Here is a 57,671-nt window from a genome sequence, read left to right on the forward strand (position 1 = left end):
GAGACTCTGATAAAGCAAGAATTGGTGATTGGGTTTTAGCAATTGGAAATCCATTTGGTCTTGGCGGGACAGTAACTGCTGGAATTATTTCAGCAAGGAACAGATCTATTGGGTTATCAAGATATGAAGATTTTATTCAAACAGATGCATCAATAAATTCAGGAAATTCAGGTGGACCTTTATTTGACATGGAAGGAAATGTAATTGGAATTAATACAGCCATCTTAGGAAGAAATGGTTCTATTGGTATAGGATTTTCAATTCCATCCAATAGTGCTCAACAAGTAATTAAACAATTAATTGAATTTGGTGAAACAAAAAGAGGTTGGCTAGGTGTAAGAATTCAAGATGTAACAAAAGAAATTGCTGAGGTTGAAGAACTAGATAAACCAAGAGGTGCTTTAGTTGCAAGTGTTGCTGAAAATAGTCCTTCTAAAAAAGCAGGAATTCAGGCTGGAGATATTATTTTAGAGTTTAATGGAGTTGAGATTAAGCAAATGAAAGAGTTGCCAGCAATTGTTGCAAGAACAGAAGTTGGAAAAAATGTAGATGTAAAAATTTGGAGAAATAAAAAAGAAATAACCAAAAAGGTTTTGTTGGGAAGATTAGAAACCTCTGATGACTTCAAAGTAAGTGAAAATCCAAAACAAGATGAAAATAATTTAGATGAAATTGTAGAGAGTTTAAGAATATCAGTAAGACCTTTAACTAAAGAGGATATAAAAAACCGTAAATTACCAAACCAAACTACAGGATTAGTAATTACCAATATGGCTAATAACAGTCCTTTAGTAAACTCAATCGAGATCAATAGCATTATTATTGAAGCTCAGAAGAAAAAAATTAAATCAGCAGATGATTTAAGAGATATCACTCAGAAAGCAATAAACTCTAATCAAAAAACTATTTTAATTGCAATTTATAACAATCAAAATCAACGAAGATATATTGGCGTTAAATTAGATTAGTAATGGATTTGAAATCCAAGATAATTTTAATTTCAGGACCTACAGCATCTGGAAAATCAAGTTTTGCAATTAAACTTGCAAAAAAAATTAATGGAGAAATTATTAATGCAGATAGTATGCAAGTTTATAAGCAACTTAAAATTTTGTCAGCAAGACCTAGCCCAAAAAATTATCAGTCAATAAAACATCATTTATATGGTTTCCAAGATGCAAAGAAAAGTTTTTCAACTGGTGATTGGCTTAAAATTGCAAGTAAAAAAATAATTGAAGTTAAAAATATAAAAAAAGTTCCAATTCTTGTAGGAGGAACTGGGCTTTACTTCAAAGCATTAACTGATGGTTTGGTTCAAATTCCGAACATTCCAGTAAGGTTTAGAAATAAAATTAGAAATCTAAATAAAAAAATTGGCCAAAATAAATTTTACAATCAATTATTAAAACTAGATCCTCTTTCAAAAAATAAAATTAATCCAACGGATACCCAAAGATCAATAAGAGCTTTTGAAGTTAAAAAGTTTACAAAGAAATCTCTTCATGAATGGTTTAAAAATACTAAATCAAACTATTTAGAAGAAGATTTTATAAAAATTTATATTGATTATCCACGTGATGAATTGGTTGAAAGAATTCATCAAAGAACTGGAAAAATGATTAAAATGGGTGCCGTGAATGAGGTTAAAAGATTTTTAAAACTAAAAATTAATGAACAAATGACTGCATGTAAAGCAATTGGAATAAATGAAATTCAGGAATATTTAGCAAAAGAAAAAAAAATTGATGAAATCAAAGAAAAAATATCAATAAAAACTAGACAATATGCTAAAAGACAAAGCACATGGGCTCGAGGAAACATGAGTGATTGGGTTAAACTTAAGCCATCTGAGATTAATAATTTTTTAAAAAAAATTTAATTTTTCCATACTTAACCTTGACCAATCAGCACAACTTCAGCTAGATTGCGAAATGCCAAAATTATTAACTGGTGCTGAAATCGTATTTAAGTGTCTTGAAGACCAAAAGGTAAATCATATCTTTGGTTATCCTGGCGGTGCTGTACTGCCAATATATGATGAGTTAAAAAATCATCCATCTATTAAACATATTCTTGTAAGACACGAGCAAGGTGCAGGTCATGCAGCTGAAGGTTATGCAAGATCATCTGGAAAACCTGGTGTTGTTTTAGTTACTTCAGGCCCTGGTGCCACTAACGTCGTTACAGCTTTAACAGATGCATACATGGACTCAGTTCCAATGGTTTGTATTTCGGGTCAAGTTCCAACACACCTTATTGGTACGGATGCATTTCAAGAATGTGACACAACAGGAATTACAAGACCATGCACAAAGCATAACTGGTTAGTAAAAGATATCAACGACCTTTCAGATGTTATGCATGAAGCATTTAAAGTTGCAACAACTGGAAGACCAGGTCCTGTATTAATTGATATTCCAAAAGATATTCAATTTGCAAAAGCAAAATATAAAAAACCAAAAAAAGAAAAAAGTTTAAATGGCAAATCTTACAATAAGTTTTCAACTGATGAAATTGACCAATTAATTAATTTAATTAGTAAAGCAAAGAAGCCAATAATTTATAGTGGCGGAGGCGTGATTAATTCAGGACCAAAAGCAAGTGAAGCTCTTAGAAAATTTGTTGAGCTAACAGGATTTCCAATTACTTCAACTTTGCAAGGTCTAGGTGCTTATCCTGGAGACGATAATCAGTTTTTAGGAATGCTAGGAATGCACGGAACGTATGAAGCAAACAATGCAATGCATGACTGTGATTTATTAATAAACATTGGTGCAAGATTTGATGACCGTATTACTGGAAAAATTGATGAGTTCTCTCCTAATTCAAAAAAAGTTCATATTGATATTGATCCATCATCAATTAATAAAATTATTAAAGTAGATCTTGCAATCGTAGGTGATGTAACGAAAGTAATTGATAAAGTAAACAAAACAATTGTTAAAAAGAAAAATGGTAATGGTAAATCAAATAAACCAAATATTGCAAAATGGTGGGAACAAATTCAAAAATGGAGAAGTAAAGACTCTTTAAATTTCATTAACAGTGAAGATAGTATAAAACCTCAGCATGCTGTTCAAAGACTTTATGAGTTAACAAAAAATAAAGATACTTATGTAACAACAGAAGTAGGTCAGCATCAAATGTGGGCTGCTCAACATTATAAATTTAACAAACCCAATAGATGGATGACTTCAGGTGGATTAGGAACTATGGGTTATGGATTACCAGCAGCTGTTGGAGTTCAAGTAGCTCATCCAGAAAAATTAGTTATTGATATTGCAGGAGAAGCATCAGTTTTAATGACAATGCAAGAGATGTCCACGGCTGTTCAATATAATTTACCAATAAAAATATTTATTTTGAACAACCAGTACATGGGAATGGTAAGACAGTGGCAAGAGCTGCTTCATGAAAAGAATTATTCTGAAAGTTATTCAGAAGCATTACCAGATTTTATGAAAATGGCTGATGCTTATGGCTGTAAAGGAATTAAGGCTGATAATCCATTAGAGCTAGATGAAAAAATTCAAGAAATGGTTGACCATAATGGTCCTGTTATTTTTGATTGTCATGTGGATCCAAACGAAAACTGTTTCCCAATGATACCTTCAGGTAAACCTCATAATCAAATGATCTTAGGACCAAACGATCAAGAAGAGAATAAAATAAAAGGAAAAGGCAAAGCCTTAGTTTAATCAAAATGCCAAAATCAAAGTCAGCTTATAGCTCTCCAACTATAAAACAAAAATCAGATACTTATATTTTTGTAGTTTGGGTAGATAATGAAGCGGGTGTTCTTGCAAGAGTGGTTGGCCTGTTTTCTGGCAGAGGTTATAATATTGAGTCTTTGGCAGTAGCAGAAATTGATGCTATCAAAAACATATCTAGAATAACAATTGTAACAACCGGAACACCACAAGTAATTGACCAGATTAGACTGCAATTAACCAAATTAGTTCCTGTACACAAAGTTGCTGAATTTAAAAGAGACGATAAAGACGTGATTTTTAAAGAGATGGCTTTATTTAAAATTGTAGGTAAAAAAAATAAAATTGAAAAATGTTTAAATGCTTGTAAAAAATTTAACCCAGTAGTATTGGATAAAACAAAGTCATCTGCAGTTATTCAAATAACAGCACTTAGACGAGAGATTGATAAAATGAACAAAAAATTAAAACCCTTTGGACTTATAAGCACTTCAAGAACAGGGGCTGTTGCAATGACAAGAGGTGCAAAAATTTTTAACTAATTAATAGGAGATAAATTATGAAAATGTTTTATGAAAAAGATGCAGATGTAGATTTAATTAAAAATAAAAAAATAGCTATTTTTGGTTATGGAAGCCAAGGTCACGCTCATGCACTTAATCTAAAGGATAGTGGAGTTAAAGAGATTGTTGTTGCATTAAGAGAAGGATCATCAAGTGTTGCTAAAGCTGAATCAAAAGGTTTAAAAGTGATGAATTTATCTGATGCAGCTGCTTGGGCAGATGTTGTTATGATATTAACTCCAGATGAATTACAAGCTGAAATTTATAAAAATCATATTGAACAAAGAGTGAGAGAAGGAACAAGTATTGCTTTTGCTCATGGTTTAAATGTTCACTATGACTTAATTAAAGCAAGAAAAGATTTAGATGTATTTATGGTTGCTCCAAAAGGACCTGGTCATTTAGTAAGAAGCGAATATGAAAAAGGTGGTGGAGTTCCATGTTTGTTTGCTGTTCATCAAGATGGATCTGGTAAAGCAAGAGATTTAGCTCTTTCCTATGCTTCAGCAGTAGGTGGAGGAAGATCAGGTATTATTGAAACTACTTTCAAAGACGAAGTTGAAACAGACTTATTTGGTGAACAAACTGTTTTATGTGGTGGTTTAGTTGAACTAATTAAAAATGGATATGAAACTTTAGTTGAAGCTGGGTATGAACCAGAGATGGCATATTTCGAAACAGTTCATGAAGTTAAATTAATTGTTGATTTGATCTATGAAGGTGGAATTGCAAATATGAATTATTCAATTTCAAATACTGCAGAATATGGTGAGTATCAATCTGGTCCAAGAATCATCAACAAGGAAGAGACAAAGAAAAGAATGAAAGAAGTTTTGGCAGATATTCAATCAGGTAAATTTACCAAAGAGTGGATGGATGAGTGCAAAACTGGTCAAAAAAACTTTTTAGCAACTAGAGCGAAATTGGCTGAACATTCTGTAGAAAAAGTTGGGGCAGAGCTAAGAGCCATGATGCCTTGGATAAGTAAGAAAAAATTAGTTGATAGCGATAAAAGTTAATTATTAATAGAATTTTATATCTGTAATAATCTTTTTTTTTCACTTATAATTTTTTTATAAATTTAAAAAAGAGGTTAATTATGAAGGCTAAAAATTTAGTAAGAATATTACTATCATTAGTTCTAGTATTTGGATTTTCCTCAGCATGGGCAAAAACTATCAAATGGTCAATGCAAGGAGACAGTCTTACACTAGATCCACACGCACAAAACGAAGGTCCAACTACTCAAGTATCTAGACAAGTTTATGAAGCTCTTGTTCAAAGAGCAGTAGATATGAAAATTGAACCAGCGTTAGCAAGAAAATGGACAGCTACAGATCCTAATACTTGGATCTTTAATTTAAGAGAAGATGTAAAATTTTCTGATGGTTCTAAAATGACATCAGCTGATGTTGTATTTAGTATATTAAGAGCTAAACAAAGAACATCTGATTTCAAAGAATATATAAGCACAATATCTGATGTTAAAGCGGTTGGGGAATATGCTGTTAAAATTACAACAAGCAAACCTAATCCTATACTTTTAAATCAACTGTCAAACATTTTTATAATGTCTAGAGCTTGGTCTGAGAAAAACTTTGCAATGTCTCCTCAGAATTGGGATGCAGGACAAGAAACCTTTTCAGCAACTAATGCTTTGGGAACTGGTCCATTTAAAATTACTTTGAGAGAACCGAACACAAAAACAGTGTTTAAAAGAAATAAGCATTGGTGGGGTGATATGGAAGATGATGGCATAAAGCAAATTGAGTTACTTCCAATTAAAAATGCTGCAACAAGAGTAGCTGCCTTACTATCCGGTGAGATTGATTTAGTGACTGATGCACCTGTTCAAGATTTAAAAAGAATTGGTTCTTCTTCAGAACACCAGGTTGTAAGTACACCGCAGATGAGAACAATCTTTTTAGGAATGGATCAAGCAGCAGATAAATTAAGAACTGGAAACACTGGTGATAATCCTTTCAAGAAAAAAGAAGTTAGACAAGCACTTTATCAAGCAATTGACATTGAGGCTATCAAGAAAAAAGTAATGAGAGGTCTAAGTGAACCAGCTGGAATAATTACATTCCCAGGAGTAAATGGTTACACAGCAGAACTTGATAAAAGATTACCTTATGATGTTGATGCAGCAAAAAAACTTTTAGCTAGCGCAGGTTATCCTAACGGGTTCGATGTAGAACTAAGATGTCCAAACGATAGATATGTAAACGATGAAGCAATTTGTACAGCTGTTGTTGGAATGTTAGGTAAAATTGGAGTTAATGTTAACTTGTTTGCTCAAACAAAAAGTAAACACTTCAAAGAGCTAAAAGATGACCAAGGTGATTTTTATATGCTTGGATGGGGTGTACCAACTTTAGACAGTCATTACGTATTTCATTATTTATATGAAACAGGTGCTAGTTGGAACAAAGTTAACTTCAGTAACCCTGATGTAGATGCTGCAATTAGAGTTATGGAAGGTGAAGTTGATTTAGATAAAAGAAACGCTGCAATTGCAAATGCTTGGAAAATTGTAAAAGATGATATTGCTTATCTTCCTTTGCACCACCAAGTTATTTCTTGGGCATCTAAAAGTAACGTGAACGTTCCTATCAGACCTAATAACGAACCGTTATTTAGAGCTGCTAGCGTAAATTAAATTAAAATTATTATAAGCCCCTTAAATTTATAAGGGGCTTATAAATTTAAAATCCTCATAAATTGATAAAGTATTTTTTTAAAAGATTATTTCAATCAGCTTTGGTAATGCTAGTTGTTGCCTTTGTCTCTTTTTCCTTGTTCAATTTTGTTGGAGACCCAATAAACAACATGGTAGGAGAAGAAACTTCAGACGAAGAAAGAGCTGAATTAAGAGAAACATTGGGTTTAATGGATCCAATTCATGTTCAATTCTCAAGATTTGTAATTAATGCGTCTAAAGGAGAGTTTGGTATTTCTTATCAATTAAGAAGACCTGTGTCTGAACTGATTGTTGAGAGATTACCAGCTACTATTGAGCTTGTTGTAATTTCTGCTTTGATAGCATTAGTAACAGGAACTCTTTTAGGAGTTTATACGGGTATAAATAGAAAGGGTTTTTTAAGTGACTTTGTTTTAGCAATTTCATTGCTTGGAGTGTCACTCCCCACATTTGTAATTGGAATATTATTTATTTACTTATTTGCTGTAATTCTAGGAGTACTTCCTTCTTTTGGTAGAGGAGAAGTTGTTGATATAGGATTTTGGACAACAGGTTTTTTAACAGTTTCAGGTCTTAAAGCGATAATTCTTCCATCAGTTACATTAAGTCTTTTTCAAATGACATATATCATCAGGCTAGTAAGAGCTGAAATGATGGAAATCTTACAAACTGATTATATAAAATTTGCTAGAGCACGTGGAATTAGTGAAGATAGTATTAAATATAAACATGCACTAAAAAATGGTTTGATACCTGTAATAACGATTGCTGGAATTAATATTGGAACTTTAATCGCGTTTTCAATTATTACTGAAACTGTTTTTCAATGGCCTGGAATGGGTTTCTTGTTTATTCAAGCTGTTCAGTTTGTAGATATACCAATTATGTCAGCTTATTTAGTTTTCATCGCATTTGTTTTTGTGATGATAAATTTTATAGTTGATATTCTTTATTATTTTATTGATCCAAGGATTAGAGTTAAAGGAGATGCCGCAAGTGGATAATAATTTAAATTTATCAAGATGGGAAAGAATCAAGGATAGTGATATCTATCATAGCTTCATAAAATCTCCGACAGCAATTATATCTTCTGCAATTTTATTTATTATTTTTTTCTGTTCTTTTTTTATTGAATTTTTAACACCTTACACTCCTTTTGATCCATCATCCTTATCTTTGATGGATGCATTTACACCACCATCTTGGACAGAAGATGGTTTAGCACAATTTATTCTAGGAACAGATGGTCAAGGAAGAGATATGTTATCAACCATTTTATATGGATGTAGAATATCTCTTATTGTAGGTTTTGCTGCAATTATATTTAGTCTAGTTCTTGGTGTTGGTTTAGGATTAACAGCTGGATATTTTGGAGGCAAATATGAAATGGTAGTAATGAGACTTACAGATGTTCAGTTGACTGTACCAAGTATATTGATGGCACTATTGGTTGATGGAATAGTAAGAGGATTAATTTCAAGAGAAATGCATGATGAAATGGCGATATATGTTTTGATATTTGCTATTGGAATTTCCGAATGGCCACAGTTTGCAAGAGTATCTAGGGCAGCAACTTTAGTAGAAAAAAATAAAGACTATGTTTCTGCCTCAACGATAATTGGTGTTTCTAATATAGTAATTATGTTTAAACATATTTTACCAAATATTATGAGACCAGTTTTGGTAATCGGTACAATTGGTTTAGCTCTTGCTATCTTAGCAGAGTCAACTTTAAGTTTTTTGGGTGTTGGTGTTCCTCCAACCACTCCTTCTTTAGGAACTTTAATAAGATTAGGTAATGATTTTTTATTTTCAGGAGAGTGGTGGATTACGTTTTTCCCTGCAATTTTTTTAGTGATTTTAGCTTTTTCAATTAATTTATTAGGAGACTGGATGAGGGATACTTTAAATCCAAAATTAAAAAAATGAGTTTTTTAAAAATAAATAATTTAAGTGTTGATTATAAAATGCGTAAAGAGACTGTTTACGCAGCCAAAAACGTTAATATTGAGGTAAATAAAGGTGAAATTTTAGGATTGGTTGGAGAGTCTGGTTCTGGAAAAAGCACTGTTGGAAACGCCATAATTAATTTAATTGATGAGCCAGGAAAAGTCTCGAGTGGCTCAGTAATTTTGGGAGATTTAAATATTCATAAAAACTCAGAGAGTATAATTAAATATCGAGGTAATAAAATTGGATTAATATTTCAAGACCCACAAACATCTTTAAATCCAATATTAACAGTTGGTGAACAATTAATTGAAACTATACAAACTCATCTAAATTTAAACAAAGAGGAAGCAAAAAATAAATCTATTAATTTATTAAAAGAAGTTGGAATTAAGGATGCTGAAAAAAGATTTAATGACTATCCTCATCAGTTTTCAGGAGGAATGAGACAAAGAGTGGTTATTTCTTTAGCCTTATGCTGCGAACCAGAATTATTAATAGCTGATGAACCTACTACTGCTCTAGATGTTTCTATTCAATCACAGATTTTAGATTTAATAAAAAAACTTACAAAAGAAAGAAACTTGGCTGTGATTTTAATAACACATGATATGGGTGTAATAGCAGAAACAGCTAATCGTGTAGCTGTAATGAAAAGTGGAAATTTAGTCGAAATTGGTGAGACAAAAAAAATTTTAACAACTCCTCAACAAAGTTATACCAAAAGTCTTGTAAGTTCGGTTCCACCTACGAATAAGAAAATTTCAAGATTTGTAATAGTAGAAAAAGAAAACAAAAATAAAGAAAATAATATTAAAATATTGAATAGATGGATTAAAAAAGAAATTATCAACCAAGATTTAGTACAAGTAAAAAATCTCAATAAAAGTTTTGATGATAATTTTTTTACTGAAAATTCTAAAAATTCTGTATTAGCTGTAAATAATGTTTCATTCGAAATAAAAGAAGGTGAATCATTTGGATTAGTAGGTGAAAGTGGAAGTGGAAAATCTACTATTGCAAAAATGATTGTGAATTTATTTAAACCTTCTTCAGGAGATATATTTTTTGATAAAACTTGTATTACGAAAATAAAAAATAGATCAGAATTAATGAAATTTAGGAAACAAATACAAATGATATTTCAAGATCCCTATTCATCACTAAATGGTAGATTGAAAGTAAAAGATATAATTGCTGAGCCTATTACACTTCACAATCCTTCTATTTCTAACTCAGATCTAAATAATTATGTAAATGACTTATTGGATTCAGTTGAAATGACTCAAAAATCAGCAGATAGATATCCACATGAATTTTCTGGTGGTCAAAGACAAAGAATTTCTATTGCAAGAGCTTTAGCAACACAACCAAGGCTCTTAGTTTGTGATGAACCCACATCTGCACTAGACGTTAGTATTCAAGCACAAATATTAAATTTGTTAAAAGATCTTCAAGAGCAATTAAATTTAACAATTTTATTTATTAGCCATGACCTACCGGTTGTAAGACAAATGTGTGATAGAATTGGAGTTCTAAAAGATGGTAAGTTATGTGAAATTTCAAATACTGAGGATTTATTTTTGAATCCTACACATGAATACACAAAGAAACTTTTACACTTGATGCCAAAAATTGAGTCAATTTATAATTAATTTTTGTATCACATAAAATGGACGAAAAAATTTAGCTATTTACACTAATTATTTTGCAATCTCTCTTATAGATTGTATTATAGATTTTCTAAAAATTTTATTATGAGTGACAAAGATAAAGTCTTTATATTTGATACAACTATGCGTGATGGCGAGCAATCACCTGGCGCATCAATGAGTTTGGAAGAAAAAATTCAGATTGCTAGAGTATTTGATGAACTGGGAATTGATATTATCGAAGCAGGTTTTCCTATAGCATCACCAGGAGATTTTGAGGCAGTTTCTGAGGTTAGTAAGATTTTAAAAAATTCTATTCCAGCAGGATTATCTAGACATTCAGTAAAAGATATTGACAGAGCTTACGAAGCATTAAAACATGCTCCTAGATTTAGAATACATACTTTTATTTCAACAAGTCCTCTACATATGAAACATAAATTAAATATGTCACCCGAAGATGTTTATGAGTCAATTGGTAAACACGTTTCTTATGCAAGAAAATTTACTGATGATGTTGAGTGGTCATGTGAAGATGGGACAAGAACTGATATGGATTATATGTGTAAAACAGTTGAGCTTGCAATAAAAAATGGTGCAACAACAATTAATATCCCTGATACTGTCGGTTATACAATACCATCTGAGTTCACAACAATCATTGAAACACTTTTAAACAAAGTTCCTAACATTGATAAAGCAATTTTATCTACTCATTGTCATAATGATTTAGGTTTAGCGGTAGCTAATTCTTTAGCTGGTGTTCAAGCAGGAGCAAGACAAATTGAATGTACTATAAATGGTTTAGGTGAGAGAGCAGGTAATGCTGCATTAGAAGAAGTTGTAATGGCAATTAAGACAAGACCAGACTTAATGCCTTATGAAACTGGAATTAACACAACTTTATTAAGCAAAGCATCAAAGATAGTTTCAAACGCAACTGGATTTCCAGTCCAGTATAATAAAGCTATTGTTGGAAAAAATGCATTTGCACATGAGGCAGGTATTCATCAGGATGGAATGTTAAAAAATAGACAGACTTATGAAATTATGACTCCAGAAAGTGTTGGAGTTAAACAAACCTCATTAGTAATGGGTAAACATTCTGGACGTCATGCTTTTAAGGATAAATTAAACAGTTTGGGTTATCCAGATTTAACAGACGACATAGTAGGAAATGCATTTGCAAAGTTTAAGGTTTTAGCAGATAAGAAAAAACATGTTTATGACGAAGATATTATTGCACTAGTTGATGACAGTTTGATTGTAGATAATAAAGTTAGCGCAATTAACTTAAAATCATTAAAAGTATTTGCCGGTACAGGAGAACCTCAAAAAGCTGAGATGACTTTAGATGTATACGGAGATGTAAAACAAGCTACAGAAACTGGGGATGGACCAGTTGATGCAATATTTAAATGTATAAAAACTCTTTATCCTCATGATGTAAATTTACAGCTTTATCAAGTGCATGCTGTAACCGAAGGCACCGACGCTCAAGCAACCGTAAGTGTAAAAATTGAGGAGAATGGAAAAACAACTGTGGGTCAAGCAGCAGATACTGATACTTTAGTTGCTTCTGCAAATGCTTACATAAATGCGTTAAATAAAATGATAATTAAACGAGATAAAACTGCTCCAATGGAGCAAGAAAGTCAAAAGGTAAGGGGAATATAATGGGATTATTCGATAGCATTAAAAAAGTATGGAGCCAAGATATGGCAATTGATCTTGGAACAGCGAATACACTAGTGGTATTAAAAGGAAAAGGTGTTGTCCTTAACGAACCATCTGTTGTTGCAATTGTAGATCAAGGTGGAAAAAAAAATGTTTTAGCCGTTGGCGATGAAGCAAAAACTATGCTTGGAAGAACACCTGGAAATATCAGTGCTATCAGACCTTTAAGAGATGGTGTTATCGCAGACTTTATCGTTACAGAAGAGATGATTAAACACTTTATAAAAAAAGTTCATAAAGGTAGTACTTTTGCTAATCCAAGAATTTTAATTTGTGTACCAACTGGTTCAACACCAGTTGAAAGAAAAGCAATTCAAGATAGTGCACTTGCTGCAGGTGCAAGAAGAGTTCAATTAATTGAAGAACCAATTGCTGCAGCTATTGGAGCTGGACTTCCAATTTCTGAAGCTACAGGTTCAATGATTGTTGACATAGGTGGTGGTACCAGTGAGATAGCAGTCATGTCACTAGGAGGATTGGTTTATTCTAAATCTTTAAGGGTTGCAGGTGATGCAATGGACACAGCAATAGTAAATTATATGAGAAAAGAATACAATTTGCTTATCGGAGATACTACTGCTGAAAAAATTAAAAAGGAAATGGGTACAGCTATTCCAACAGGAACTAATACTTATCCAGTAAAAGGTAGAGATTTAAGATCAGGTACTCCAAAAGAAGTAAATATTACTGAAGAAGATACAGCTGAAGCATTAAATGATATTTTAAAAGAAATGGTTAATTCAATTAAAGATGCTTTGGAAAATACTCCTCCCGAATTATCTGCTGACTTGGTAGATATGGGTCTTACTTTAACCGGTGGTGGAGCCTTATTGAAAAATATTGATAAAAGATTCTCAAAAGAAACAGGTTTACCAGTACATGTTGCTGATGATCCATTGTCTTGTGTTGCAGTTGGAACTGGTAAAGCTTTGGATCAAGAAGAAACTTTTTCTACTATGTTATCTGAATATTAAAAGATGGTGAAAGGCAGAGACGACTTTATTATTGCCTTAAGATCAGTTTTTTTAAAAAAGAAAGATCAACAAAAGTTTTCTCTTATAAGTTTAATTGCTTTATCTGTTGTTATAATAATTTTAAGCAATTTCAACTTTAGACCAATTCAACTCATTAAATTAGGAATCAACGAAGTAATTTATAGATCTTCTTACATTGTATCAATTCCAGAAAATAAAATTAAAGAGGTAATATCTGAATTTAAATCACACCTTGATTTTTATAAAAATCATCAAAACCAATTAATTAAAATAGAAAATACAGATGAGATAAAAGTATTAAATAATATTTTAATTTCCGAAAATAAAAGGCTAAGAGATTTGATTGATGAAAGCATAAATTCAGAAGATATATTTGCAAGAGTTTTAATTGATAGAGAAAGCCCATATTTAAAATCAATAGTCTTGAATAGAGGGACTAAAGATAATGTAAAAATGGGAATGGCAGTAATGGATCGAAACTATCTTGTTGGTCAGATTATTGAGGTAAATTACTCAAATTCAAGAGCTCTACTTTTGTCAGATTTAAATAGTAAAATACCAGTGGTAATTCAACCTCCATTTCTACAAGCTGTGGCTTCTGGAACTGGTAGGGATCATGGAATAATTGAATATACCAAAGATGAGTACAAAGAAAATCAGATAGAAAATGAGGCTATTGTGTATACCTCTGGTCTTGGTGGAATCTTTAAACCAGGTATTCCAGTTGGTAAAATAACAAACAATTCAGAGCAATTAAATTTTTATTCTGATTTTGGACAATTAAGTTTTGTAAAGATTGTAGAATTTAAAATAGGTGAGAATCAATAATGGCTTCATTAAATAAAAGTACATTTTTTAGATCACTTCTCTCATATTTGCCAATTATTCTTTTGTTTTTTTCAGTGTTTAATGAATTTGATTTTAATTATTTAAAATTAGATTATTTTTCATTTAACTTTATTTTCATTTTAATTTTTTTTTGGACTTTAAGAAATCCAGACCATTTAGGATACTTTGCAATTTTTTTAGCAGGAATTGTTAATGATGTAGTAATTAGTATTCCAATTGGAATAAGCAGTTTTTGTTACTTATTAATATGTACTATTACGTCGTATATAAGACAAATTACATTAAGCCCTAAATTTATAAACGATTGGCTTTCATTTATTGTTGCTGTTTTGCTTATAAATTCAATTCAAGTAATAATTTTGGATTTAATATTTTTATATCAGGTAGATTATATGAGCTACTTGATAAACTCTGGTTTTACTTTTTTATTTTATCCATTATTTTTTATTTTATTTAACATTTTAAACAGCAAAATTTCACTTAAAAAGAATGATTAAAGGAAATTCAGGAATTAGAAAAACAGACGTAATTAATAGACGGATGTTTATTATTGGTGCTGCAAAAATAATAATTTTTACAGGAATTATAGCTAGACTTTTTTCTCTGCAAGTTAATGAAAATAAAAAATATCTTACTCTTTCAGATAAAAATAGAATTAGAGAGTGGAAATTGCCACCTGTAAGAGGTGATATATTAGATTATTTTGGCAATGTTATTGCTGGAAATTTAAAAGTATACCAACTTCATATAATTCCTGAACAAGTTGAAAACTTTAATTATTTGTTAGCGCGTTTAAAAACTCTACTCAATTTAAGTAATAATAAAATAGAAAAAATTTTAAAATTAAAAAATGAATTAAAACCTTGGGAAAGTATTATTGTTTCTGAAAATTTATCCTGGAGTGATTTTTTAAAAATAAATAATTATTTATATGATTTAGTTGGTGTTAAACCAGTTATGACTATTTCAAGAAATTACCCTTTTAGTGAAACTTATACACATATTTTAGGATATGTCAGTCAACCTAATGAAGAAGAAATTCTTGCCAATGAAACAGTTCGAGAAAGGTTTGTTCCAGGAATGAAAATTGGAAAATTAGGTTTAGAAAAAACTTTAGAGAACCACTTAATTGGTACAAACGCAATTCAAAGATATGAAGTAAATGCTTATGGAAAAAGAATTAATCAACTTGAGTATCAAAAAGGAAAACAAGGTTTAAGAGTAAGATTAACTGTTGATACCGAGGTTCAAAAAGCTTGTGGAAAACTTTTAAATGATCGTGCTGGATCTATAAGTGTAATGGATATTTATACGGGTGATATCATCGCAATGTACTCTTCTCCTTCTTACGACCCAAACAAATTCCTATTTGCTATAAGCAATGATGATTGGGCATTAATTAGAAATAATCCATTAAAACCACTAGTAAATAAGACACTTGCAGGACTTTATTCTCCAGGATCTACAATTAAACCAATTGTAGCTTTATCAGCTTTGGAAAATAAAATTGTTAGTCCAAGTTTCAAAGTTAAATGTACTGGAAAGATAGAACTTTATGGACAGACTTTTCACTGTTGGAAAGAAAAAGGTCATGGATTTGTGAGTTTAAAAAATGCAATGAAACAATCATGCGATACCTATTTTTATGAAGTTGCAAGATTATTAGGAGTAGATCGACTAAATGTTACGGCTGAAAAATTTGGTTTAGGTAAAAAAGTATTAGGAGATTATTTTGATTTTGAAAAATCAGGTTTATTTCCAGACACTAAATGGAAAAAAAATAATCTTGGAAAAGGTTGGGTTCTTGGTGAAACATTAATAACTGGAATAGGTCAAGGTTACACACAAACAACTCCACTTCAATTATGCCTTATGACAGCTCAGATTGCTAATGGAGGCTACTCTATTAAACCAAGAATTATTGTTGATAATAATCCTACGTCACTTGAAGAAACAAAAAGAAAATTAAAAGAAGAAACTTTGCATTCTGAAGAGAAGAAATTATTTAATGATCCTAGAAATATAAAAATTGTTCAAGAGGCCATGTTTAGTTCTACCAATGAATTATATGGAACTTCATATAAATCTAGAATAGATGATCCAAAATACCAATTTGCAGGCAAAACTGGAACTGCACAGGTTAAGAGAATTAGTATGAGAGAAAGAGAACTTGATTTAAAAATTGAACAAATCCCTTATAAAGATAGAGATCATGCATTATTTGTTGCCTATGGTCCATATATTAACCCTAGATATGCATTAAGTATTATAGTTGAGCACGGTGGTTCAGGAAGTAGGACTGCTGCACCAATAGCAAAAGAATTATTCAAATTGATAATTGATAGAGACGAGCTAAGAAATAAACAAAAAAATTTTGAGGAAATAAAAATTTAATGTTTCAACACGATAGATTAAATAATGAACTTACTTTTTGGCAAAAAGTTAAAGAGCTAGATTATGTTTTGCTGATAAGTATATTTTTACTATCAATATTGAGTTTATTTGTGATGTATTCAACAGATGGTGGTGAAATTCTTTTTCATACTAAAAGTCATTTTAGTAAAATTGTAATTTTTTTCCCGTTAATGATTTTAATTGCGTTTTTTAATATTAGATGGTGGCACAACTTATCATACTTGTTTTATATAGCTGTAATTCTTTTATTAATTTATGTTTCTTTTTTTGGAATAAAATCTTCAGGTTCGAGAAGATGGATGGATTTATATTTATTTAATTTACAGCCTTCAGAGTTAATGAAGATAGCAATTATACTTTGTTTAGCAAAATATTATCACAGAATTAAAATTGAAAGTGTAAACTCATTTACAAGTATCATGACAGTTGTAACTATTATTTTAATACCAATTATTATGGTACTTTCACAACCAGATTTAGGCACTTCAATTCTTATTGCATCAAGTGGGTTAATTGTTTTATGGTTGGGAGGTGTTAAGATAAAATATTTTATATATTCTTTCATTGTTTTCTTAATATCCTTACCTTTTGTAATTTCTTTCTTAAAGCCTTATCAAAAATTGAGAATATTGACTTTTTTAGACCCCGATAGAGATCCATTAGGCGCTGGTTATCAAATAATTCAGTCGAAAATAGCAATAGGCTCTGGTGGCTTAGAGGGCAAAGGTTTTTTAAAAGGCACTCAAAGTTATTTAGATTTTTTACCCGAGAAACATACTGACTTTATATTTACTTTATTTTCTGAAGAGTTTGGATTTATAGGATCAGTAGGATTGTTGGTTTTGTATTCAATTATTATTATTAGAGTTTTGAGAATAGGTGCTATCTCAAGAAGCAATTTTTCAAGATTGTTCTGCTTTGGATTTGCTTTTGCAATATTCATTTACATAGTTGTAAATCTTTCAATGGTCTTAGGTTTATTACCTATTGTTGGCTCTCCATTACCAATAATGTCCTATGGAGGTTCTTCTATGTTAGCAACTATGATAGGGTTCGGAATTGTTCTAAGTGCCAAGATAAATCACAAACAGATGATTGCTTGAAATATTTAATTAAGCATAATTTGTCACTATGAAAATTTAATTTTTTAATTGTATAACATCCTCATGAATAAGAACATTAAGGTTGGTATAGTTGGTGCAGGTATCCAAGGTGTATCAAATGCATTGTTCCTCCAAAAAAAGGGATTTAATGTAACAATATTTGATAGAGACAATCCAGGAAGCCAAGCAGCTTCATATGGGAATGCAGGACATTTCTCGCCATATGCTTCCCTTTCTTTAAATAGAACTGATGTCTTAGCGGATGTTCCAGCTATGTTATTAAGTTCAACTGGTCCTCTAGCTTTAAAATGGAATTATGTTCCAAAAATGATTCCATGGTTCATTAAATTTATAATGAACACCACAAAAACTAAGATGATGCATACTGCAAAAAATATGCATCAAATTTTAGATTTAGCTTTACCAGCTTATGATGAATTATTTGATGAAATAGATCTAGAGGGATTGGTAGAAAACAAAGGAATACTTTATATCTGGAACAATCAAGATTTAAAAAGTAGGGAATTAGAAATAAGAGTTAGAGATGAACTTGGAGTTAAGCAACAATTAGTAAATAAAGCTGAAATTCATGATCTTGAACCTCATATTAAACCTTTCTATCATGCTGGAGTTTACTATCCTTATGCAAGACATGCCCGAAACCCAAAAAAAATTCTTTTAAAATTATTTGATTTATTTTTACAAAAAGGTGGAAAGTTCAACAAAGTAAATATTAAAGATATAAATTTTGATGATGAAAAACCTATTTTTAAAACTGAAACACAAAGTTACATTTTTGATAAAGCAGTGATAGCTTGTGGTGCTTTTTCAAAAAAATTAACAGATAATTTAGATGAACAAATTCCTCTAGATACTGAACGAGGATATCATGTTCATTTTAAAAACTGTGATCATTTATTAAGTAGGCCAGTAATATTTTCAAACCGTGGTTTTGGTATTACACCAATGGAACAAGGATTAAGAGTAGTTGGTACAGTTGAATTTGGTGGATTAGAAAATCCTTTGTCAAAATCTAGAGTTAAAAATTTAATTAACAATGCAAAATATATGCTTGGTGATTTACCCGAGCATGAGGATGAGTGGTTAGGATTTAGACCAACTTTACCAGACTTTTTACCTGTCATGGGACCATCAAAAAATTATAAAAATGTTTATTATTGTTTTGGGCATCATCATTTAGGATGGACTTTAGGTCCAATTTCTGGAAAGATTGTTTCAGGAATGATAGCGAACGAAAATACAAACTTAGATTTAAAACCTTATAGTTCGTTAAGATTTAGCTAAGTGGGTCAGAACGCCAAAGCATATTTAATGTTGGTTTGTGCAACATTATTTTGGGCAGGCAATTTTACAATTGCGAAGTTTGCATACTTGCAAAACATACCACCAAATACTCTTTCATTTTTAAGATGGTGTCTTGTATGGATAATTTTATTTCCCTTTACCTATCAGGAGATATTTAAATTAAAGTATAAAATTAAAGAAAATTTATCTTTATTTTTTATCCTTGGTTTTACTAGCGTTTGTATATTTACTTCATTTACTTATAATGCTTTAAATCATACTCAAGTAATCAACGCATCTCTTTTTAATACTGCAATACCAGTTACAATAATTTTAGTTTGTTTTTTGTTAAAAATTGAAAAAACAAACATTTTTCAATTATCAGGCCTGTTTATTTCTGTATTAGGTATTTTAGCCATCATCACAAGATTGGATCTTAATATTTTGCTTTCTTTAAATTTTAATAAAGGAGATTTATTTATGATAGGTGCGATAATTGCATGGGGAGTTTATTCAGCATATTTAAGAAAAAGAAATTTTGATGTTTCTCTACTTGCCCTTGTTCAAATCATATGTACTTTTGGCCTAATATTTCTTTCACCTTTATTTTTTATAGATATAATTCAAGATAAAGTTGTAGAGATAAATAGCAATTTTTTTTATATTTTGTTTTATATTGCTTTGTTTCCAAGTATTGGCTCTTACTATTGTTGGGCAGGTGCTGTTGCGATAATTGGAGCTAATAGGGCAGGAATTTTTTTATCATTAATTCCTTTATTCAGCACAATTTTTGCAATCATACTTTTTAATGAAAAATTTTTATTTTTTCATTTAATTGGGTCTATTTTAATTATATTAGGTCTATTTTTATCAAACAAAAAAATTAAAAATGCTTAAAGTAGCTATATTAGATGATTACCAAAATGTTGCTCAACAATTTGTTGATTTAGAAAAATTATCTGGAAAATATGAATTTAAAATTTTCAGTGAACCTTTTGTAGACGAAGCAGACGCTATTGAACAATTAGCTGATTTTGAGGCTCTTTTGATAATGAGGGAAAGAACTCCAATTACAAAAAATCTTATTGATAATTTAAGTGATTTAAAATTTGTTATCACTAGTGGATTAAGAAATAGATCTATAGATCTAGAAGCAGCTAAAAAAAGAAAAATTATAGTTTGCGGAACAGATATTAATATCAATCCAACACCAGAACTAACTTGGGCATTAATTCTTGGCTTAGCTAGAAATTTTAAAGAAGAGTTTGATAATATGTATCAAGGATACTGGCAAACTACTATTGGTGTTGAGCTAAAAGGGAAAATATTAGGATTAATAGGATTAGGAAGAGTAGGAAGTGAAGTTGCAAAAATTGGAAAAGCTTTTGGAATGCAAGTTATGGCTTGGAGTGAAAATTTAAGTTTAGATAAATGCAAAGAGCTAGATGTCTTGCCATGTAGCAAAGATGATTTAATTAAGAACTCAGATGTTTTATCTATTCATGTGCAAGGTGGAGAGAGGTACAAAGATTGCATAACATTAAAAGAGTTAGACAATATGAAGAAGACAGCTTTTTTAATTAATACTTCAAGAGGTCCAATAGTTAATGAAGATGATTTGATTATAGCATTATCTACGAATGTAATTGCAGGAGCTGGAATTGATGTTTATGAAAAAGAACCTTTGCCTGAAAATAATAAATTAAGATTTTTACCTAACGCTTTGTTAACTCCGCATATAGGATATGTAACAGCAGAAAATTACAGTATTTTTTACAATCAAATGATCGAGGGATTAGAGGCTTGTGTTAATGGAAAGCCAATTAGAGTTTTAGAGTAACCATGGAGTTACCAGTTGTAAACCACGAAGATTATTTTGCAAAAATTGGAGATGATCATAAATTTCCAATAAATAAATTTAGTGAACTTGCAAATTATTTAATTAAAAAAAATGTAGTCAAAAAGTTTTATAAACCCTATCCATGCTCATCTGAAACATTAAAGTTTGCTCATTCTGAAAAATATATAAGAGACATAACAAATAAAACTTTAGACAAAGATGCTGTTAAAAAAATAGGTTTTCCTTTAGTAGACAGTGTTGTTAAGAGATCTTTGGTTGCAACAGGAGGGACTGTGTTGGCATCAAAACTTGCTATAAATTATGGAATTTCTTGTAATACGGCTGGAGGGAGCCACCACGCTAATTACAATGGTGGTGCTGGTTACTGTGTATTTAATGATGTAGCAGTTGCAGCTCATTATTTACTTAACAGGGGCCTTGCAAATAAAATTTTAATTGTAGATCTTGATGTTCATCAAGGAAATGGAAATTCAGATATTTTTAAAGAAAATAGAAATGTTTTTACATTTAGTATGCATTCAAAAACTAATTATCCTGCAAAAAAATCTATTAGTGATTTAGATGTAGAGCTAGAAGACAACACTGAAGATGACACTTACATCAAAACATTAAAACACTATTTATCAGAGTTAAATCAAGAAAATTTTGATTTTGTTTTTTATATAGCTGGAGTAGACATTCATTTTAATGATCGATTAGGAAAATTAAAAATTTCTGATCAAGGTGTAAAGTTGAGAGATGAGCTTGTGATAGAAAATTTTTATTCAAAAAGAATACCTTTTTGTGGAGTTTTAGGAGGAGGATACAATAAAGATTTTGAAAAATTAGTAGAATTGCACTCTTTGTTGCATCAAACTTGTGCTAAGTATATTTGAATATGACAAAAAAAATTAACCCCAACCTAACCGCTGAACAGAAATTAATTTTATTTGAGGAAGGCACAGAACTTGCTGGATCAAGTGAACTTAATCATGAAAAAAGAGAAGGAAGTTTTCATTGTGCAAATTGTGGTGAGAAGTTATTTGACTCAAATACTAAATATGAAAGTGGATCTGGTTGGCCATCTTTTTATGAATCTTTACCAGATGTGTTCGAGACAAAAACAGATTATCATTTAGGTTATGGAAGAACAGAATACCATTGTAAAAAATGTGGTGGTCATCATGGACATATATTTGATGATGGTCCAGAACCAACTGGAAAAAGATATTGTAATAATGGTGTCTGTTTAGTTTTTAAACCAAAAGTTTAAAAATAATTTTAATTTTTTAACAAATCTTGAAGTTTATTTTCTTTTTCTAGAGCTCTTACTTCGTCATAGCCACCTATATGCTGCTCATCAAAAAAAATTTGTGGAATTGTTCTTTTTCCATTAGCTTTCTTAATCATTTCATCCATTGCGCCTTCAACTTTTGAAATGTCAATTTCGTTATATGGTGCGTTGTTTCTTGTTAATAATCTTTTTGCAGCCTCGCAATAGTTACATAGCGGACCTGTATACATCGTAATTTTTTTCATGATCTATAGATAGTCACCTTTTTTAATTTTACTAGTGATTTGTTTTCTAGAATATTCAAATTTTTTTCTATGTTTGATACTTTTTTGATTTACTCTTTTTCTCCATAATCTAAATGAAGATGGTTTTAAAGATCTTCTCATTATTTTAATTACATCAGATTCTCGCTTACCTGTTTTTTTTTCAATTTCCTCAAAAGTAATCCGGTCTGCCCAAGCTGCCCAAATTACCCAGTCTGGGTCCTCAATGCTGGGCTCAGGATTTTTAACTTTGGTAACCGGGGTGTACCCTTTTTTTTTCATAAACCCTTTATATTTGAAAAAAAAATTTAATGCATTTTTTTTACTCTCTGATATTATCATCTAGATAGTCCTTCTTAGCCATCTTTAGCTCCCGGTTTTTAAGGACTATCTTTTCTTTACGAATATGCTTCCTTTAGAATTTATACTCTACTTGCAAATCATCATTTTTTTGTTCATTACCCCGGGCACTCCAAGAATAGTTATAATTTCTTATTCAATGAATTATGGTGTAGGGAAATGTGTTTGGTCTGCACTTGGTGATGTTACTGCAAATTTAATTCAAGCGACTTTGGTAATATTTGTAATAGGTTCTTTTTTTTCAGAAAATTCATTAATTCTTAATATTTTCAAATGGATTGGAGTTCTTTACATTTTGTATCTTGCTTATGATATTTATAAGTCTCGCCCAAAAAACTTAAAAGATAAAGAAGAAATTACAAAAAGTAATTTATCTTTTTTTAGAGATGGATTTTTAGTTGCAGGAACCAGTCCTAAAGCTTGGATGTTTTTTCCTTTTATATTTCCACAATTTATTGATTTTAGTTCTAATCTTTTAGGTCAATTTATAATTTTAATTACAACTTACATTGTATTAGATTTTTTATCTTTGATTGGTTACGCAATACTTGCGCAAAAATTGATTAAATGGATTACAGCAAATCCTAAAACAATTAATACAATTTCAGCGAGTGTTTTAGTTATTATTGCTGGAATTATTGTTATTACACAACAATATTAAAGCTAAAGTAAGTCTATATTGCCACTTGCATTGTTTACAATTTGTTTATTTAATTATGTTTTAATTAATTAAAGGGGAAATAAAATGAAGTTAAATAAAATAATTTTAAGTTTTGTTTCTGCATTAGTAATTTTATTTTCAACTTCTGTTGCATCTTTTGCAAAGGTAGTTGGTGACAAAATTATTTTAGGTGCCGCAATTTCCTTAACTGGTAAATACTCATCTAATGGTGTTCATACTCAAAACGGTTATAACATGGCCGTTGACAGAATTAATAGCATGGGTGGTGTTAAAGTTGGTGGAAAAACTTATAAGTTTGACATTATCTATTACGATGATGAATCAAATCCTAAGAGAGCTGCACAGCTTGCAGAAAGATTAATTTCACAAGATGGTGTTGAGTTTATGCTTGGCCCATACAGTTCAGGTTTGACAAAAGCGATTGCACCTGTAACTGAAAAATATGGTGTTCCAATGGTTGAGGCAAATGGTGCTTCTAGATCTTTGTTTACTAAAGGTTACAAATATCTATTTGCAGTACTAGCTCCTGCGAACTTATATCTTGATGTGGCAATTGAAACAGCAGTTGAGCTAAATGGTGGTAAACCAGTTAGAATTGCACAAGCATTTGAACAAGATGCTTTTTCACAAGATGTTAGACTAGGTATTTTAGATGCAGCAAAAAGAACTGGATCTGAAATCATTATTGATGACAAACTGCCTAAAGAGTTAAATGATATGGCCGCAACCTTAGTTAAAGTTAAACAACTTAAACCAGACGTTCTAGTTGTATCAGGTCACACTAAAGGCGCATTGACTGCAGTAAGACAAATTGCTGAAATGAAGGTTGATGTTCCAATGTTGGCTATGACTCACTGCGATGCAGCGAAATTATCAAAACAACATGGTGCTAATTCTCAGTATGCACTATGTGCTTCTCAATGGCATAAATCTCTAACTTATAAAGATGATTTCTTTAAAGATGGAATGACCTATGCTGCAGACTTTGAGAAAGAGTTTGGATATGATCCACCATACCAATCTGCTGAGTCTTCAGCTGCGTTATTGGTATTTAAAGATGCATTTGAAAGAGCTAATTCTTTTGATCAAAAGAAAGTAAGAGATGCTCTTGCAGCTACTGACATGCAAACATTCTATGGAAATATTAAATTTGCACCTGGCGGTCAGAACGTTGATAAGCCAATGGTACTTTTCCAAGTAATATGTGATGATGCTGGTAAGTGTGAAAACAAAGTTGTTGCCCCATTAAAATGGGCTTCAGCTAAGTTGATTCATCCAATGCCTAAGTGGTCTGAAAGATAATAATTAAAAATTGAGCCCCCTAGTAATAGGGGGCTTTTTTTTATATAAACCAGAAAAAGATTTTATGGATTTTCTTGTATTTCAATACCCAATGATAACTGTTCAAGCTTGCTTGGATGGTATTCTTTTAGGAGTATTGTTCGCGTTAATTGCATATGGAATGGCACTTCAGTGGGGTGTTATGAATATAATTAACATTGCTCAAGGAGATCTTGTTATTTTAGGAGGATACATTGCATACTTTATGTATCTTTACGGTATTCATCCAGCATGGGGAGTAATTGTTGCTCCAATCATAATGTATTTCGTAGGTATTGCTATCTATAAACTGGTTATAAATAAAGTAGTCGATAGAGATTTATTTATCTCAATTTTAGCTACCTTTGGAATAAGTATTTTATTCATGCAGTTAATGAACTTTGCATTTGGTGCAGATGTTGTGCTTGCAAACTCTGATTATGGAACAACAATGCTGTTTGACAATAGCGTTGTTCTTCCAAATTCTAAAATATTCTCAGCATTTATCAGTATTTTATTTGCAGTTTGCTTGGTGATTTATATGAAAAAATCTAAGCTTGGACGTGCAATTAGAGCAACTGCTCAAAACGCACGTGCTGCAAAAATTTTAGGTGTAGATACTGAAAAAGTATATGCAGCAACTTTTGGAATTAATGCTGCTTTATGTGGTGTAGCTGGAGCTTTAATCTCTATAACATTCACTATTCACCCTTATATGGGATTACCTTATACGATTAGATCTTTTATGATTGTAATTGTTGCTGGTTTAGGAAATTTACCAGGTGTTGCTATGTCGGGAATGGGATTAGGAGTTTTTGAGGAATTTGCAGATTATATTTTAGGAACAGAATTTAGAATTGGATCAGTATTTTTATTACTAGTCTTAATTTTAGTTTATCGAAGATTTAAACTTTCAAGAAAGAGAGAGTACTTAAAATGAGAAAAGTTAAAATCAATGATAATCAAGGTCAATCAGTTGAAGTTGATATAGATGAATTTAAGAAACACTTAGATGAATTTCATTCATCAGGCTCAAGTGTACATGATGAAGATGGTCATTATTTTACAGTAGATCAAAATTTCAGAGAAAAAATTAATAATCTATATGAACAAAAATAATTTAATACTCTATATAGGAATTTTAATATTTGGTTTAGCAGCACCATTTATATTTCCAGCATTTAAAGTTCAATTATCTATTCTTTGCATTCTAATTGTTCTCGCAACTACTTGGAATATCCAAGGAGGGGAGATGGGATACAATACATTTGGAAATATTTTGTTCTATGGACTGGGTATGTATTTATGTGCTTCAGTTCAAGTTGGAATGTTTTTTCCATTAGCAGAGTGGACAGAAAGTGGTGGTGAAAAAACATTTGTACATACTCCTACCCAATTTTTCCAAGGTATGGCGATGGGACTTGTTGTTGCCGCAGTAGTTCCAACTATTGTTGCTGGTTTAATTGGTTATGCAATATTAGGATTGAGAGGTCACTATTTTGCTATTTGTACTCTAGGATTAGGAGTAGCTGCAGGTGAAATTTCTGGAGGAATTGAAATTATTGGAGCAGGACAGGGTTTTACTACTCCACCTTTTCCTAACATAGGAGGCTTAGAAGCTAGAGGAGAATTCTTTTACTTTTTAAGTTTTATAGTTTTAGTTTTGACATTTATAACCGTGAAAGCGATTTACTCTACTAGGTTTAAGTTAATCCTTAATGCGATCAGAGACAACGAGGACAAGGCTGAAGCTATGGGAATTGCAACTATGAAATATAAAATCATTGGTTGGATGATCTCTGCATTCTTCTGTGGTTTAGCTGGAGGAATAATGGGTGGACTAGTTGGATATATCGACTCAACAGATGTTGCTTTTGATGGAAGAGAAATGGGAGTGTTTATGGTTTTGATGGCAATATTAGGTGGTAAAGGAACTCTTTGGGGGCCAGTTATCGGTGCAACAATATTCCATATTTTTAAAGAAGGATTTTGGACATTCTTCCTAGGCTGGCAGTATGTAGCCTTAGGAGTTTTAATTGTGGTGATTGTCATTTATTTCCCTGAAGGATTAATGGGTTGGTTAAGAGAAAAATATCCTCACAGATTTGGTGAAGTAGTTGATGAAGCTGATCGAAAGGCTCAGGTTGAGATAAAATGAGTATTTTAGAAGTTAATAATGTAAGCAAATCTTTTGGAGGAGTAAAAGCTAATGTTGATATCTCCATGTCAGTTGAAAAAGGTAAAATTGTAGGTTTGATTGGCCCAAATGGATCAGGAAAAACAACTTTGTTTAATTCAATAGTAGGCACTTATCCAATTGATCAAGGTTCAATTAAATTTAATGGAAAAGAAGTTTCTGAACTTCCTGTTCCTATAATAGCAAAGCTAGGTTTATTGAGAACATTTCAACAAACAAGAATTTATGGAAAACTAAACTGTATTGATAATATGCTTATTAGCCACAAAGGTAGCGATGAAAGTTTATTAAAGCTGTTTTCAAAAATACCTCAAGAGCTTACAGAAAAAGCAGAAAATTTACTAAATTTCGTTGGTTTATATCAAAAGAGAAAACTAAGAGCAGGAGATTTATCTTTTGGACAACAAAAACTTCTAGAACTTGCCATGGCATTAATGAATGAACCGGAAATGTTATTATTAGACGAACCGACGGCTGGTATTAACCCAACTTTAATCAATGGAATTATAGATAGACTAATAAAAGTAAATCAAGATTTTGGTATCACTCTTTTGGTTATTGAACACAATATGAGAGTGATCATGCAATTAGCGGAGAATATATTTTGTTTAGCTCACGGAAAAATGTTAGCAAATGGTTCACCAGATGAAATTAAAAACGATAAGCGTGTTATCGATGCATATTTAGGAGCCCAATAATGTCAAATCAATATGAAGTTTTAGGAAAAGCTCCAACACCAGAAGATCTAAAAAAACTATCTCCAGATGAAATACATCTGACAATTAAAAATTTAAATGCTGGATATGGTAAAATGGAAATTTTACATAATTTTGATTTATTTGTGAACAAAGCACAATCACTATGCTTGATAGGACCAAATGGAGCTGGTAAATCTACAATTCTTCACTCAATTTATGGATTTACAAACATCTTCTCTGGTGAAATTGAAATAGAAGGAAAAGAAATTACAAATCTTACACCAGCTGAAAAATTAAAATCAGTTGGAATTGCCTATATCTTACAAGACAATTCAGTATTCCCAGATATGACAGTTGAAGAAAACTTATTAATGGGTGGATATATTAAAGATAAAACCGAAGAGTCTTTTGAAGAAGCTGAAAGAATTTTAGAAAAATATGAGAGATTAAGAAATAGAAGAAATCAGCCTGCTAAAGTTTTATCAGGCGGTGAAAGACGATTGTTAGAAATCTCTAGAGCTTTAGTTATGAAGCCATCTGTTCTATTGGTTGATGAACCTTCAATTGGTTTAGAACCCAGATATATTGATATGGTTTTTGAAATTTTGAGAGATCTTCAACAAAATGAAAAGAAAACTATTATATTAGTTGAACAAAATGCCAAAAAAGGATTAGAGTTTGCAGACATTGGATATGTATTGGTATCTGGACAAACTGCAATTGCCGGCAAAGGGGATGAGTTATTGCAAAACCCTGATGTTGGTAGACTATTCCTTGGTGGCTAATGATAAATAAAGATTTCTTTTTTAAAGGTTATAAATCAATACTAGCACACGATAGTCCAGCAATAGCATTAGGTTGTTGCTTTATTGCTATAGGAGCTCTTTTAAAAAATCTTGGCTTCAATATTCAAGAAAGCATTTTTTCTACCATGCTGACTTATGCATTGCCAGGATCTCTAGTTATGGCAGAGTCTTTATTGGTTGGCGCTTCTTTGTTAAATATTTTTTTAGCAGTTTGGTTTGTTAATGCTCGTTTATATCCAATGGCTGTTTCTTTGTTTCCATTAATGATGCATGAAGATCAACCAAAGTGGAAATATTATTTTTCATGCCATTTCATAGCTGTATCAGCTTGGTTGATTATGAAGAGTAATTATAAGACTATTCCAGAAAAATATAGAATTGATTATTGGATAGGGATTGGAAGCGCTACTTGGAGTGTTGCTGTAATTGGGACTTTAATAGGTTTTTATTTTTCAGAATATTTAAATAAAGAAATGATGATGGGTTTAGCTATTTTAAATCCTGTATATTTTTTATGCATGATGGTAGGAGCGTCAAAAACAAGACAAGTAACTTTATCAGTTTTACTTGGAATTATTTTGGGACCTGTTTTTTATTTTTTTTCACCTGAATGGTCTATTTTATTAGGTGGAGTAGTTGGCGGCACTATTGCTTACTTAATAGGAGAAAAAAATGTCAACTAGTATCGTTTTCGCAATTTTGGTGACATCTCTTGCAACTTTTTTATCAAGATTTCTTGGAGCAATAAGCTCAGAAGGTATAAAAGAAACTTCTAAGATATTTAAATGGTTTAACTGTTTAGCTTATTCAACTTTAGCAGCCCTAATTGCAAGAACAATAATTTTTCCAGTTGGTGTAATGGATGACTCAAGCTACTTAGTAAGATTTGTTGTTGTTGTACTATCTTTAACTGTTTTTTTTATTTCTAAAAAAAATTATGTTTATCCCACAATTTTCTCTGCCATAAGTATGGCAATATTAGTTAATTATTTCTAAATAAAATTGATTTATTAAAAAACTTAACTTAAGGTTTCTTATGGAAAAAATACCTGGTTTAGAAATTCAAGAACATGATAAATCAAAAAGAATTTTGAATATTAAAATTACTGATGAGATTATTAAGAAATTAGTTTTTCCATTTAATAAATTTGACTTAACAGCTTTAGAACTAAAGCCTTTTACAAGGTTTACAATAGCAAAAAGTTTAGATGATTTAACAGAAAATAAACTTAGTAAACTAATGAACTCAATAATTAGAGATCGTTCAACTGGTTGTTTTATAATTGGACCAAAAAATATTTCACCAAAAATTAATGATAAATTTTTAGTAAAATTATCAACAGCTATTGCCTATTTAATTGGAAATCCTAACCATGATTCAATGGCAGGAAAATACTATGCTCGTTTTCATGTTAAACACGAAGACGCGAGTGACTCTTATTTAAGAAAAGCTTACCGTAATATGGATCTTCATACAGATGGAACTTATGTTAAAGAAATTACTGATTGGTTAATTATGACAAAGTTAGAAGAAGAAAATGTAGAGGGTGGAGAGACTGCGATGTTGCATTTAGATGATTGGGAACATTGCAAAGAACTATCAAATGATCCTGTGGGTAAACAAGATTTTCTTTGGAGCTCACCTAAGAGTAAAAATGTACATTATAAAGTTGAGCATCCAGTTTTTTCTTCAGATGATAAAGGAAGACCACATATTTCATATATTGACCAATTTCCTGAACCAAAAAACATGGAACAAGGCAATTTTTTACAGAGATTATCTGATGCTCTGGAAGGAAGTGAAAATAAAGTAATTACAAAGTTACCGGTTGGTTGCTCTATAATTGCAAATAATTATTTTTGGCTTCATGGAAGAAAACCTTTCAAAGAAAATAAAGAATTAAGCAGAGAATTGTTGAGAATTAGAGGATCTTTTTTTGTTAATTAATTCAATATAATCAATATAAAGTAACCAAAATATTATGATTTTAGGTTTTATTGGTACGGGTAAAATTGCATCTTCAGTAATAACTGGAATATGTAAATCTAACCTTAAATATAAAAAAATAATAATTTCTCCAAGGAATAAGCAGATTGCCAAAAGTTTAAAAAAAAAGTTCAAAAAAATAGTTATTGCTAAAGATAATCAACAAATTGTTGATGAATCTACTTGGGTATTTTTATCTATTACACCTACGGTGGGAGAGAAGATAATTAAAGATTTAAAATTTAAGTCTAGTCAAACAATTGTTAGCTTTATATCTACAATAACTCTATCACAGTTAAAAAAAGCCATTAAAGTAAAAGCAAAAATAGTAAGAGCAATTCCTTTGCCACCAATATCATTAAAGAAAGGACCAGTTCCAATTTGTCCTCCAAATTCAAAAGTGAAAGCTTTTTTTAATCATTTAGGAACTACTGTAGAAATCAAAAATGAAAAATCTTCAATAAACTTTTGGTCTACTTCTGGAATGATGGCACCTTTTTATGAAATGCAAAGAGTAATGTCTGATTGGTTAGTTAAAAAAGGAGTAAAAAGAAATAATGCTCAAAAATATATAACTTCTTTGTTTTTAGCTTTGTCAGAAGATGCAGTTATACATTCTAAAGAAAACTTAAGAGAGTTAGTTAAAGAGTCGCAAACACCTAAGGGATTAAATGAGCAGGGTGTAAATGAATTGTCAAAATCTGGTTTTTATAAATCATTAGAGAAAACTTTGAATAGCATTTACAAAAGATTAGATAAATAAATGTCTGAAAATATTTTAGAGATAAATAATTTATCAAAGTATTTTGGAGGACTTGCAGCAGTTTCTGATTGTTCTATTAAAGTTAAAAGAGGTACTATCACAGGTATAATAGGTCCAAATGGATCTGGTAAAACAACTTTATTTAACTTAATTGCTGGAAATTTAAAATCTTCAGGTGGGAGTGTAACGTTTGATGAAGAAAATATCACAGATGTTCCATCTTATGAATTATTCTCAAAAGGATTGCTTAGAACTTTTCAAATAGCACATGAGTTTTCAAATTTATCTGTTTTGGAAAACTTGATGATGGTACCAGGAAATCAATCAGGTGAAAAGCTAATGACAGCATTATTTAAGCCAGGGTTAGTTTCAAAAGAGGAAGCAGAAGTTAAAGAAAAAGCAAAAGAAGTAGTTGAATTCTTAAATCTAGGGCATTTGTCAAATGAGCTTGCAGGAAATCTTTCTGGAGGTCAAAAAAAATTGTTAGAACTTGGAAGAACTATGATGGTTGATGCAAAATTAGTATTACTGGATGAAGTAGGGGCAGGAGTAAATAGAACTTTATTAAAAGATCTCGGCACTGCAATCGAAAAGCTAAATAAAGAAAAAGGTTATACTTTTTGTATGATTGAGCATGATATGGATTTTATAGGAAGATTATGTGATCCCGTAATTGTTATGGCTGAAGGTTCGGTTTTATTTGAGGGTACGGTTGATGAAGCAAAAAAGGATGAAAAGGTAATCGAAAGTTACCTTGGTAGAGGATCGAAATTAAAGGATGAAGTTTAATGGCATATTTTGAAGGAATAGAGATGACCGGTGGTTATGGAAATGGACCAGATATAATTAATTCTTGTTCTGTTGAAGTAAACAAAGGCGAAATTGTTTCTATCCTAGGACCTAATGGTGCTGGAAAGTCTACAGCTATGAAAGCAATGTTAGGTTTATTAAATTTAAAATCTGGATCAGTTAAAATTGATGGTAAGGATATTTCTAAACTTTCTCCACAAGATCGAGTTAAACAAGGAATTTCATTTGTTCCTCAAACTAAAAATGTTTTTGCAGGAATGACTGTTGAGGAAAATTTAGAAATGGGGGCCTTTTTAGTAAACTCTGAGATAAAAAATATTGTTGAGGAAATTTATGAACTATTTCCAATCCTTAGAGAAAAAAGAAATCAAATGGTAGGTGAATTGTCTGGTGGTCAAAGACAACAAGTTGCACTCGGAAGAGCATTAATGATTAAGCCAACAGTACTAATGCTGGATGAACCTACCGCAGGAGTATCACCAATTGTTATGGATGAATTATTTGATCATATAGTTAAAGTAAAAAGAACTAATGTTGCTATTTTAATGGTAGAACAAAATGCTAAACAAGCATTAAATATTTCTGATAGAGGCTATGTATTAGTTACTGGAGAAAATCGTTATTCAGGAACAGGTAAAGAATTATTGAACGATCCAAGAGTAAGAAGCTCTTTCTTAGGAGGATAATATGGATCTTATTAATGCAATAATTCTTTTACTAAATTATATTTTTATTCCAGGACTTACTTACGGTTCTCAATTAGCTTTGGGTGCAATTTTTGTTACTTTAATTTACGGAATACTAAGATTTGCTAATTTTGCAACTGGAGACATGATGTCATTTGGAACCATGATGACAATTTTATTCACTTGGTATTTTCAATCTTTAGGTATTTCTCTTGGAGTTCTGCCTACAGCTTTAATTGCACTTCCATTTGGTATTTTTTTTATGATTTTATACATGCTTACAATCGATAAATTTGTTTTTAAGTATTACAGAACTCAAAAAAGTCCTCCAGTTCAATTTGCTATGGTTAGTATTGGTGTGATGTTTGTTACCCAAGCAGTTGTTAGAATTATAATAGGTCCAGGAGATAGAAGGTTTTTCGATGGAGAAAAATTTATTATCAAGGCTAGAGAATTTAAAGAAATGACAGGTTTAAATGAAGGACTTGCACTTAAATCTACTCAGGTCCTAACGATTTTTGTCACGATAATCTTAGTCTCTTTATTATTCTGGTTTTTAAATAAAACTAAAACAGGAAAAAGCATGAAAGCTTACTCTGATAACGAAGATCTTGCTTTGCTTTCTGGTATAGATCCTAAAAAAATAGTATTGGTAACTTGGGTAATTGCAGGAATTTTAGCTACTATTGGAGGAGCTCTGTACGGTTTAGATAAAAGTTTTAAACCTTTCACTTATTTTAATAATATGCTTCCTATTTTTGCTGCAGCAATTGTTGGAGGAATTGGAAATCCTTTTGGTGCATTTTTGGGTGGCTATGTGATTGCTTTTTCAGAAATTTTATTAACTTATGCATATAAGAAATTTTTTATGTATATATTACCTGAAAGTATGGAGCCAGAGGGCTTAGTTCAATTACTTTCGACTGATTACAAATTTGCAGTTTCATTTTCAATCTTGGTGATTGTATTACTTTATAGACCATCAGGGATATTCAAAGGGAAAGTATTGTGAGAAAAAATCTAAACGTTATTACAGCATACAGTATCATGATGGTTCTAATTCTATTAGTTGGAATTTTTCAATCATGGAATATTGCATTATCAATATTTAATCTTTGCTTAATTTCAGCAGTTATGACTATGGGTGCAAACATACAATGGGGTTATGCTGGTTTAATTAATTTTGGAATAATGGGATACACTGCTTTAGGTGGTCTCGCTGCAGTAATAATTTCAGTTGATCCTGTTCAGGAAGCATGGAGAGCTGGTGGATTTGATATTTTAATGTGCTTATGGCTCATCATTGTAATGGTTTTAGTTATCAGATTTATTTTGAAAAATTTTGAAAAATCAAAATTAAGAACTTACAGTATTGCAGCTTTAATTATTACAGCTATCATAATTATCAGAGTTACAGCGGAACCAGGTATTGAAAAAATTGAAGCTGTAAATCCTGCAACAACTGGTTTTCTAGGGGGGTTTGGTTTACCTATTATTTTCTCCTGGATCGTCGGTGCGTTATTTGCTGGGGGTTTAGCTTTCATAGTTGGAAAAGTTGCTTTAGGTTTAAGAGCTGATTATCTAGCAATTGCAACATTATTGATTTCAGAAATTATAATAGCAATAATTAAGCATGAAGACTGGTTAACTAGAGGTGTTAAAAATGTTATTGGCTTAAAGAGGCCAGCTCCATATGAGGTCAATCTGCAGACCACTGATTGGTTTATAAATTTAGTAGAAAAGTTTAAATCTAGTAAGTTAGATCTAATTACCGATTTATCCGAAAGACAAGCAGCTTTAAATCAATTCGTAATCGAAGGCTCTTCAATATTTGTTAAACTTTGTTACTCAGGTTTATTTTTAGTTGTCGTTATAATACTTTTAATTCTTACGCAGAAAGCTCTTTATTCTCCATGGGGAAGAATGATGAGAGCAATAAGAGATAATGAAGAAGCAGCAAATGCTATGGGTAAAAATGTTGTGAAACAACATTTGCTAATATTTATTTTAGGTTCAGCAATTGTTGGAATTGCAGGTGCAATGCTAGTAACTCAGGATGGATTATTTACACCAGGAAGTTATAGACCAATGAGATATACATTCTTAATTTGGGTCATGGTCATAGTTGGAGGAAGTGGAAACAACTTTGGTGCAATTTTAGGTGGTTTTGTTGTATGGTTTTTATGGATTGAAGCAGCACCAATTTCAATGTTTTTAATTAACTTCTTTACAGCAGGTATTCCTGAAACAAATGCTATCAAAGCTCATCTTATTGAAAGTGTTCCTTATTTTAGATTTTTATTGATGGGTTTAGGTTTGTTATTCATAATGAGATACCGACCTAAAGGTATACTTCCAGAAAAAATAGAAATAAAATAATTAAACATGAAATATATTATTTTAGGTGCTGCAATTGCTTGGGCTATGTATATGGCTGACAAGTATATGTTTTAATGAACAGAAATCTTTCGCTACTTATTTCAAGTCAGGTTTTTGGTTTTACAGCAGCCAATGTAACAGTTTTTTTAAGTGGAATAATCGGAAGTCAGCTTTCAACTATTAAATCACTAGCTACTTTTCCACCTTCAATTTATGTTGTTGGTATAGCAATTTCTACTATTTTTGCTGCAAAAATTATGTCAATTATTGGCAGACGTTTAGGTTTTGTTTTGGCATCTATAGGTAGTTCTTTAGCTTGTTTGCTTGCTGCTTACTCAATCTTTATTAATAGCTTCATAATATTTTCATTTTCTTGTTTTTTACTTGGTACTGGAATGGCTTTCATTCATCAGTATAGATTTGCAGCAGCTGAAACAGTTGAAAAAGATAAAGCACCCAAGGCAGTTTCTATGCTTTTGTTAGCAGGAATTGTCTCTGCATTTATAGGAATTACTTTAGCAAATAAAACAAAAGATTTAATTAGTGATCATGTTTATGTTGGATCGTATATCGCATTAGCATGTCTTACTATTATGCCTGCAATTTTTTTAGGTTTTTATAAAAATTCAAAAATTACTAATAAAAATAATTCAACATATTCCAATGTTAGGACTTACAAAGAATTTGTTTCTGATCCAAAATTTTTACAAGCAATGGTAGCTGCTACTTTTGGTTATGTGGTTATGGCATTTTTAATGACAGCTACTCCAATTAGTATGCATTATGTCCATAAATTAAGTGTAGACAAAGTTGGATTGGTTATCCAATTTCACGTACTTGGAATGTTTCTTCCATCATTGTTCACAGGTAATCTAATAAAGAGATTTGGTTTTTCAAATATAATGTACACGGGAGTATTTTTTTATGCTTTGACAATATCATTAAGCTTATTTGAACCAACTTTTATAAATTATTTTGCCTCATTGATATTTTTAGGTATAGGGTGGAATTTTCTATACATCTCAGGAACTAGCTTATTAGTTACCACCTACAATGAGCAAGAAAAATTTAAAGCCCAAGGATTTAATGATCTAATAGTTTTTTCTGCTACAGCAATTGGAAGTTTATCAGCAGGAATTTTAATTTCATTGTTGAGTTGGAAAATAGTAAATTTTATGTGTATTCCTTTTTTGATAATTATTTTATTTGTAATTTTAAGAGCAGATATAAAAAAAGCCCCAGCAAACTAATTTACCAGGGCTTTTTAAAATAAGATTTAAATTATCTTTGTTTTTTAGTTTTGAATTCTCCACCTTTAACTTCTTGCTCTAAGAAAGAACCTTCAGCTTCACCAACTTCAGTAAAAGATACTCCAGTAGCACCTTCGTAGTTTATCTTTTTACCTTTTGCTAGTAAGTCTAAACCTTTCTTTAATTCACCTGGGTAGATTTTAGTACCAGGAGCGTTAGCAACATCCATTACATTTTTTGCAATAGATGCTCTATCAGCAGAGTTACCTGCTTGCATTGCAAGAACTATTAAAGCAGCTGCATCATAAGACTCTCCAGTGTAAGGACCAGATGAATCTATACCACCAGCTTTCGCAACTTCTGCAAATACACCAGCACCTTTACCAGTAGAACCCGGTAGAGATCCAAATGACTTGCTTAAGTCTTTTCCGAATGCATCAACTAATGATTGACCAATCATACCATCTGATAAAACGAAAGTATCAAATGCACCAGAGTCTAAAGAAGCCTGAATAATTCCTTTTCCTCCTTGGTCAAGATAACCAATAACCGCTACAGCATCACCACCAGCAGAAGCAAGAGTTGCTACTTCTGATGAGTAATCAGCTTTACCATCTTCATGAGCAGTTACAGTTGTAACTTTAATACCATGAGCTTCAACTGCTGCTTTGTAAACATCAGCTAAACCTTTTCCATAGTCATTATTAGTATAAGTAATTGCAATGCTTTTTACTTTTCTGTCTTTAGTAATGTCAGCTAAGATTTGACCACCTCTAGCATCTGATGGAGCAGTTCTAAAGAAATATCCATTATCATCTAGAGTAGTTAATCCTGGAGAAGTTGCTGAAGGTGAAATCATTACTACACCGTTTGGTACAGCAACATTTGTTGCAATAGCACCTGTTACGCCTGAACAGTCAGCTCCCATAATTGCAGCTACACCACCTGAAATTAAACCTTCAGCTGCTGCTGTTGCTGCTGCTGAGTCAACACAAGTTGAGTCTGCTCTCATTGCTTCAATTTTTTTTCCACCAAGCAATGAACCTGAATCTGAAGCTTCTTTAAATGCAAGCTCTGCAGATGCAGCCATAGCCGGAGTAAGAGATTCAATAGGACCTGTAAATCCTAAAATGATTCCCATTTTGATCGAATGTCCGTCTGCCATAACGTTTGAACCAAAGCTTGATACAAACATAAATGCAGCGATAAATAGTTTTCTCATTATCTTCCTCTTTATTGTTAACAATTTATAAAATCTAATTTAAGTATGAATAATCTGAATATTCAATGACAAAATTGGCTTATTTTAAACTATTATCTGATAGAGAATGGGTCTAAAGATGGTTCATCTGATGTGTAGAACCAAGTTGTTTTTACTCTTGTGTAATCTTTAATTGAGTCAATTCCTGCTTCTTTACCGTATCCACTATCCTTGATACCTCCAAATGGAGCTGACGGTGAAATTAATCTGTAAGTGTTTACAAAAGTAATTCCTGCTCTGATAGCATTGGATACCCTCATGCCTCTTGCAAGATCGCTGGTGTATACACCTGAAGAGAGACCATATTGATTATCATTCATTAATTTTATCACTTCTTCTTCAGTATCAAATTTCATAACTGATAAAACAGGTCCAAATAATTCGTTTTCTGCTACTGGTAAGTTATGATTTTCACATTCAATAATAGTTGGGGGAAAATAATAACCTTCATTTGAAAAAGAATGTCTTTTACCTCCACATTTAATTTTACCACCTTGTTCAACAGTTAATTTAATATTTTTTTCTATTACCTCTAATTGTTTAAAGTTACTTAATGGACCCATCTCAGTATCGGGATCCATTGGAGCACCAATTTTAATTTTTTCTGCTCTAGCTGCTAACTTGTCTAAAAATTCGTTATAAATTCCTTTTTGTAAATATAATCTTGAACCTGCTATACAACTTTGACCGCTAGCTCCGAATATTCCAGCGGTAATTCCATTAATTGCATTTTCTTGTTTAGCATCATCAAATACTGCTACAGGACTTTTTCCTCCTAACTCTAAACTTACTTCAGATAAATTCTCAGCAGAATTTCTAATTATATGTCTTGCTGTTTCAGGTCCTCCAGTAAAAGCAACTTTCTCAACTAAGTTATGAGTAGTCAATGCTTTACCACATGGATCTCCAAAACCAGAAACTACATTAATTACACCTTTAGGTATTCCAGTTTCCTCAACAAGTTTTGCAAATTCAAACATTGTTGCTGGAGCTAATTCAGAACATTTGATTACTACTGTATTACCCATAGCCAAAGCAGGAGCAACTTTTGTTGCAGTTAAAAACATTTGAGAATTCCAAGGAATGATAGCTGCAATAACTCCTATTGGAATTCTAGTTGTGATTGCTTGAATATTTGGTTTATCTATTGGAAGAACTGTTCCCTCAACTTTGTCAGCTAATCCTGCGTAATAATCATAATATTCAGCAATGTATTTTGCTTGTTGATAAGTTTCTCTGTACAATTTTCCTGTATCAATTGTTTCAATCTTACCTAGCAATTCAGAATTCTCTCTAAGCTTGTTTCCAATAGCTCTTAAAAATTTTGCTCTATCTCTTGCAAGCATTTTTGGCCATTCACCTTCAAAAGCTTTTTGCGCAGCTTTTACAGCTATGTCTACATCGTTTGCACTAGCTTCTGGAACTACAGCCCATGGCTTATTATCTTCTGGATTTAAAGTTTCAAAAGTTTTTTTTGTATCAGAGTCTACCCACTCACCATCTATAAACATTTGATATTTTTTTAATTTAGACATTATTTATATGTTTCATTATTGCATTATTTACTTCGTCTGCATATTCAATAGTACACAAATGCTTTCCATTTTTAATTTCAATATATGTTGAGTTTTGAATATCTTTATTTAAATTTTTAGACATATCAGGTGTAGATCCTGGATCATCTGAGCCTGTAATTATTAATGTATTAGTTTTAATATTTTTTACATTTTCAAGATTATCTTTGTAATTCGCAAATAACTCATAAGCTTTTATAAAATTTTCTTGGTCTTTTCCCTTTTTGTTAAGAATTTTCATAAACTCATCATATAATTCAGGATTTTGTTCAAGGTACTTATCTGAAAACCATCTCTTCATTGCCATTTGAGAAATAGGCATATTTTTTTTTGCTAAATTGACCCTATCAACAACATTTTGTCTTTCCAAATCTGTCTTTTTGTATGTAGTGGAAATCAATGTTAAGGAATTTAAATAATTTTCAAATTTTGATGCAAATTCTATTGCTATTAGCGATCCAATAGAAAATCCGATTAAATTAAATTTCTCTATTTTTAAGTTATTTACTAGATTTGACAATTGGTCAGTAAAATTTTGCATTGATAAATTTGGCTCTTTAAAGGGTGTTTTCCCATGTCCTAACAGATCGTAAGTTATAAATGAATTGTCCTTGAAAAATTCAATTTGTGGTTTCCACATTTGTTGATTTAAACCAACACCATGAATAAAGATCAAAGGTAAAGAATTTTTATTATTAAAATAATAATGATTTTGATTAGTATCAAAATTATAAGACATCAATTAATTATCAATGCCCATCTCTTTCATATCTTGATATCGATCACCAGTTCTTGCATGAGCTCTTCCCGTTGGAGCTCCACCTATAGCAACAACTATTTCATCTTCATTAGGCGCATCATGAATAGTAAATTCATGGGTTAAATAAAAAGGTCTTAATCCAGCATCAGTTTTATGCATCATTGGAATTGAAATTTTTGCTCCTGCAGGACCTCTAGTATTTGTAAAGCTTAAATAAGAAGTTCCACCGACAGCGTCTCTAAATTTATTTCCAAATCTAAGAGTATGAATAAATGCAGAGGCGTGTTCTATTTCACCATTTAATCCTACCATCGCCGCCTTACCGTAGGCTAAAATTTTTTCACCTGATCCAATTTCTTTAGTTAATTCTGGTACTAATAGGTCTCCTAATTGAGGTGCAAGATCTAATATTTCTGGTTTTAAATCTTCTACAAAACCTTTTCCAGCCCAAGGATTTTCTATAACAGCTGCAACAGAAACTAACAAAACAGGTTCATTTGCTTTTTTTCCACCTTCAATAAAAGTTTTATCTACAAACTTTGCAAATTTTCTAAGTTTTAGCTCCATGTGTTAACTCGCCTTTTGTATATTAGAATTAATAGGTTTTATATTTGGAATTACCTCTTCTGTAAATAATTTGATGCTTCTCATACAGTCTTCATGTTTGATACCAGGAAAGTTAGACCAAACTTGTAAATTTTGAAGATTTAATTCTTGCTGAAGTTCGTTTATTTTTTCTATTACAAACTCAGGTGTTCCAAATAAAAGATTTCTTTTATGAAGAAATTCATAATTTAATAAATCTAATTTATTTTTAGTCTCAGGCAATTTTTCATCTGGGTCCATATGGTTTCCTAACCCCCTCCAATGACAGACCCATCTCATATAATTTACAATTTGTTCTCCAGCCATTTTTTCTGCTTCTTCCATAGTTTCTGCAACAAACATGTCTCTAACCAAACTTATACCTTCACCTAAAGGAACATCTCTGTTTTCAGCTTTAGATTTTGCTTCTTTAAAAATTTCAAATCTTTTTTTCAAAGCTTTTACAGTTGGGATCCACATAATTGTATTAAGTCCATTTTCTGCTGCCCACTGAATTGATCTTTCTCCATCAACTACTTGTGATATTGGTGGAAATGGTTTCTGATAAGGTTTTGGTAATACTGATATTTGTTTTAATTCGTTTGTTTTTAAATCCACAACATTTTCTTTGGGAGGACTCATGTCGTGTTGCCAAATAAAATTAGGAGATGGATAAGTATAAAATTCTCCTTGATGAGAGAAAAAGTCTTCAGACCATGCTTTTTTCATTATTTCTAATGTTTCCGAAAAAAGTCTAAAATTTTTTGCCTGATCTTTTAGGTCAGCTTCCTTATTCATGTTGATTGCTTCTCTACCGTAAACACCTCTACCAATACCGACCTCAACTCTACCTTTAGACATTTGGTCTAGTGTAGCGATATCTTCAGCAAGTCTTATTGGATTATGAAATGTGATTACGTTACATGCTTGCCCTAAACGAATATTTTTAGTTCTGGCCGCAGCATCTGTACACATCATTAGAGGATTAGTGCAGGACTCCATTCCCTCGTGATTAAAATGATGTTCTGTGTACCAAATAGAATTCCAATTATTTTGGTCGCAATATTCTGTGATTTCTCTAGCTTCGTCTAAAAGTTGGGTATAAGGTTTTTTATCCCAGTTAGTAGTATTACAAAAATATCCAAAGTTCATAAAGCCTCCTTTAAAAATTAATTTAAAGACGACCGATCCCACTTTCGTAAATCTTTGATTTTAACGACGAGTTATGTATCGCTTTATAAAATAACGATATCACTTTTTAATAGCAGTGGAAATCTAAAAAAGCTTCTTTTTATCTGTCCATGGGCCTTTTTTTGTTTTTGGTAAAAACTTTTTAAGATCTAATAGGACTTTCTCAGATAACTTTCTGTATGTAGTAAGTTTTCCTCCATAAATGTTTAAAAGTGGCAATTTTTTTACAATTTGTAAATCAAAAACATAATCTCTTGTAACTTTTGAGGCCTCTTTAAAATCCTCTATTAGAGGTCTTATTCCTGAATAAGTATCAACTATATCTTTTTTGCTAATTTGTTTTTTTAAATAATTATTCACGGACCGAATTAAGTATTGAGTTTCTTGTTTTGATATTACAGTATTTTCTGGCGATTTAACTTCCACCTCAGTTGTTCCAATTAATGAAAATTTCTTTTTATAGGGAATTACAAAAATTATTCTTTTGTCTGTATTTTGAAATGTAAATGCAACATCTTCTTTGTATAATTTCTTTGTAATTATGTGACTACCTTTAACTAATCTGATTTTATTCTTAGATTTTATTTTTATATTTTTATGCAAAGTTTCATTTATCCATGGTCCTGATGCATTTATTAAAACTTTTGATTTTATTTTTTTTCTATCTTGAAGACTAATCACCCATTTATTATTAATAATTTCAGCTTTTTTAACTTTATTGTATTCTAGTATTTTGGCTTTGTTTTTTTTTGCATCTTGTGCATTTAGTTTTGTTAATTTTTTATCATCAATTTGAATATCGTAATATTGAAAACCAGTTTTGAATTTCTCCTTAAGAATATTTGGAAATTTTTTACTAAGATCTAATGTTTTTGATTTTGGAATATTAGTTTTTCCACCTAAATTATCATACAAAAGTAAACCAAATTTAATTAACCATGCTGGTCTAATTTTATCAGTATGAGGAATAATGAATGGAATTGGTTTTGAGATGTGTCTTGCAATTTTGTAAACAATTTCTCTTTCTTTAAGAGACTCTCTTACTAATTTAAATTCATAATTTTCCAGATAACGAAGACCACCATGAATTAATTTTGTTGACCAAGAAGAAGTTGCGCCTCCTATTTCTCCTTTATCTGCTAAACATACAGACAAACCTCTTCCAGAAGCATCCCTTGCGATACCGGCTCCATTTATACCGCCACCTATTATGAATAAATCAAATACTTTAGACATCAAACTAAATTGTTTATAAAATTTAATAATAAATTTTCAACGACTTAAATTATTCTAACGTTGATATTCAATAAATTTTTTTAAAGATTGATTTAGAAATTTTTCATAAATCATACCTGTGTTAGAATATTTTTTTGAATTAAGGAAAGATTTACTCATTTTAAAGTCATAAGAGGGCTCAAAGAAGAATGGAACGGAAAGTCTCTTGCTTTTATTCCATAATACTCTGTGATTTGTAGCTTTAAATTTACCTTGACTTAAAAACTCTAAAGCCCTTCCTGTATTTACTACTAAAGCTTTTTTATTAAATGGTACATCATACCATTTTTTCGTTTTTCTATTCTGTACTTGAAGACCACCTTTTTTATCTTGATATAGAACTGTAAATATTCCACTATCTACATGCGTTTCACATCCAAGTGCTACTCCATCTTGTTTAGATATCTCCACTGGTCTTGTTTGATTTGGATAATAATTAAATCTTAAAGTGCTTAAAGTTTTTAACCTTGAAAAAGCTTTATTTGAAATATTTGGATCAAGTTTATTTAATTTAATTACACTTTTAAACAAAGTTTCACTCAAATTGTAAATATTTTCAAAATATTTGTTTAAGGCCTCAATAGAAGTTTTGTTAAAACATTTATTTAGATCTAAATATTCAATGTATTGGTTTCTGGTTTTTGAAGAATATTTCTTAGTAATTTTTAAATCTCCTATATCCAAACCCTCTTTTCCATTTACATCATTTGGAAAATAACCTCTGTAAAGATTGTTATTTTTTTTATTCCATTTTTTTGGTGACAATTTCCTTTTTTTACTGTCTGACAAATTGAAGAACTTGTTTCCTATTTCACATATTTTATTAATTTCTTTCAAATTAAGACCATGTCCCGTCACTTGAAAAAAACCTATATTTATACAAGCTTTCTCAATTTCTTTAATTGTTTTTAACGCACTCAGGGTCTCAAAATTATTTTTGATAAGTGATGATATGTTAATTGTGGGTATATAATTTTTGGTCATCTTCTAACAGGTGTTTCTGTTGCAATGTATTGCTCTCTGACTTTCTCTCTTAAATATATGTATATTCCAGCTGCTATTATACACGCAACCCCTAGAAATGTTCTTCCAGATGGAATCTCGTTAAATAGGAAATACCCTGGTATCATCGACATTATAATTAGAGAGTATTCAAATAAAGAAACAACCGATGGAGATGCAACTATGTATGCAGAAAATATACAAAGAAAAGCAATTGATGCTGCTACACCAAAAAATAATATAAATTTCCATGTGTAATCAAAGTTAGAAAACCATTCTCTAAAAATAAATTGAGTTGTTGGATCAAAATTAGAATTGTTAAACTGACCATTGCCTATAAAGAGATAAATAGCTCCACATAATATGAGCGCAATTAAATAGAAATAAAATAGTTGAGTGTTTACATCATCTTTGTCAGAGGTATATTTTGTAATTGTCATAGAGGCTGCATAAAAAAATGCACATCCAACTGGAAGTAGACTTTTGTATTCAAAGTCTGAAAAATTTGGATCTAAAACTATAAACACCCCTATAAAACCAAATACAATTGCAGACCATCTTCTAATACCAATAAATTCCTTTAAAAAAAATTTGGCAAAGATTGATACAAAAAAAGGGCAAGAGAAAAAAAGTGCATTAGCTGTTGCTAATGGCATGTAAGTAAGAGAAATAAAAAACGCTGAAAAAGCCAAAAAGTGTAAAACAACCCTTACCAAAGTTAATATTGGATAGTGGGTTTTTAAACTAACCTTTTGCTTTTTAAATTTGATGTAGCAAAACAGTAAAATTGCAGCAACAAAGTATCTGCCAAAAAAAATTTCATATAAAGCTGCTTTTTCAAATATAAATTTGATTAGTGAGTCCTGCATTGCAAATAAAGTCATTGCAATAATAATAAGAACAATTCCTTTAGAGTTATTGTCGGTACTCATTTCGCACCTATACCAAAATAAGATAATGAATAATATTTAATTATTTCTTAAGTTTTGAAGTGAATAAAAGATTTTCATTTGAAAATTCAGCTTGGTTTTTCTTGATAAAAGCAGCCATCAACTTTAACTTTTCTTCCTCGAATTCTGTTACCTTTCTTTTGCTGAGATCAATATATAGAGATATCCATTCCATTGATGCTGAGACTTTTTTAGTCTCTTTTGCAACCATTTCCATTTTTAAATGTAATCGTTTTTTATCATGGTCAAAGTAAGTAAGGATTATATCAACGGATTCTCCTTCTTTGACCTCATTAAGATATTTGGTGTTTGTCTCGACAACCATAGTGCTTCTATTTAGATTTTTTGCTGCACTTGCTCCCATTTTAAACTTTTCAAGCGCTACTTCCCACGCTTCATCAAATATTAAAACATAATAAGCCATGTTCATATGATTGTTATAATCAACCCAGTTCTTTGTGATATTGAAGCTTTTAAGAAAAACAGACATTTAATTTTTTAATTTAATATTAATATCATATAATAAAGTTTTTATGAAAAAAGTCTTAACAGCCAGCTGTTTATGCAAAGGTGTAAAGTTTAAAACACTTAATAAACTTAGGAGTGTATCCAATTGCCATTGTACGAAATGTAGGAAAACTCATGGTATATTTGGTGCTTATACAAATATTAAAGATAAAGAAATTAAATTTTTGAACAAAACTACTTTAAAGTGGTTTAAGTCATCTAAGAATTCCAAGCGAGGTTTTTGCAATAAATGTGGAGCGAGTATATTTTTTAAAGTTGAGAAATCTGACAATGTTTCAATTTCTGCAGGGATGTTTGATGGTAAAACAAAACTAAAAACTTTTAGAAATATATTTGTAGGTTCAAAGTCAGATTTTTATCAAATCAATGACAAACTTCCAAAATATAAAAGATTTGCTAAATAATATTATTTTAAGATTTAGTTAAAGAAGACTGTAATTCTTGATTAGTAATATAACCCTTAATATTACCATTCTTATCAACTACTTCACAATTTGAGTCTGAACAAACTATTTGAGGTAAAAATTCTTCAATAAATTGATCTTCATTTACTTTAATAACGTTTGATTTATCTATATTTTCAGACTCATTTAAATTTTTCATAATTATTTTTGCTTTGATCACTTTTGCTCTATTAACATCTTTAACAAAAGCTTTTACATAATCATCTGCAGGGTTCATTATAATTTCTTCTGGTGTTCCAACTTGTACTAATTTTCCTGAATTTAAAATTCCAATATGGTCACCTAGTCTCAATGATTCATCAAGATCATGAGTAATAAATACAATTGTTTTTTTTAATTCTGATTGAAGATCAATAAGTTGTTTTTGCATATCACTTCTTATTAGTGGATCTAGAGCGCTAAAAGCTTCATCCATTAACATTATGTCTGTATCTGTTGCTAATGCTCTTGCTAAACCAACACGCTGCTGCATTCCTCCAGATAATTGATTTGGATATTGATTTTCAAATCCATTTAATCCAACAGCATCAATTTTTTCCATTGAGATTTTATTTCTCTCATCTTCTGCTTTGCCTTGCATTTCCAAACCATATCCAACATTTTGCAAAACTGTTTTATGTGGGAATAAACCAAACCTTTGGAAGACCATACTCATTTTGTGTCTTCTAAACTCAATTAGCTTTTCTTTATCAAGCGACATCACATTTGTGCCCTCAACCAAAATTTCACCATCGGTTGGATCTATAAGTCTATTTAAATGTCTAATTAATGTAGATTTTCCTGAGCCTGAAAGACCCATGCAAACAAACGTTTCACCTTCTTCAATTTTAAGAGAAACATTATCTAATCCAACTGTATGCCCAGTTTTTTCTAATATTTCGTCTTTAGTTGATCCTTCCTTGACCATTGGAAGTACTGATTTTGGATTATTACCAAAGATTTTATAAACGTTGTTAATTTCGATTTTTGACATCAATTAAGTTCTAACAGTTCATGGCGCACAATGTAAAACAATTTCTATACAACTTTTAATTGATTCTTCTAAATTCGATTTTGTTTGATTTTGTTAGTCATTTAAATAATCATTTAATTTATGAGCAAATCAGATCATGATGTTCGATGCGAACTATCAGCACTTTATAGAATTTTACACATGTATGGGATGACTGATTTAGCTAATCAATGTGCGGGAGCGAGATCAGCGGAAGATAAAGATTGTTCATTTGTTCATCCTTATGGAATGTTTTATGAAGAGATTACAGCGTCATCTTTAGTTAAGATTGATAAAGATGGAAGAAAAATAAATTCAGATGGACCATGGTTAAATGATGGTTGTATTAATCTTGCACAATGGATTTTTAATTCACGTTCTGATGTTAACTTTTATGTTCATGGACACGCTAACGATGTTATGGCAGTTGGAGGGACAAAAGAAGGTTTGATGCATCTATCACAAGCAGCAGTCTATTTAAATCATTTAATTGGATATATTGATTACGAATTTGTTGAAGATAAAGATTTTGGAAAAAAATTTGAAAACCTTATAGGGAAGCACGATATTTTAATTACAAGAAATCATGGATACTACACTGTAGGTAAAACTGCTGCAGAAGCTTTTTTTAGAGCTTATTATTTAGAACAAGCATGTACTGTTCAAGTTAAAAATTTATCAATGGGATTAAGTAAACATGAAATAGACAAACAAAAAGCTGCTTATTTTTGGGACAATATGAGTAGTTCAGATGATTATAATTATGATGGAAAAACAGAGTGGGCTGCATTATTAAGAAAATTAGATCGTGAAAATTCAAATTATAAAAGTTGATGGAACAAAATTATAAAATTGAAAATATAACTAAAAATTCTACTAATTTAGAAGTTGATTGGAGTGATGGAAAAAAAAGTAAGTTTAATTATTTGTGGTTAAGAGATAATTGTCCTACAGCACACGACAAAGACTCTCGTCATAGAATGTTTAATATTCTTAAAGTATCCAAAGATATAAATCCTAAAAAATTTTCTTTGAACAATGATGGTAAACTCCAAATTGAGTGGAGTGAGGGAGATCATGTTAGTTATTTTGATCAAAAATGGCTGAGAGATAATTGTTATACAATTAAAAACAATTTAGAATACAAATCACCCTACAAGCTTTGGGATAATTCTCTCCAGGATCACTTAAAAACTGTAGAGATTGATCATGATGAGATTATTAATTCAGATGAAGGATTAATAAAATGGTTGGAACTTTTGCATCATACTGGAATTGCAATTGTAAAAAATGCACCGACAGATGAGAACTCTGGGTTTAAAGTTTTAAATAGAATTAGTCATACTAGAGAAACTTTTTTTAAAACTCCATTTGAGGTAATAAATATTCCAAAACCAAATAATTCTGCTTACACAGCTCATGCTCTTAGAAATCATATGGATTTACCTTGGTTTGAAACACCTCCAGGATATCAATTTCTTCACTGTTTGGTCAATTCTGCAAATGGTGGAGATTCTTCCGCTGTAGATGGATTTGCAGTAGCAGATTATTTAAGAAAAAATGAAAAGGAAATTTTTGATACACTAGTTAATGTTCACCTTAAATTTAGAGACATGGACTATACTCAAGAATCGGTAAGAAGTTATTATGCACCAGCAATTTCTTTGACTAAAGATAATGATTACCATGACATTAGATTTAGTGTTGCAACTATGGATGCCCTAGATTGCCATCCTGATTTAATGGACAAAGTTTACAAAGCTCATCATCGATTTGGAAATTTATTACACGATGATAAATTTCAAATTAAATTTAGATTAGGGCCAGGAGATATATTTACTTTCAACAATAGAAGGTTGCTCCATGGGAGAACAGAATTTGATCCAAATTCAGGTCATAGGCACCTTCAAGGATATTACATGGATCGTGATGAAATTATTGGAAGATTAAGGTATTTGAGAAATTCAAATTAATTCCAACCAGTTACATTTTTTACTTCTAAAAATTCTTCCAATCCCCAAACTCCTCCTTCTCTACCATTTCCAGATTGTCTGTAACCACCAAAAGGAGTTCCAACATCAGCTGCATTACCGTTTATGTAGACACATCCTGATCTTAATTTTTTTGCAACTCTATGTGCTTTTTCTTTATCATTTGTTTGAAGATAATTTCCTAAACCATAAGAAGTATCGTTTACAATTTTCACTGCTTCATCTTCAGTATCAAACGGAATGATTGATAAAACAGGTCCAAAGATTTCTTCTTTTGCAATTCTCATCTCATTCGTAACATCAGTGAAAATAGTTGGTTTGATAAAATATCCTTTATTTAAACCGTTTGGTAATTCTGGCCCTCCTGCAGCTAAAGTTGCTCCCTCAGAAATTCCACTTTCAATAAGATTTATAATTTTATCATACTGAACCTTTGATATTACAGGACCAATATGATCTCCTTTTTTAGTTGCTTGATCAACTTTAATTTTATTAGCTTCATCAACAGCCTCTTTAACTGCTCTTTGGTAAATAGATTTTTCAACCAACATTCTTGTAGGTGCATCACATGATTGTCCTGAGTTACTCATTACATTTCGGATACCATCTCTTACTGCATCTTTATAACTGTCAGCAAAAACAATATTTCCACCTTTGCCACCTAGTTCAAGACAAACTCTTTTAATTGTATCAGCGGCATTTTTAGAAATTAATTTACCAGCTCTTGTTGAGCCTGTAAAAGAAACCATATCAATATCTGGGTGACTTGAAATGTCTGTTCCAACTCCTACACCATCGCCATTTACTAAATTAAAAACTCCTTTTGGAAAACCTGCTTCATCGATCATTTCTGCAAATAACATTCCTGATATAGGAGCAATTTCTGAAGGTTTTAAAATCATTGTACAACCAGTTGCAAATGCAGGAGCAACTTTAAGAGCGATTTGATTTATTGGCCAATTCCAAGGAGTTATTAATCCACAAACTCCAATTGGTTCATAACAAATATGGTTATTTGATTTTTCATCAAAATGTTCTTCAAAGTCAAAGTTTTTAAGTCTTAATATAAAATCTTCTAAATGATCTCTTCCTGATGCAGTTTGAACATCAGTCGACCAATCCATTGGAGCGCCCATTTCAAGTGAAATAGCTTCAGCCATTTCATTAAATCTTTTTTTATAAATAGTTAATAATTTTTCTAATAATTTAACTCGTTCTTCTTTTGAGGTTTCTTTCCAAGTTTCAAAAGCTTTTTTTGCGGCTTTTACTGCTCTATTTGTATCTTCTGTAGATCCTAGAGAAATTACCGCACAAGGATCTTCATTACATGGATTGATAACATCAAAGTCATTCTTCTTAATTGGATCAACCCATTCACCATCAATATAAAATTTTCTTTTATCTAACATTATAAATAATTAAAATTAATAACTATTCTATATTTTGTATCTGTGCAATCTACAGCACAATGTTTTAAGTTAGAATCAAAAACAACTACACGATTTTCTTTACTTATAATTTTGTCACCTCTCTCAAACTGAGTATAACCATTATTTGAATTCAAATAAAATATTGATGTCTTACAATCTTTAAAATCTATATGCATTTCTGACGAAGTATTTGTAGCTTGTTTAAGAGTAAGATTTGCTTTTATTCTCAAAATTTTTTTTGCCTCTAATTTTGTTAATAGAGGATGTAAAATATCATAATATTTTGAGTGTACTTTTCCTTTCGCTACAAATAGATGATAAAATTGATAATAGTCATCATCTGGCTGAACTTTAAAAGGTATAAAGTACCAAGGGAAACTAGCTAAGTGAAAAGTTTTATTTAGCTGATTGAATTCTTCTTTGCTTAAAAAATTGTCTTTAATTTGCACTAAATCTCATATCCTTTTTGCTCAGGCTCGTTGTCAGTTAATTCTTCTGGAAATCCTTTAGCCCTAAAATTAATGTTATTTAAATCCTCCATTCTTTTTACTATCATTGAAGACCATGCTCTTGAACCATATTTTTTTTGTCCATCTTTAAATATTGCAACAATTTTTGGAGATATTTCTAGTGGAGCTTTTAACTTTTTTGCTAGATCATCAAATAAACCTGTATCTTTTAAAACTAAATCCATAGTAAAATTTATATTATAAGATCCATTTAAGATTACTTGACTTTCAGTTTCGTGAACAAATGAATTTCCTGATGATGCCGCAATTCCTTTAAATGTTTTTTCAAGATCTAGATTAGATTTTTTAGCAACTGTCCAAGCTTCTCCTAAAGCAACCAAATGTACTGAAGCTAAATAATTTGTAATTACTTTTAGAGTACTTGCTGTACCTAATTCACCGGTGTGCAATACTTTTCTACCCATTACTGTTAAGACAGGTAAAATTTTTTCAAATGCTTTTCTCTCACCACCTACAAAAATTGCAATATTTCCTGTTGCAGCTCTATGACAACCACCACTTACAGGGCCATCTAAAGGTATAGCTTTTTTTGCAATTACTTTTTTTCCAATTCTCTTTACCTCAGCTTCATCAGTAGTACTCATTTCAAGCCAGATTTTATTTTCAGAAAGGCCTTGAAGCACTCCATCTTCAGCTTCCATAACTTCTGCACTTACTTTTATTGATGGTAAAGAAGTAATTATAAGATCAACTTGCTCTGCAAGTTCTTTTCCAGAGTTTGCAACTTTTGCACCAGAACTTTTAAATTGATCTGTTAAATTTTGATCTACATCTCTTACAGTTAAGTCAAATCCATTTCTCAGTAAACTTCCTGCAAGTTTAGCACCCACATTTCCTAGACCAATAAAACCTATCTTCATTATTTTACCTCTTCTTTTTTATTTTTTGTAAAAACTATTAATATGACACCAACAATTATTATTGCTCCACCAATGAATAGTTCTTTTGTCGGCTCTTCTCCCAAAAGAAAAATTGCAGCTAATAATCCTGTTGGAGGAATTCCCATAGTTACAATTGGTAGAACTTTATAAATTGGATTATTTTTTATGACATAATAAAAGCAACCATATGTTACAGGCTGCATTATAAAACCAATGTAGATTGCAATAATCCAATGATCAATTTTTGCATTAGAGATATAATTTATAGTATTTCCATCAATGATTGCTGATAGTAATATTAAAATTGGACCAGAAAATAATGCCATCCAAGCAACCAATGCTAAAGGATTAATTTCTTTACTTAAAGGTTTCACCATTACTTGCCCAAGAGCCCAAATAGCAGAGCCTAGTATTGTCAATCCAATACCAATAATTTTTCCATCTAAATTTGGTGAGCCAGTTAAAACATAAACACCGATAAATGCTATACCAATACCAATTATAGCTCTAATTGTTGGTTTCTCTTTAAGCATAAAGTAAGCAAAAATAACTCCAAACGGCACCTCCATTTGAACCAATAAAACTGCAGAAGATGCATCAATCAAGTCTAAACCAGAGTAAGTGATACTATATTGCAAAGTATTAGCTATTAAAGAAGCTATTAATATTTTTAGCAAATAACCTCTTGGTATTGGAAACCACCAGACTAAAATTGATGCTGCAAATATAAATCTTAAACCCATTAATAAAATTGGTGGAAAAGATTCAAATGCTGGTTTTGCAATGACAAAACCAAAGCCTAAAAAAATCGGAACCAATGATGCAATGAAGGTATCTTTTAAATTCATGTCGTAAATTTAATATTAATGATTATTAAAGAACTTCTGATATATTCATCTTTTAAAATATGAATTCAACAAAAATAGATCCAAAATACATTAGTAAATCAAATCCAAGAGTTGGCTTAATAGCTCTTGCAAGTGATTTTATGATTGAGAGAGATTTTATTAATGTCATAAAAGACAGGAAAATTGATTTTTTTGTTAACCGTATTGAGTGTTACAATCCATTAACTCGAGAAAACCTGATTAAAATGTCTAATAAAGTAACTGAGGTTGCAAAAGATATTTTACCAGATCAAGATATTGATTGTGTTGTTTATGGTTGTACCTCTGGGACCATTGCAGCTGGATATAATTCTATTGAACAAAAAGTAAAAGCAGCAAAACCAATGGCTGATGTTACAACGCCAAGCACTGCAGCAATTAAAGCTTTAAAAAAATTAAATATAAAAAAAATTTCTTTGTTCACACCTTATAGTAAAAAACTAAATGATGAAGTTTTAGATTATTTTAAAACCGAGGGATTTGAAATTACCTCTAATTCTTACTTTGATATCGAAGCTGATTATGACATTGGTAAAGTAGATCAAGACTATTTATATGAAGTATTATCTAAAATTGATTTAAATGGGGCAGAGGCTTTGTTTGTTTCGTGTACAGCACTACCTGTATTACCAATTATTGATAAACTTGAAAAAAAATTAAACACAGTAGTTTTATCTAGCAATCAAGCATTAATTTGGGATACACTTGTAAAAATAAATAAAAATAACTCTGTTGAGGGATTTGGAAAACTATTTGAGGTTAACTAATGTCATTTACTAAAGAAGAATACAAACAAAGATTAAAAAAGGTTCAAAAAATGATGCAAGAAAAAGGCATTGAACTTTTAATTTCTCATGACACTAATAATTTATATTATCTAACTGGTTATGACGCCTGGTCATTCTATTATGCTCAATGTGCAATCGTTCATGTAAATGCTGATGAACCATTATGTTTTGTAAGAGCTCAAGATGCAGGTGGGGCTTATATAAAAACTTATTTAAAAGATGAAAATATTTTAGTGTATGATGAAGAATATATTCATACTTGGCCAAAACATCCCTACGATAGATTAGTTGAAATAATTAAAGAGAGAAAATGGGATAATCTATCAATCGGATTAGAGATGGATGCTCATTATTTCACAGCTTTTTGTTATGAAAAAATAAAACAAGGTTTGCCAAATGCCAAAATAAAAGACAGTGATCGATTGGTGAATTGGGCAAGATTTACAAAATCTGACGCAGAAATAAATTATATGAAATCTGCAGCAAAAATTTCAGAACAAGGAATGAAAACTGCAATGGAAGTCATTAAACCTGGTGTAAGGCAGTGCGATGCGGTTGGTGAAATTCAAAAAGCACTTTTTTATGGAACAGAGGAATTTGGCGGTGAATATTCAAGTATTGCAACTCTTCTTCCAACAGGAAAAGGTACTTCTGCTTCACATTTAACCGCTACTCAAGATAAATTCGTAGAGGGAGAAGCAACAATTATTGAGCTTTCTGGAGTTTATAAAAGATATCATGCTCCTATGGCTAGAACTGTACTACTTGGAGAGCCTAATCAGTTAAAAATTGATACCATGAACAAAACTATTGAAGCCTTAAACTCAGGAATTGAAGCAATTAAAGCTGGAAATACTGTGGATGATGTTGCTCAAGCTTTCTGGAAAATATTAGACAAATACGGTATCGAAAAAAGATCAAGAACTGGTTATTCAATAGGAATTGGTTATCCTCCTGACTGGGGAGAGCATACTCTTAATATATATAAAGGAGACAAGACAGTTCTTGAGCCTAATGTTTGTTTTCATATGATTGCTGTGATGCAGTTTGGTGACTGGGGTGTTGAGGCGTCTGAGGCTATTAGGGTTACAGAAAACGGGTCAGAGTTATTTTGTAATTTTCCAAAAGAGCTTCATATCAAGAGTTAATTTACTATTGAAATCTACTTTCACAAATGTTTAATAATCAATTTTATGTCTAAAAATCCAGAATTCGTAAAATTTGATAAAGTAGATAAAAGTTATGACGGGAAAGTACTTGTCGTTAAAGACCTACAATTAGATATTGCTGAAGGTGAATTTATAACAATGCTTGGACCATCTGGTTCAGGTAAAACAACTTGTTTAATGATGTTAGCTGGATTTGAAACTCCAACTAATGGAGAAATTTTATTAGACGGAAATATTATTTCAAACATTCCACCTCACAAAAGAGGAATTGGAATGGTGTTCCAAAATTATGCACTGTTTCCACACATGACAGTTTACGAAAATTTAGCTTTTCCTTTAAGAGTAAGAAAAGTTGAAAAAGATGAAATTGATAAAAAAGTAGATAAAGCTTTATCGATGGTTTCTTTAAATGGATTTGAGTCTAGAATGCCAGCACAACTTTCTGGAGGACAACAACAAAGGGTTGCTGTTGCAAGAGCACTAGTATTTGATCCCGCTGTTGTTTTAATGGATGAGCCACTTGGTGCATTAGATAAAAATTTAAGAGAGAGCATGCAGTATGAAATTAAACATATTCATGAAAGCATTGGTGTAACAGTTGTTTATGTTACACATGATCAAAGTGAAGCTCTTACTATGTCAAACAGAATAGCTGTATTTAATGATGGTAAAGTTCAGCAGTTATCAGATCCAGCAGAACTATATGAGAAACCAGTAAACTCTTTCGTTGCAGAATTTATTGGTGAAAATAATACATTTAATGGCGAGGTCTCTGATATAGATAAAGATAAATGCAAAGTTAAATTAGGTAATGCAGAAATATTAGCTAACCCTATTTCGGTAAAATCAAAAGGTGAAAAAACTACAGTATCTTTAAGACCAGAAAGAGCGTTAATAAATCCAACTGATAAAATGGATAATATGTTTACTGGAAAAATTGAAGAAGTCATTTATCATGGAGATCACACAAGAGTTAGATTGGATTTACTTGGTAGTTCTGAGTTTATATTAAAAGTTCCAAACAGCACCTCTAACCTTGAGCTAAAAGTAAAAGAGGATATCAATATTGGTTGGAACAGTGTTGATGCTAGAGCTTTAGATCCAAAATAGTATCAATTAAAAAACCCAAATCATTATAAGATAAAATGAACTGTTGACTTCACTTGCTCATTTTGGTGTACTTCATTATATAAATTAATTTATATTAACGTTTAAACGGAGGAATAATGAAAAAATTAAGTAAATTATTACTTGCTCTTTCTTTTGCTCTTTCAATAACTTCATCAGCATTTGCAGTTACTGTTGCATCTTGGGGTGGAGCTTATACAGAGTCTCAAAAGTTAGGGTATGGTGATCCAACTGCTAAGGCACTTGGAGTAGATATCAACTGGGTTGACTACTCTGGTGGTTTATCAGAAATCAAAGCACAAAAAGAAGCGGGTGCTATCACTTGGGATATCATCGACCTTTTTGCATTCGATACAATTAACGGATGTGACGAAGGTTTATTTGTTAAATTTGATTTTGACAAAGACTTCCCAGCTGCACCAGATGGAACTCCTGCAAGTGAAGACTTCTTCACAGACATGCCTAGTGAATGTGCTGTAGGAAACATCTTATATTCTTGGAACTATGCTTATGATACAAGAGCTTTTAGTAATCAGACGCCAAAAACTATTAAAGATTTCTTTAATACTAAAAAGTTTCCTGGAAAAAGAGCAATCTATACTAGTGCTTTAACTAATTTAGAAATTGCTTTAGCTGCGGATGGCGTGAAGTTAGGTGACGGCGGAACTAGAGTTTACAGAAAACTTTTAGAAGACGGTGGAATCGACAGAGCGTTAGCTAAAATTGAAAAACTATGTACAGATCCAAATGGTGGATGTGTGTTCTGGTCTGCAGGTGCTCAACCACCTGAATTATTAGTTGCTGGTGAAGTTGTAATGGCAACTGGTTGGAACGGAAGATTCTTCAATGCTGAAGTTGGTGAAGGTGCTCCAATTAAACAAGTATGGGATGGTCAAGGTCTTGACTACGAATACTTTGCTTTAGTTAAGGGTGGTCCAGATGAAGCGAATGCTAAAAAAGCTTTAGCTATGATGACCAACACTGAGATGTTAGCTGGTAGCGCGAAGTACATTGCGTACGCTCCATGGAGAAAATCTTCTCTTGATGTAATCACTGCTGGTGAACCATGGTACAAAGATGGTAAAACAGAAATGATGCCTCAAATGCCAACTGCTCCTGCTAACACTAAAAACTATTTCTTAGTAGACCCATTCTTCTGGGCTGACTATGGAACAGAGATTGGTGAGAAGTGGGAAGCTTTCAAAGCAGGCCTATAATTTCAGTTTTAAACACTGAATTTATATAATATATTTAGGGCGGTTATATAGTAACCGCCCTATTTTTTTATGAACTCTGAAGCAAAACAAATTTTAACAACTGACGGAATACCATTAGAGGTCAGTTTGAAAAAAGCTGAACGGAAGAATAAGATTAAAGCCTTTCTTCTAGTTGCACCTTTATTGTTATTTTTAGTCATTACTTATATATTTCCAATCGGAGAAATGTTCACGAGAAGTATTGATGACAAAATGATCACCAATATGCTTCCTAAAACATTTAAGGAAATGGAAAAATGGGATGGAAAAGAACTACCTCCTGAAGAAGTTTTTTCAGCTTTTTATTATGACTATAAAGCTTTAGTTGAAAAACAAGAACATGGAAAACTAGGTCAAAGATTAAATAAAGAAAAAAATGGTTTTAATTCAACAACCAAAAGGTTGTTTAGAAATATAAAAAGAAAAAAGATAGATGAAACTGCTAGCATTAAAGAACAGATGATGAAAGTTCATAAAAACTGGGGTAAAGTTGAGTATTGGCAGGCTATAAAAAGAACAGCGCCACCTTATACGTTAGCTAAATATCTAAAAGGTATGGACATGTATTATGCTGCTGATGGAAGTATTGCCCAAGTAGATGAAGACAGAAGAATTCATAGAATTTTGTGGTTAAGAACTCTTGAAATTGCTTTTTTTGTAACTGTATTTTGCTTTTTAATGGGATATCCGATAGCTCATTTATTAGCAACAT

The 57,671-nt window shown here is 31.2% G+C and carries 60 protein-coding genes (2 of these 60 only partly in view); 44 read left to right on the top strand and 16 right to left on the bottom strand.

Going from position 1 to position 57,671, the window contains the following annotated elements:
* The 20 genes from ACTTAX_RS06755 to msrB all read left to right on the top strand — a co-directional run.
* A protein-coding gene (locus tag ACTTAX_RS06755; RefSeq protein ID WP_440693857.1) for a Do family serine endopeptidase crosses the window boundary here: on the top strand, positions 1-968 show its 3' portion. 448 nt of this gene lie to the left of the window's left edge; 968 of the gene's 1,416 nt are visible here — the last part of the coding sequence; the start codon falls outside the window, past its left edge; the stop codon is at positions 966-968.
* Positions 969-970: 2 nt separating this feature from the next.
* Positions 971-1,879: a tRNA (adenosine(37)-N6)-dimethylallyltransferase MiaA gene (miaA, locus tag ACTTAX_RS06760; protein ID WP_440693859.1), complete on the top strand. Its 909-nt coding sequence runs from the start codon at positions 971-973 to the stop codon at positions 1,877-1,879.
* Between the two features lie 52 nt (positions 1,880-1,931).
* Entirely contained in the window at positions 1,932-3,698 is a 1,767-nt protein-coding gene (locus ACTTAX_RS06765) for an acetolactate synthase 3 large subunit (RefSeq protein ID WP_440693861.1), read from the top strand.
* 5 nt (positions 3,699-3,703) lie between these two features.
* Positions 3,704-4,252 (top strand): acetolactate synthase small subunit, encoded by a 549-nt coding sequence (gene ilvN / locus ACTTAX_RS06770; protein ID WP_440693863.1) that lies wholly within the window; start codon positions 3,704-3,706, stop codon positions 4,250-4,252.
* A gap of 17 nt (positions 4,253-4,269) precedes the next feature.
* On the top strand, positions 4,270-5,292 hold the full coding sequence (gene ilvC / locus ACTTAX_RS06775) for a ketol-acid reductoisomerase (protein WP_075506263.1): 1,023 nt from the start codon (positions 4,270-4,272) through the stop codon (positions 5,290-5,292).
* A gap of 80 nt (positions 5,293-5,372) precedes the next feature.
* A complete protein-coding gene (locus ACTTAX_RS06780) occupies positions 5,373-6,935 on the top strand; it encodes an ABC transporter substrate-binding protein (protein WP_440693865.1) in 1,563 nt (520 codons plus the stop codon).
* Positions 6,936-6,997: 62 nt separating this feature from the next.
* The gene (locus ACTTAX_RS06785) at positions 6,998-7,981 is read left to right on the top strand and encodes an ABC transporter permease (protein ID WP_440652176.1); all 984 of its coding nucleotides are present in this window, start codon (positions 6,998-7,000) and stop codon (positions 7,979-7,981) included.
* Positions 7,965-8,906: an ABC transporter permease gene (locus ACTTAX_RS06790; RefSeq protein WP_440693867.1), complete on the top strand. Its 942-nt coding sequence runs from the start codon at positions 7,965-7,967 to the stop codon at positions 8,904-8,906. Before ACTTAX_RS06785 ends, ACTTAX_RS06790 begins: the two co-directional genes overlap by 17 nt.
* Entirely contained in the window at positions 8,903-10,582 is a 1,680-nt protein-coding gene (locus tag ACTTAX_RS06795; protein WP_440693868.1) for a dipeptide ABC transporter ATP-binding protein, read from the top strand. Before ACTTAX_RS06790 ends, ACTTAX_RS06795 begins: the two co-directional genes overlap by 4 nt.
* 102 nt (positions 10,583-10,684) lie before the next feature.
* Positions 10,685-12,256, top strand: a complete 1,572-nt coding sequence (locus ACTTAX_RS06800) for a 2-isopropylmalate synthase (protein WP_440693870.1) — start codon at positions 10,685-10,687, stop codon at positions 12,254-12,256.
* Entirely contained in the window at positions 12,256-13,290 is a 1,035-nt protein-coding gene (locus ACTTAX_RS06805; RefSeq protein ID WP_440693872.1) for a rod shape-determining protein, read from the top strand. Before ACTTAX_RS06800 ends, ACTTAX_RS06805 begins: the two co-directional genes overlap by 1 nt.
* A gap of 3 nt (positions 13,291-13,293) precedes the next feature.
* A complete protein-coding gene (mreC, locus tag ACTTAX_RS06810) occupies positions 13,294-14,139 on the top strand; it encodes a rod shape-determining protein MreC (protein ID WP_440693874.1) in 846 nt (281 codons plus the stop codon).
* Positions 14,139-14,657 carry a rod shape-determining protein MreD gene (gene mreD / locus ACTTAX_RS06815; RefSeq protein ID WP_440693876.1) on the top strand — a complete coding sequence of 173 codons (519 nt, stop codon included), beginning with the start codon at positions 14,139-14,141 and terminating at the stop codon, positions 14,655-14,657. The genes mreC and mreD overlap by 1 nt, the downstream gene beginning before the upstream one ends.
* Positions 14,650-16,554, top strand: coding sequence for a penicillin-binding protein 2 (gene mrdA, locus ACTTAX_RS06820; protein ID WP_440693878.1), 1,905 nt, complete (start codon positions 14,650-14,652; stop codon positions 16,552-16,554). Before mreD ends, mrdA begins: the two co-directional genes overlap by 8 nt.
* A complete protein-coding gene (gene rodA / locus ACTTAX_RS06825; RefSeq protein WP_440693880.1) occupies positions 16,554-17,678 on the top strand; it encodes a rod shape-determining protein RodA in 1,125 nt (374 codons plus the stop codon). The genes mrdA and rodA overlap by 1 nt, the downstream gene beginning before the upstream one ends.
* 63 nt (positions 17,679-17,741) lie before the next feature.
* Positions 17,742-18,983, top strand: coding sequence for an NAD(P)/FAD-dependent oxidoreductase (locus ACTTAX_RS06830; RefSeq protein ID WP_440693882.1), 1,242 nt, complete (start codon positions 17,742-17,744; stop codon positions 18,981-18,983).
* On the top strand, positions 18,984-19,880 hold the full coding sequence (locus tag ACTTAX_RS06835; protein ID WP_440693884.1) for a DMT family transporter: 897 nt from the start codon (positions 18,984-18,986) through the stop codon (positions 19,878-19,880).
* A complete protein-coding gene (locus ACTTAX_RS06840) occupies positions 19,873-20,823 on the top strand; it encodes a D-2-hydroxyacid dehydrogenase family protein (RefSeq protein ID WP_440618103.1) in 951 nt (316 codons plus the stop codon). The genes ACTTAX_RS06835 and ACTTAX_RS06840 overlap by 8 nt, the downstream gene beginning before the upstream one ends.
* A gap of 2 nt (positions 20,824-20,825) precedes the next feature.
* Positions 20,826-21,719, top strand: coding sequence for a histone deacetylase family protein (locus ACTTAX_RS06845; protein WP_440693886.1), 894 nt, complete (start codon positions 20,826-20,828; stop codon positions 21,717-21,719).
* A 2-nt stretch (positions 21,720-21,721) separates the two neighbouring features.
* Positions 21,722-22,096, top strand: coding sequence for a peptide-methionine (R)-S-oxide reductase MsrB (gene msrB, locus ACTTAX_RS06850; protein WP_440651785.1), 375 nt, complete (start codon positions 21,722-21,724; stop codon positions 22,094-22,096).
* Positions 22,097-22,104: 8 nt separating this feature from the next.
* Here the strand turns inward: msrB and grxC are convergent, their stop codons facing one another.
* Together grxC and ACTTAX_RS06860 are read right to left on the bottom strand one after the other, a co-directional pair.
* A complete protein-coding gene (gene grxC, locus ACTTAX_RS06855) occupies positions 22,105-22,362 on the bottom strand; it encodes a glutaredoxin 3 (protein WP_075506250.1) in 258 nt (85 codons plus the stop codon).
* A gap of 3 nt (positions 22,363-22,365) precedes the next feature.
* Entirely contained in the window at positions 22,366-22,662 is a 297-nt protein-coding gene (locus ACTTAX_RS06860) for a TIGR03643 family protein (protein WP_440693888.1), read from the bottom strand.
* A 124-nt stretch (positions 22,663-22,786) separates the two neighbouring features.
* On the opposite strand from ACTTAX_RS06860, the gene ACTTAX_RS06865 reads away from it, so the two are divergent.
* The 16 genes from ACTTAX_RS06865 to ACTTAX_RS06940 all read left to right on the top strand — a co-directional run bounded on the left by ACTTAX_RS06865 (position 22,787) and on the right by ACTTAX_RS06940 (position 36,318).
* Positions 22,787-23,401 (top strand): LysE family translocator, encoded by a 615-nt coding sequence (locus ACTTAX_RS06865; protein WP_440693890.1) that lies wholly within the window; start codon positions 22,787-22,789, stop codon positions 23,399-23,401.
* Positions 23,402-23,485: 84 nt separating this feature from the next.
* Positions 23,486-24,724 carry an amino acid ABC transporter substrate-binding protein gene (locus tag ACTTAX_RS06870; RefSeq protein ID WP_440693892.1) on the top strand — a complete coding sequence of 413 codons (1,239 nt, stop codon included), beginning with the start codon at positions 23,486-23,488 and terminating at the stop codon, positions 24,722-24,724.
* 64 nt (positions 24,725-24,788) lie between these two features.
* Positions 24,789-25,682 (top strand): branched-chain amino acid ABC transporter permease, encoded by an 894-nt coding sequence (locus ACTTAX_RS06875; RefSeq protein ID WP_440681099.1) that lies wholly within the window; start codon positions 24,789-24,791, stop codon positions 25,680-25,682.
* Positions 25,679-25,861 (top strand): hypothetical protein, encoded by a 183-nt coding sequence (locus tag ACTTAX_RS06880; RefSeq protein ID WP_440693894.1) that lies wholly within the window; start codon positions 25,679-25,681, stop codon positions 25,859-25,861. Before ACTTAX_RS06875 ends, ACTTAX_RS06880 begins: the two co-directional genes overlap by 4 nt.
* The gene (locus ACTTAX_RS06885; RefSeq protein WP_440693896.1) at positions 25,848-26,900 is read left to right on the top strand and encodes a branched-chain amino acid ABC transporter permease; all 1,053 of its coding nucleotides are present in this window, start codon (positions 25,848-25,850) and stop codon (positions 26,898-26,900) included. Before ACTTAX_RS06880 ends, ACTTAX_RS06885 begins: the two co-directional genes overlap by 14 nt.
* Complete coding sequence (locus tag ACTTAX_RS06890) at positions 26,897-27,637, top strand: ABC transporter ATP-binding protein (protein ID WP_440693898.1); 741 nt, start codon at positions 26,897-26,899, stop codon at positions 27,635-27,637. Before ACTTAX_RS06885 ends, ACTTAX_RS06890 begins: the two co-directional genes overlap by 4 nt.
* Entirely contained in the window at positions 27,637-28,422 is a 786-nt protein-coding gene (locus tag ACTTAX_RS06895) for an ABC transporter ATP-binding protein (protein WP_440693900.1), read from the top strand. The genes ACTTAX_RS06890 and ACTTAX_RS06895 overlap by 1 nt, the downstream gene beginning before the upstream one ends.
* Positions 28,422-29,126, top strand: a complete 705-nt coding sequence (locus ACTTAX_RS06900; protein WP_075506241.1) for an AzlC family ABC transporter permease — start codon at positions 28,422-28,424, stop codon at positions 29,124-29,126. Before ACTTAX_RS06895 ends, ACTTAX_RS06900 begins: the two co-directional genes overlap by 1 nt.
* Positions 29,116-29,439: an AzlD domain-containing protein gene (locus tag ACTTAX_RS06905; protein ID WP_440693902.1), complete on the top strand. Its 324-nt coding sequence runs from the start codon at positions 29,116-29,118 to the stop codon at positions 29,437-29,439. The genes ACTTAX_RS06900 and ACTTAX_RS06905 overlap by 11 nt, the downstream gene beginning before the upstream one ends.
* A gap of 40 nt (positions 29,440-29,479) precedes the next feature.
* A complete protein-coding gene (glaH, locus tag ACTTAX_RS06910; RefSeq protein WP_440693904.1) occupies positions 29,480-30,391 on the top strand; it encodes a glutarate dioxygenase GlaH in 912 nt (303 codons plus the stop codon).
* Positions 30,392-30,425: 34 nt separating this feature from the next.
* Positions 30,426-31,193 (top strand): pyrroline-5-carboxylate reductase, encoded by a 768-nt coding sequence (locus ACTTAX_RS06915; RefSeq protein WP_440693906.1) that lies wholly within the window; start codon positions 30,426-30,428, stop codon positions 31,191-31,193.
* A complete protein-coding gene (locus ACTTAX_RS06920) occupies positions 31,194-31,982 on the top strand; it encodes an ABC transporter ATP-binding protein (protein WP_440677945.1) in 789 nt (262 codons plus the stop codon).
* Positions 31,982-32,689, top strand: coding sequence for an ABC transporter ATP-binding protein (locus ACTTAX_RS06925; protein ID WP_440693908.1), 708 nt, complete (start codon positions 31,982-31,984; stop codon positions 32,687-32,689). Before ACTTAX_RS06920 ends, ACTTAX_RS06925 begins: the two co-directional genes overlap by 1 nt.
* 1 nt (position 32,690) lies before the next feature.
* Positions 32,691-33,701: a branched-chain amino acid ABC transporter permease gene (locus ACTTAX_RS06930; RefSeq protein ID WP_440693910.1), complete on the top strand. Its 1,011-nt coding sequence runs from the start codon at positions 32,691-32,693 to the stop codon at positions 33,699-33,701.
* A gap of 35 nt (positions 33,702-33,736) precedes the next feature.
* Positions 33,737-35,068, top strand: coding sequence for a branched-chain amino acid ABC transporter permease (locus tag ACTTAX_RS06935; protein WP_440694039.1), 1,332 nt, complete (start codon positions 33,737-33,739; stop codon positions 35,066-35,068).
* Positions 35,069-35,142: 74 nt separating this feature from the next.
* Positions 35,143-36,318, top strand: coding sequence for an MFS transporter (locus ACTTAX_RS06940; RefSeq protein WP_440693912.1), 1,176 nt, complete (start codon positions 35,143-35,145; stop codon positions 36,316-36,318).
* Positions 36,319-36,349: 31 nt separating this feature from the next.
* Here ACTTAX_RS06940 and ACTTAX_RS06945 read toward each other — a convergent pair whose 3' ends face one another.
* The 9 genes from ACTTAX_RS06945 to ACTTAX_RS06985 all read right to left on the bottom strand — a co-directional run bounded on the left by ACTTAX_RS06945 (position 36,350) and on the right by ACTTAX_RS06985 (position 45,406).
* The gene (locus ACTTAX_RS06945; protein ID WP_440693914.1) at positions 36,350-37,540 is read right to left on the bottom strand and encodes an ABC transporter substrate-binding protein; all 1,191 of its coding nucleotides are present in this window, start codon (positions 37,538-37,540) and stop codon (positions 36,350-36,352) included.
* A 92-nt stretch (positions 37,541-37,632) separates the two neighbouring features.
* Positions 37,633-39,114 (bottom strand): aldehyde dehydrogenase, encoded by a 1,482-nt coding sequence (locus tag ACTTAX_RS06950; protein WP_440693916.1) that lies wholly within the window; start codon positions 39,112-39,114, stop codon positions 37,633-37,635.
* The gene (locus ACTTAX_RS06955) at positions 39,107-39,892 is read right to left on the bottom strand and encodes an alpha/beta fold hydrolase (RefSeq protein WP_440693918.1); all 786 of its coding nucleotides are present in this window, start codon (positions 39,890-39,892) and stop codon (positions 39,107-39,109) included. Before ACTTAX_RS06955 ends, ACTTAX_RS06950 begins: the two co-directional genes overlap by 8 nt.
* A 3-nt stretch (positions 39,893-39,895) precedes the next feature.
* Complete coding sequence (locus ACTTAX_RS06960; protein WP_440657024.1) at positions 39,896-40,480, bottom strand: amino acid synthesis family protein; 585 nt, start codon at positions 40,478-40,480, stop codon at positions 39,896-39,898.
* A gap of 3 nt (positions 40,481-40,483) precedes the next feature.
* Complete coding sequence (locus ACTTAX_RS06965) at positions 40,484-41,650, bottom strand: LLM class flavin-dependent oxidoreductase (RefSeq protein ID WP_440693920.1); 1,167 nt, start codon at positions 41,648-41,650, stop codon at positions 40,484-40,486.
* A 123-nt stretch (positions 41,651-41,773) separates the two neighbouring features.
* The gene (gene glpD, locus ACTTAX_RS06970) at positions 41,774-42,925 is read right to left on the bottom strand and encodes a glycerol-3-phosphate dehydrogenase (protein WP_440693922.1); all 1,152 of its coding nucleotides are present in this window, start codon (positions 42,923-42,925) and stop codon (positions 41,774-41,776) included.
* Positions 42,926-42,979: 54 nt separating this feature from the next.
* Positions 42,980-43,948 carry a 2OG-Fe(II) oxygenase family protein gene (locus ACTTAX_RS06975; protein ID WP_440693924.1) on the bottom strand — a complete coding sequence of 323 codons (969 nt, stop codon included), beginning with the start codon at positions 43,946-43,948 and terminating at the stop codon, positions 42,980-42,982.
* A complete protein-coding gene (locus ACTTAX_RS06980) occupies positions 43,945-44,898 on the bottom strand; it encodes a DMT family transporter (protein WP_440693925.1) in 954 nt (317 codons plus the stop codon). Before ACTTAX_RS06980 ends, ACTTAX_RS06975 begins: the two co-directional genes overlap by 4 nt.
* A gap of 40 nt (positions 44,899-44,938) precedes the next feature.
* Positions 44,939-45,406, bottom strand: a complete 468-nt coding sequence (locus ACTTAX_RS06985) for a thioesterase family protein (RefSeq protein ID WP_440693926.1) — start codon at positions 45,404-45,406, stop codon at positions 44,939-44,941.
* A 43-nt stretch (positions 45,407-45,449) separates the two neighbouring features.
* On the opposite strand from ACTTAX_RS06985, the gene ACTTAX_RS06990 reads away from it, so the two are divergent.
* Positions 45,450-45,848: a GFA family protein gene (locus ACTTAX_RS06990; protein ID WP_440693927.1), complete on the top strand. Its 399-nt coding sequence runs from the start codon at positions 45,450-45,452 to the stop codon at positions 45,846-45,848.
* A 7-nt stretch (positions 45,849-45,855) separates the two neighbouring features.
* On the opposite strand, the gene ACTTAX_RS06995 is transcribed toward ACTTAX_RS06990, so the two are convergent.
* Complete coding sequence (locus tag ACTTAX_RS06995) at positions 45,856-46,881, bottom strand: quaternary amine ABC transporter ATP-binding protein (RefSeq protein WP_440614059.1); 1,026 nt, start codon at positions 46,879-46,881, stop codon at positions 45,856-45,858.
* 120 nt (positions 46,882-47,001) lie between these two features.
* On the opposite strand from ACTTAX_RS06995, the gene ACTTAX_RS07000 reads away from it, so the two are divergent.
* Together ACTTAX_RS07000 and ACTTAX_RS07005 are read left to right on the top strand one after the other, a co-directional pair.
* Positions 47,002-47,733: a class II aldolase/adducin family protein gene (locus tag ACTTAX_RS07000; protein ID WP_440693928.1), complete on the top strand. Its 732-nt coding sequence runs from the start codon at positions 47,002-47,004 to the stop codon at positions 47,731-47,733.
* Positions 47,733-48,872 (top strand): TauD/TfdA family dioxygenase, encoded by a 1,140-nt coding sequence (locus ACTTAX_RS07005; protein WP_440693929.1) that lies wholly within the window; start codon positions 47,733-47,735, stop codon positions 48,870-48,872. The genes ACTTAX_RS07000 and ACTTAX_RS07005 overlap by 1 nt, the downstream gene beginning before the upstream one ends.
* Here ACTTAX_RS07005 and ACTTAX_RS07010 read toward each other — a convergent pair.
* The 4 genes from ACTTAX_RS07010 to ACTTAX_RS07025 are packed head-to-tail and all read right to left on the bottom strand — an operon-like array spanning position 48,869 to position 52,579.
* On the bottom strand, positions 48,869-50,299 hold the full coding sequence (locus ACTTAX_RS07010) for an aldehyde dehydrogenase family protein (protein ID WP_440693930.1): 1,431 nt from the start codon (positions 50,297-50,299) through the stop codon (positions 48,869-48,871). The genes ACTTAX_RS07005 and ACTTAX_RS07010 overlap by 4 nt on opposite strands.
* Positions 50,299-50,769 (bottom strand): 2OG-Fe(II) oxygenase, encoded by a 471-nt coding sequence (locus ACTTAX_RS07015; RefSeq protein WP_440693931.1) that lies wholly within the window; start codon positions 50,767-50,769, stop codon positions 50,299-50,301. Before ACTTAX_RS07015 ends, ACTTAX_RS07010 begins: the two co-directional genes overlap by 1 nt.
* Positions 50,769-51,710 (bottom strand): NAD(P)-dependent oxidoreductase, encoded by a 942-nt coding sequence (locus ACTTAX_RS07020; protein WP_440693932.1) that lies wholly within the window; start codon positions 51,708-51,710, stop codon positions 50,769-50,771. Before ACTTAX_RS07020 ends, ACTTAX_RS07015 begins: the two co-directional genes overlap by 1 nt.
* Positions 51,710-52,579, bottom strand: coding sequence for a DMT family transporter (locus ACTTAX_RS07025; protein ID WP_440693933.1), 870 nt, complete (start codon positions 52,577-52,579; stop codon positions 51,710-51,712). Before ACTTAX_RS07025 ends, ACTTAX_RS07020 begins: the two co-directional genes overlap by 1 nt.
* A gap of 59 nt (positions 52,580-52,638) precedes the next feature.
* Between ACTTAX_RS07025 and ACTTAX_RS07030 the strand changes: the two genes are divergently transcribed.
* From ACTTAX_RS07030 to ACTTAX_RS07050, 5 genes are all read left to right on the top strand, one after another.
* The gene (locus ACTTAX_RS07030; RefSeq protein ID WP_440693934.1) at positions 52,639-53,385 is read left to right on the top strand and encodes a maleate cis-trans isomerase family protein; all 747 of its coding nucleotides are present in this window, start codon (positions 52,639-52,641) and stop codon (positions 53,383-53,385) included.
* Complete coding sequence (locus tag ACTTAX_RS07035) at positions 53,385-54,554, top strand: M24 family metallopeptidase (RefSeq protein WP_440693935.1); 1,170 nt, start codon at positions 53,385-53,387, stop codon at positions 54,552-54,554. Before ACTTAX_RS07030 ends, ACTTAX_RS07035 begins: the two co-directional genes overlap by 1 nt.
* Before the next feature lie 45 nt (positions 54,555-54,599).
* Positions 54,600-55,685 carry an ABC transporter ATP-binding protein gene (locus ACTTAX_RS07040; protein ID WP_440618131.1) on the top strand — a complete coding sequence of 362 codons (1,086 nt, stop codon included), beginning with the start codon at positions 54,600-54,602 and terminating at the stop codon, positions 55,683-55,685.
* Positions 55,686-55,801: 116 nt separating this feature from the next.
* A complete protein-coding gene (locus ACTTAX_RS07045; RefSeq protein ID WP_440693936.1) occupies positions 55,802-56,920 on the top strand; it encodes an extracellular solute-binding protein in 1,119 nt (372 codons plus the stop codon).
* Between the two features lie 69 nt (positions 56,921-56,989).
* On the top strand, positions 56,990-57,671 hold the 5' portion of the coding sequence (locus ACTTAX_RS07050; RefSeq protein ID WP_440693937.1) for an ABC transporter permease. Its footprint extends 581 nt past the window's final position; the window shows 682 of its 1,263 coding nt (coding positions 1-682); it begins with the start codon at positions 56,990-56,992; its stop codon lies beyond the right edge, outside the window.

The organism is Candidatus Pelagibacter sp. HIMB1695 (genome assembly GCF_052047655.1).
Lineage (GTDB): Bacteria > Pseudomonadota > Alphaproteobacteria > Pelagibacterales > Pelagibacteraceae > Pelagibacter.

What these genes read in the sequence shown, in the direction of transcription:
- miaA (WP_440693859.1), top strand. Translation starts at nt 971, where the DNA reads ATGGATTTGAAATCCAAGATAATTTTAATTTCAGGACCTACAGCATCT.
- ACTTAX_RS06765 (WP_440693861.1), top strand. Translation starts at nt 1,932, where the DNA reads ATGCCAAAATTATTAACTGGTGCTGAAATCGTATTTAAGTGTCTTGAA.
- ilvN (WP_440693863.1), top strand. Translation starts at nt 3,704, where the DNA reads ATGCCAAAATCAAAGTCAGCTTATAGCTCTCCAACTATAAAACAAAAA.
- ilvC (WP_075506263.1), top strand. Translation starts at nt 4,270, where the DNA reads ATGAAAATGTTTTATGAAAAAGATGCAGATGTAGATTTAATTAAAAAT.
- ACTTAX_RS06780 (WP_440693865.1), top strand. Translation starts at nt 5,373, where the DNA reads ATGAAGGCTAAAAATTTAGTAAGAATATTACTATCATTAGTTCTAGTA.
- ACTTAX_RS06790 (WP_440693867.1), top strand. Translation starts at nt 7,965, where the DNA reads ATGCCGCAAGTGGATAATAATTTAAATTTATCAAGATGGGAAAGAATC.
- ACTTAX_RS06795 (WP_440693868.1), top strand. Translation starts at nt 8,903, where the DNA reads ATGAGTTTTTTAAAAATAAATAATTTAAGTGTTGATTATAAAATGCGT.
- ACTTAX_RS06800 (WP_440693870.1), top strand. Translation starts at nt 10,685, where the DNA reads ATGAGTGACAAAGATAAAGTCTTTATATTTGATACAACTATGCGTGAT.
- ACTTAX_RS06805 (WP_440693872.1), top strand. Translation starts at nt 12,256, where the DNA reads ATGGGATTATTCGATAGCATTAAAAAAGTATGGAGCCAAGATATGGCA.
- mreC (WP_440693874.1), top strand. Translation starts at nt 13,294, where the DNA reads ATGGTGAAAGGCAGAGACGACTTTATTATTGCCTTAAGATCAGTTTTT.
- mreD (WP_440693876.1), top strand. Translation starts at nt 14,139, where the DNA reads ATGGCTTCATTAAATAAAAGTACATTTTTTAGATCACTTCTCTCATAT.
- mrdA (WP_440693878.1), top strand. Translation starts at nt 14,650, where the DNA reads ATGATTAAAGGAAATTCAGGAATTAGAAAAACAGACGTAATTAATAGA.
- rodA (WP_440693880.1), top strand. Translation starts at nt 16,554, where the DNA reads ATGTTTCAACACGATAGATTAAATAATGAACTTACTTTTTGGCAAAAA.
- ACTTAX_RS06830 (WP_440693882.1), top strand. Translation starts at nt 17,742, where the DNA reads ATGAATAAGAACATTAAGGTTGGTATAGTTGGTGCAGGTATCCAAGGT.
- ACTTAX_RS06840 (WP_440618103.1), top strand. Translation starts at nt 19,873, where the DNA reads ATGCTTAAAGTAGCTATATTAGATGATTACCAAAATGTTGCTCAACAA.
- ACTTAX_RS06845 (WP_440693886.1), top strand. Translation starts at nt 20,826, where the DNA reads ATGGAGTTACCAGTTGTAAACCACGAAGATTATTTTGCAAAAATTGGA.
- msrB (WP_440651785.1), top strand. Translation starts at nt 21,722, where the DNA reads ATGACAAAAAAAATTAACCCCAACCTAACCGCTGAACAGAAATTAATT.
- grxC (WP_075506250.1), bottom strand. Translation starts at nt 22,362, where the DNA reads ATGAAAAAAATTACGATGTATACAGGTCCGCTATGTAACTATTGCGAG.
- ACTTAX_RS06860 (WP_440693888.1), bottom strand. Translation starts at nt 22,662, where the DNA reads ATGAAAAAAAAAGGGTACACCCCGGTTACCAAAGTTAAAAATCCTGAG.
- ACTTAX_RS06865 (WP_440693890.1), top strand. Translation starts at nt 22,787, where the DNA reads ATGCTTCCTTTAGAATTTATACTCTACTTGCAAATCATCATTTTTTTG.
- ACTTAX_RS06870 (WP_440693892.1), top strand. Translation starts at nt 23,486, where the DNA reads ATGAAGTTAAATAAAATAATTTTAAGTTTTGTTTCTGCATTAGTAATT.
- ACTTAX_RS06875 (WP_440681099.1), top strand. Translation starts at nt 24,789, where the DNA reads ATGGATTTTCTTGTATTTCAATACCCAATGATAACTGTTCAAGCTTGC.
- ACTTAX_RS06880 (WP_440693894.1), top strand. Translation starts at nt 25,679, where the DNA reads ATGAGAAAAGTTAAAATCAATGATAATCAAGGTCAATCAGTTGAAGTT.
- ACTTAX_RS06885 (WP_440693896.1), top strand. Translation starts at nt 25,848, where the DNA reads ATGAACAAAAATAATTTAATACTCTATATAGGAATTTTAATATTTGGT.
- ACTTAX_RS06890 (WP_440693898.1), top strand. Translation starts at nt 26,897, where the DNA reads ATGAGTATTTTAGAAGTTAATAATGTAAGCAAATCTTTTGGAGGAGTA.
- ACTTAX_RS06895 (WP_440693900.1), top strand. Translation starts at nt 27,637, where the DNA reads ATGTCAAATCAATATGAAGTTTTAGGAAAAGCTCCAACACCAGAAGAT.
- ACTTAX_RS06900 (WP_075506241.1), top strand. Translation starts at nt 28,422, where the DNA reads ATGATAAATAAAGATTTCTTTTTTAAAGGTTATAAATCAATACTAGCA.
- ACTTAX_RS06905 (WP_440693902.1), top strand. Translation starts at nt 29,116, where the DNA reads ATGTCAACTAGTATCGTTTTCGCAATTTTGGTGACATCTCTTGCAACT.
- glaH (WP_440693904.1), top strand. Translation starts at nt 29,480, where the DNA reads ATGGAAAAAATACCTGGTTTAGAAATTCAAGAACATGATAAATCAAAA.
- ACTTAX_RS06915 (WP_440693906.1), top strand. Translation starts at nt 30,426, where the DNA reads ATGATTTTAGGTTTTATTGGTACGGGTAAAATTGCATCTTCAGTAATA.
- ACTTAX_RS06920 (WP_440677945.1), top strand. Translation starts at nt 31,194, where the DNA reads ATGTCTGAAAATATTTTAGAGATAAATAATTTATCAAAGTATTTTGGA.
- ACTTAX_RS06925 (WP_440693908.1), top strand. Translation starts at nt 31,982, where the DNA reads ATGGCATATTTTGAAGGAATAGAGATGACCGGTGGTTATGGAAATGGA.
- ACTTAX_RS06930 (WP_440693910.1), top strand. Translation starts at nt 32,691, where the DNA reads ATGGATCTTATTAATGCAATAATTCTTTTACTAAATTATATTTTTATT.
- ACTTAX_RS06935 (WP_440694039.1), top strand. Translation starts at nt 33,737, where the DNA reads ATGATGGTTCTAATTCTATTAGTTGGAATTTTTCAATCATGGAATATT.
- ACTTAX_RS06940 (WP_440693912.1), top strand. Translation starts at nt 35,143, where the DNA reads ATGAACAGAAATCTTTCGCTACTTATTTCAAGTCAGGTTTTTGGTTTT.
- ACTTAX_RS06945 (WP_440693914.1), bottom strand. Translation starts at nt 37,540, where the DNA reads ATGAGAAAACTATTTATCGCTGCATTTATGTTTGTATCAAGCTTTGGT.
- ACTTAX_RS06950 (WP_440693916.1), bottom strand. Translation starts at nt 39,114, where the DNA reads ATGTCTAAATTAAAAAAATATCAAATGTTTATAGATGGTGAGTGGGTA.
- ACTTAX_RS06955 (WP_440693918.1), bottom strand. Translation starts at nt 39,892, where the DNA reads ATGTCTTATAATTTTGATACTAATCAAAATCATTATTATTTTAATAAT.
- ACTTAX_RS06960 (WP_440657024.1), bottom strand. Translation starts at nt 40,480, where the DNA reads ATGGAGCTAAAACTTAGAAAATTTGCAAAGTTTGTAGATAAAACTTTT.
- ACTTAX_RS06965 (WP_440693920.1), bottom strand. Translation starts at nt 41,650, where the DNA reads ATGAACTTTGGATATTTTTGTAATACTACTAACTGGGATAAAAAACCT.
- glpD (WP_440693922.1), bottom strand. Translation starts at nt 42,925, where the DNA reads ATGTCTAAAGTATTTGATTTATTCATAATAGGTGGCGGTATAAATGGA.
- ACTTAX_RS06975 (WP_440693924.1), bottom strand. Translation starts at nt 43,948, where the DNA reads ATGACCAAAAATTATATACCCACAATTAACATATCATCACTTATCAAA.
- ACTTAX_RS06980 (WP_440693925.1), bottom strand. Translation starts at nt 44,898, where the DNA reads ATGAGTACCGACAATAACTCTAAAGGAATTGTTCTTATTATTATTGCA.
- ACTTAX_RS06985 (WP_440693926.1), bottom strand. Translation starts at nt 45,406, where the DNA reads ATGTCTGTTTTTCTTAAAAGCTTCAATATCACAAAGAACTGGGTTGAT.
- ACTTAX_RS06990 (WP_440693927.1), top strand. Translation starts at nt 45,450, where the DNA reads ATGAAAAAAGTCTTAACAGCCAGCTGTTTATGCAAAGGTGTAAAGTTT.
- ACTTAX_RS06995 (WP_440614059.1), bottom strand. Translation starts at nt 46,881, where the DNA reads ATGTCAAAAATCGAAATTAACAACGTTTATAAAATCTTTGGTAATAAT.
- ACTTAX_RS07000 (WP_440693928.1), top strand. Translation starts at nt 47,002, where the DNA reads ATGAGCAAATCAGATCATGATGTTCGATGCGAACTATCAGCACTTTAT.
- ACTTAX_RS07005 (WP_440693929.1), top strand. Translation starts at nt 47,733, where the DNA reads ATGGAACAAAATTATAAAATTGAAAATATAACTAAAAATTCTACTAAT.
- ACTTAX_RS07010 (WP_440693930.1), bottom strand. Translation starts at nt 50,299, where the DNA reads ATGTTAGATAAAAGAAAATTTTATATTGATGGTGAATGGGTTGATCCA.
- ACTTAX_RS07020 (WP_440693932.1), bottom strand. Translation starts at nt 51,710, where the DNA reads ATGAAGATAGGTTTTATTGGTCTAGGAAATGTGGGTGCTAAACTTGCA.
- ACTTAX_RS07025 (WP_440693933.1), bottom strand. Translation starts at nt 52,579, where the DNA reads ATGAATTTAAAAGATACCTTCATTGCATCATTGGTTCCGATTTTTTTA.
- ACTTAX_RS07030 (WP_440693934.1), top strand. Translation starts at nt 52,639, where the DNA reads ATGAATTCAACAAAAATAGATCCAAAATACATTAGTAAATCAAATCCA.
- ACTTAX_RS07035 (WP_440693935.1), top strand. Translation starts at nt 53,385, where the DNA reads ATGTCATTTACTAAAGAAGAATACAAACAAAGATTAAAAAAGGTTCAA.
- ACTTAX_RS07040 (WP_440618131.1), top strand. Translation starts at nt 54,600, where the DNA reads ATGTCTAAAAATCCAGAATTCGTAAAATTTGATAAAGTAGATAAAAGT.
- ACTTAX_RS07045 (WP_440693936.1), top strand. Translation starts at nt 55,802, where the DNA reads ATGAAAAAATTAAGTAAATTATTACTTGCTCTTTCTTTTGCTCTTTCA.